Genomic DNA, 55,273 nt, shown 5'->3' on the forward strand with positions numbered 1-55,273 from the left:
TTCGGCGATCAAGCAGGTCGCCTCGGGCCGCTTCGGCGTCACCACGGAGTATCTCGTCAACTCCGACATGATGCAGATCAAGATGGCGCAGGGCGCCAAGCCCGGCGAAGGCGGTCAGCTGCCCGGCCACAAGGTCGATGCGACCATCGCCAAGGTCCGGCACTCGACGCCGGGCGTCGGCCTGATCTCGCCGCCGCCGCACCACGACATCTACTCGATCGAGGATCTGGCGCAGCTCATCTACGATCTCAAGAACGTCAACCCGACGGGCGACGTCTCGGTCAAGCTCGTCTCCGAGATCGGCGTCGGCACGGTGGCCGCGGGCGTCGCCAAGGCGCGCGCCGACCATGTCACTATCGCCGGCTTCGAAGGCGGCACCGGTGCTTCGCCCCTGACCTCGATCAAGCATGCCGGCTCGCCCTGGGAGATTGGGCTAGCCGAAACCCACCAGACCCTGGTGCGCGAGCGGCTGCGCAGCCGCATCGTGGTTCAGGTCGACGGCGGCTTCCGCACTGGGCGTGACGTCGTGATCGGCGCATTGCTGGGCGCCGACGAGTTCGGCTTCGCCACCGCGCCGCTGATCGCGGCCGGCTGCATCATGATGCGCAAGTGTCATCTCAACACCTGCCCGGTCGGCGTCGCGACCCAGGACCCCGTCCTGCGCAAGCGCTTCACCGGTCAGCCCGAGCACGTGATCAACTACTTCTTCTTCGTTGCGGAGGAAGTCCGCGAGATCATGGCTTCGCTCGGCTTCCGCACCTTCAACGAGATGGTCGGCCAGGTACAGCTGCTCGACCAGACCAAACTGGTCGCGCACTGGAAGGCCAAGGGCCTCGATTTCTCCAAGCTGTTCGTCAAGCAGAAGGAAGAGAAGGGCCAGAAGATCTACCACTCCGAGCGCCAGAACCATCATCTGGAGGCGGTGCTCGACCGCTCGCTGATCGAGAAGGCAACGCCTGCGCTCGACCGCGGCGCGCCGGTGAAGATCGAGGCCACGATCAACAGCACCAACCGCTCCGCGGGCGCGATGCTGTCCGGTGCGGTCGCCAAGATCTACGGCCATGCCGGCCTGCCGCACGACACCATCCATGTCAGCCTCAAGGGCACCGCAGGCCAGGCTTTCGGCGCCTGGCTCGCCCACGGCGTCACCTTCGAGCTCGAAGGTGAAGGCAACGACTATGTCGGCAAGGGCCTCTCGGGCGGCAAGATCATCGTCAAGCCGCCAAAGAACTCCGCCATCGTGCCGGAAGAGAGCATCATCGTCGGCAACACCGTGATGTACGGCGCGATCGAGGGCGAGTGCTATTTCCGCGGCATCGCCGGCGAACGCTTTGCCGTGCGCAATTCCGGCGCGGTCGCCGTGGTCGAGGGCGCCGGCGATCATTGCTGCGAATACATGACCGGCGGCATCGTGGTCGTGCTCGGCAAGACCGGGCGCAACTTCGCGGCCGGCATGTCCGGCGGCATCGCCTACGTGGTCGACGAGACCGGTGATTTCGACAGGCTGTGCAACATGGCGATGGTCGAGCTCGAGCCGGTGCTGTCGGAGGAGCTGATCAACGCCGGCACCTATCACCATTCCGGTGACCTCGAGGCGCACGGCCGGGTCGACGTGTTCAACAACCTGCTCGCCTCCGACGTCGAGCGGCTGCACGTCCTGATCTCGCGTCATGCGAAAGCCACCGGCTCCAAGCGCGCCGCCGACATCCTTGCCAATTGGAAGGAATGGCTGCCCAAATTCCGCAAGGTGATGCCGGTCGAGTACCGGCGCGCGCTGCGCGAGATGGCCGCCAACGCGGACGCCGAGCCGAAAATCGCGATCGGGGCGTAAGAGAAAGCCCTCATGGTGAGGAGGCGCGGAAAGCGCCGCCTCGAACCATGAGACCACCATCCGGGCCTCTATCCTTCGAGACGCGGCGCGAAGAGCGCGCCGCTCCTCAGGATGAGGAGTGAGAGAACAAAGAACTTAAGCGGCAGGGACTTCGGGTTTAATGGGCAAGATCACGGGTTTTCTGGAAATCGAACGGCATGACCGCAAGTACACGCCGGTTGCCGAACGCGTGAAGCATTACAACGAGTTCGTCGTTCCCTTGACCGAGAAGGAAACGCGCGACCAGGCCGCGCGCTGCATGAATTGCGGCATTCCCTATTGCCACGGCACCGGCTCGGTCGCGCCCGGCACGCCCGGCTGCCCGGTCAACAACCAGATCCCCGACTGGAACGACCTCGTCTACCAGGGCAATTGGGAAGAAGCCTCGCGCAATCTGCACTCGACCAACAATTTCCCGGAGTTCACCGGGCGCATCTGCCCTGCGCCATGTGAAGCCTCCTGCACGCTCAACATCGACGACAACCCCGTCACCATCAAGACCATCGAATGCGCGATCGTCGACCGCGCCTGGGACAATGGCTGGCTGAAGCCCGAGATCGCTGCGGTCAAGACCGGCAAGAAGGTCGCGGTGATCGGCTCGGGCCCGGCCGGCATGGCCTGCGCCCAGCAGCTCGCGCGCGCCGGCCACGACGTGCATTTGTTCGAGAAGTATGCCAAGGCCGGCGGCCTGCTGCGGTACGGCATCCCCGACTTCAAGATGGAGAAGGGTGTCATCGACCGCCGCGTCAAGCAGATGGAAGGCGAAGGCGTCACCTTCCACTACAACAGCCATGTCGGCGTCGACGGCAATGTCGATCCGCGCGAGATGCTCAACGAATATGACGCCGTCGCGCTGACCGGCGGCGCGGAAGCCCCGCGCGACCTGCCGATTCCCGGCCGCGAGCTGTCAGGCATCCACTACGCCATGGACTTCCTGCCGCAGCAGAACCGCCGCGTCGCCAGCGAGCCGCTGAACGGCGTCCAGGAGATCCTGGCCGGCGGCAAGCACGTCGTCGTCATCGGCGGCGGCGACACCGGATCCGACTGCATCGGCACCTCGCTGCGCCAGGGCGCGCTGTCCGTGACCCAGCTCGAGATCATGCCCGCCCCGCCCGAGCGCGAGAACAAGGGCCTGACCTGGCCGAATTGGCCGCTGAAGATGCGGACGTCCTCGAGCCAGGCCGAAGGCGCGGTGCGCGAATACGCCGTGCTGACCCAGAAGTTTTCCGGCGAGAACGGCCAGGTCAAGAAGCTGCACTGCGTGCATGTCGACGACAAGTTCAAGCCGATTGCCGGCACCGAGTTCGAGTTAGAGGCCGAGCTCGTCCTGCTTGCCATGGGCTTCGTCCACCCCGTGCACGAGGGCCTGCTCAAGATGCTCGCCGTCGAGCTCGACCCGCGCGGCAACGTCAAGGCCAACACGCTGGACTACCAGACCTCCCGCCCGAACGTCTTCACCGCCGGCGACATGCGCCGCGGCCAGTCGCTGGTGGTGTGGGCGATCCGCGAAGGGCGGCTGTGCGCAAGGTCGATCGACACGTTCCTGATGGGGAAAACGGATCTGCCGCGCTGAGATTTTCCGCGGCAGGACTCACTTCCTCAGGTTCGGAGCTATCCCGAGCACACCACATCGTTTGCCCGATCCGAATGAGATGTCCGGATCGATGCGCAATCAGATGCCGCCGAGCCATCCGCTGGCGGTTTTGGTCGAGACCTGACCCGAAAATGCGACGCGCACGCTGAGCGCGCTGCCGTCGCTCTCCAACGCGATCGATTCGATCGTGGCGCGCGTGCCGGCCAGCACATCGGCGCGTTTCACGAAGCGGCCGATGGCGGCATTCATCTGTGCGACCAGCGGATCGAGCTTCCTCTTCGTCATGTCGACGATGCGAGCGTGGGCGAGGTGATCTACGCTCGCCGATACAAATCCGACCGGAACGATCGCCGGCTCCCCGACAGTCACGTATTGTGACTGCGATCCGGGCTTACCCGGCCCCGCGACGGCGATGGGAACGGTGACACGCATATACAGATCGCGCAGCAGGGCGTTGCAGAGCTCGACATGCGCATCGACCGAGATCGGCAGCGATGAACTCGCCGCGCCCCAGTTCGTCTGACCAAACGAGACGTTGGATAACGTCACGGACTTGACCAAATTTCCCCCGCGGCAAGGGAGCTGTTTGCTGGTCGCAGGCAGCAGCGCCTCGAATGTGCGGCTCGCCTGCTTCATGGCCAGCTCGGCCTTGCCCGAGACTGCAAGCGCGTTTCCAATTCGGGTGACGTTCACCGCGGTGCCGACCGCAACGTCGATCGGAGCCTTGTCCAGCAGGCTCTGTGCGTGAGTCGGAACGGCGAACATCGATGCAAAACAAAAAAGGAAAACTCTATTCATAAACGCTCCCAATTCGGCAATGGCTTGTGCAATGACTCCTGAAACTCTAGGCTCGCCGCATCAGCCGAGGCTTCTGTCAGCGTTCAATTAGTCGCATACACGCAAAGATTGATCAATTCGTACGACGCGTTTCGGGGCAAGCACCCCTACGCCCTACCCTTCGCTTTAGCGAACCCTGCAAACCCGAGAAGGCCGGCGGCGGACCTTCAGGCCTTCTTCCGGGCAACAACGACCGACGACGACGAAAGCACAGAATGCGGCGTACTTTTCTGGTGGTCTGCGCGCTTTGCATCGCCGTCATCGGTGACGGCGGCGCGTTTGCGTCGTCGGCCGGGACCTTCGCGAGTACGCTACGCCGCTTCGGCGTGGATCTCGTTGTGCCGCTGGAGCGCTTCGACCCAACATCCTCTCGGGCGCTATTCCCCGGCGCGATGATCGCGAGGGTGGACGTCAATACGCTGTCGGACAAAGGCAAGATACTACGCCTGTCCGGCGCGACCATTTGTCCCGTCCCCGGAATCGACTATGGCAGCGGGCAAAGAACCTCCACCTACAGGCAATCGCAATCAACGCGTTCACCCGAGCCGGGATCGGACATCCGCGAGGCGATGCTGCTGTTCGGCTTCGACCAGGAGACTCTGGGCTCTCTCAAAGGATACAGTCTGGAGCTTTCTCAGCCCCGGATGTTCAGCATCCCGTTCGATCGCTTGAACGAGTTCTCGGCTCGGAGCGACGCCGATGCAGCCTGCGCCGCCACGTCCGGCAATCGATCGGTCATCAGCCGATCGCTGGTTGCCACCGTAGACGTCACGATCGTCTCGCACCGTCCACTGTCGCCTCGACAACTCGATAGCGCGGCAAGGACGCTGTCGCCGGACAGACCGGTCGCCTTTCGGAAGGCGGCGGGAGATGAATTCGCCTATTCCGCAAAGTTGCCGGATCGATGGGTGGGCATCGCTACCGAACTAGTACGATAGACGGGACAACGCACACATTCTAGGTTGTCGGCGGGAAACGTCTGGTCTAGCTTTCAACTTTGTACTTGATATTCTTTTGGGGGCATCATGTTGAGATATTTGCTTCCCGCCGTCGCCTTGTGCACGGCGGTGTCCACCGCACATGCGCGCGACTTCGGCCTCGAGCGCTTTGCCGATATCGTCAGCCAGACCTATCCGGGCTACAGCGTGTTTGCGCCCTTTATCGAAGCGCCCAGCAATGACCCGCTTCACTTCCAGAGCGGCTACCTTGGCAGCGTCTGGAGGGCGACGAGGGAAAAGGGCAGGACGCAGGGTGGGACCTATTCTCACGGCGATATGGGCTTCTACTGCAACCCGAACCAAGCCGTGATGCCCACTCCACGCAACACGTTGCGTGTACAAGACTGGCGCTACAAGACAGAGATTACCCTCACTGGCGAATTTACCGTATCCGGCGCAAGGCCCGAGGACACCATTTTCAAGCTCTCGGCCATCGACGCGAAGTACATCAAGGACGTTACGGTCGATATCAAGAACGCGGTAAAATACGCGGCGCCGTTTGACGTCCTGATGAATTGGTCCAACGAGGCGCTGGCACGGTGCCCCTCATTCAGCAGAGTGCTCACGTCAGCCATCGCCGGTGACGTCACGGTGAAAATCTACTTCGTCGCGGGAGTCAGTGCGACATTGCAGTTCGACATCGCTTCCAAGGTGAAGGCGAATCTCGGGTTCAACGTTACGCCCGTGCAGGTCGGCACGCCCGACAAGCCGGCGATGGTGCTTACCGAGGGCAATCAGATCTTCGCCGTCACGGCCATGCCCGCACCACTACGATAGATCCAGCGGCTGATTCATGCGCATGAGCGTATTTGCACTTCGGGCCGCTGCCGCCGTTCTGGCGGTGGCGGTCGGGGCTTGCGCGCGGCCACCGACCCTTGGCAGCGTGCTCAAGGACCGGTATCCGGGCTATCAGCAGGTCTTACCGGCCACCTCGGTGAGCCTCAGCGATCGCAACTACGAATTCGTTCCCGGCACCCTCATGTCGGCGGTCGAACTCAGGCCGGCGTCGCGCAACGAAGCCGCACTCTGGCAGGCGGACCCGATCTATTGTCCTCCGGGCTATCCGCTATCCGACGTGGGCCGGCGAGATAGGTCTCCAACCCACGTCACCTACAATTTCGATCTCTCACTGCGTCACGCACTGCATTTGCGCAAGGCCAAGGCCGACCTCAATCTCGAGGAGAACGAGATCGAGTTCATTCGACGCGTTACAATCCGGATCGACTCTCCGCGAACCTACGCGATCCAACCGCGCGCCCGTGCCCCGCCATGTGAAGGCTTGCGTCGACGCCATCATGAAGCGTCCAGGCATTCAGAAGGTTCGCGGCATCATTGTCGGAAACGTGCATGTGGACATCCTGTTCAAGGACAATGCCAGCGTGATGGCCAAATGGTCAGTGGCCAACAAGATCAACTCGTCGCTGGGCTTCGGCGCTCTGAAGGGAGAAAGCTACACCATCAGCGGGGACAATCTGGTGTTTGGCGCCGATCTGGTTCGCGTGAGAAACTAGGGGCCCGCCCCTAATTCTGCAACCTCACGCCCACCATCACCACCGTCCCCTGCGAGCTCGAGCCCGGCTGGTTTGAATCCAGGATGTCATGCCGCAGCGTGCCCTTGACCCAGATGTTGCGGTTGAGCTTGTAGATCAGATTGCTCTCGAACGAGTAGGTCTTGTCGTTGCGGTTCTGGCCCTGGTAGTCGAGCGTGCCGTAGGTGAACTTGCCGACGGCGGTGAGCCAGCGGCGGAAGTCGTGGTCGACTTCGGCCGAATAGGTGCGCACCAGCACGCCGGAGGAGCCGGGGATGGTGGTCTCGGCGATCTGCGTGTCGGTGAAGAATTTCACCGTGGTGAGGCCGCTCGCATTCCAGATCAGCGAGCCCGTGGTCAGAAACCCTGCGAGCTGGCTGAGGCGCGGGTCGGTGTAGTTGCGCGCGGAATAGCCGATCGAGATTTCGCCGGTGAGGATGCGCGAGAATTCGAAGGACGAGCCGACCTTGGCGTAGCCGCCGTTTGAATCGCGGAAATAGCCGTTGCGGTCGGCGGCCTGGTCGTGGACGCGGGTGTCGCCCTGGATCTCGACGAATGGCTTCAGGCCCGGCTTGAGGTCGTAGGAGAAGCGGCCGATGCCGCCATACTGGTTGAAATCGCGATCGCCGTTGCTGAAGGTCGAGCCGTCGGTGAGCTTGGAGTCCGTGTAGGCGGTGCGATCGACGGTGGCGCCGGCGGCGACCTGGAAACGATTGAAGGTCTGGTCGAAGCCGACGGTGGTGCCGTAGGCAGCGTACACCGGATATTTCTGCAGGCCGGCTTGCACGTTCGGGCTGCCGGGATTGTCGGTGGCGAGCCGCAGGCGCAGCTGCGAGGTCAGCTTGAGATCGCGGTCGACGTCGAGGCGGCCGTCGACATGGCCGGTGAAGTCGGGACGATCGGCCTCGACCGGCGAAGGCGAGGCAAAACCGTTGATCGTCGCCGGCATGTTGTTGGTGTAGCCGGAGAACGAGCCGCGCAGGTCAGCGACCAGCGCGTGGCGCTCCCAGTCGGACATCACCAGAAGATCCGGTGCAACGACATAGACTGGCGATCCCACCGGCTTGTTGAGACGCGTCGGATTGGTGTCGTAGCCGGTGGAGAGCTCGAGCCCGCCCTTGATCAGGAAGCTGCCGGCATAGTCGCCGACGGCTCCGAACGCATCGTCATCCGCCTTGAGGCGGCGGCGCAGCGGCTGTCCGGGCACGGTGCCCGCCATCGCCGCCGGCACCGGCGCCTTGTTGGCGGACGCGGATGGCGGCGGCGCGATTCTGGGCAGGCCGAGCGTCGAGGGCGGCGGCGCCGTGGTCGGCACCGGCGAGCCGGGCCCGGCGGCGCGCTTCGGCTTCGGCTGGCCCGGATAGAGTTTTGGTTGCTGTCGCTTGCGGTTGAGCGAATCATAGCCGGAGCCGCTCGCGCCGGTGGCGGCGGGCAGTCCGTAGGTCGGGACCTGACCGACGCGCGAGGTCGCCGGCGTCTGCTGGCGTTTGCGCGGATCGGCACTGGGATCGGGCAGTGCCGGCAACGCATCCGACGGCGCCTGCGGCACGCCTGCCGTGCGGCGCGTCGGCAGCGTCTCGGGCGCAGCGAAGCCGCCGCGGTTGGGATTGAACAGATCGGGCGTGAGGCTCTGGCCGGCCGCGGGCGCGCTTGTGAGGGCCGTCAGCGCAAGACCCGGCGCTAGGCACGGCAAAGCCGCGCGCAGGAACTGCGCGCGTTTGCTCCGGCCGGTGCCTGGAGACGACCCCACGATGGAATAACTCCAACGAAATCAAATACTTTCACGGTGACCTCCGCCGGCTGGCGGGAACCATCGTTAATGGAGTTAAAACAATTATGGTTAATGACCGGTTGAGGGCTTAGGCGCGCTCGTCGCCTCCACGGCCGCGGCGTGCTAATGAGGCGCCGACCGGGCCAATGCCCCCTCCTCCCTGGACCAGAACATGCCGAGTTCGAAACCGCTGATGACCCAATCATCCGGCCCCATCCCCGACAGCGTCGAATCCGCGCTCCGCACGCTGGAGACGGAGAGCGGCGGCATCAACGCGCTCGCAGCCGCCCTGCGCGGCCCGCTGGGCGAAACGTTTGTCAAGGCGGTCGATCTGATCCGCAACGCCAAGGGCCGCGTCATCGTCACCGGGCTCGGCAAGTCGGGCCATATGGGGCGCAAGATCGCCGCAACGCTGGCCTCGACTGGCACGCCGGCCTTCTTCGTGCATGCCGCGGAGGCCGGCCATGGAGACCTCGGCATGATCACCACCGACGACGTCATCATGGCGCTGTCCTGGTCCGGCGAGCAGCCGGAGATGAAGAACCTCGTGAACTACTCGGCGCGGTTCGCCATTCCCATGATCGCGGTGACGTCGAACGCGGCGTCCTCGCTGGGACAAGCCGCGGACCTCGTGATCGAGCTGCCGAAGGCGCGCGAGGCCTGCCCGCACAATCTGGCGCCGACCACCTCGACCCTGATGCAGGCCGCGATCGGCGATGCCCTCGCGATCGCGCTGCTCGAAGGCCGCGGCTTCACCGCCCTGGAGTTCGCGCATTTCCACCCCGGCGGCAAGCTGGGCGCGATGCTGAAATTCGTCCGCGACTACATGCGCACCGGCGCCGAGATCCCGGTCAAGCCCCTGGGCACCAAGATGTCGGAGGCCGTGGTCGAGATGTCGGCCAAGGGCCTCGGCTGCGTCTGCATCGTCAACGAAGCAAACGAGGTCGCAGGCATCATCACCGACGGCGACCTGCGCCGCCACATGCGGCCCGATTTGCTGACGGCGTCGGTCGACGAGATCATGACGAAGCAGCCGAAGACCGTGCCGCCGTCCATGCTCGCCACCGAGATGATCGAGGTGCTGAACACAAGCAAGATCACGACGCTGGTCGTGACCGAGGCGGGCAAGGTGGTGGGCATCGTGCATCTGCACGATCTGCTGCGGGCCGGCGTGGCGTAATTTCTTCGCCTCTCCCCGCTTGCGGGGAGAGGGAGTCCACCGCCGGAAATCGCGCCGCGTTCTCCTCCAGCGGCAGCCGCAGCCCGTTCGCCAGATACGACACCGTGCGATAGAAGCCGCACAGCAGCATGATCTCCAGGATCTGCGCCTCGTCGTAGTGCGCGGAGAGCGCGGCGAACTCTTCATCGCTGAACGTCGCGCGGTGATGCAGCGCGTCGACCGCTGCGATCAGCGCCTGTTCGGCCGGCGACCAGCACGGTGACTTCGCATCGCCCTGCACGGTGGCACGCACCTCGTCTTCGGCGAGCTTCGCCGGCCCGGCGAAAACCGCGACGTGCACGCCCCATTCATACTCGCATCTGTTCAGCGCGCAGGTGCGGTCGATGACGATTTCGCGCTGGCGCAGAGAGAGCGGGCCGGGATCGAGCAGGCCGCCGGCGCGAAACTTGTCCCAGGCGCGGGCATGGCCTGCCATCACCCGGAACAGCACCAGCGGCGCCGCGCCGCGCATGATGCGATCGAACTGCGCCTGGATCTCCGGGGGATAAGGCGGGGTGAGCGGGGCAATGCGCGGCGTGGACTGGGACATCGGCCGCCTCCTTTGCTACATTTATTGTAGCAATACGCTACACTATCTGTAGCACGACGCAAGGGGGCCGCGATGGCAAAACAGGCAGCATCAGGAAGCGTCCGCGGCTCGCGCACCGGGCGGCCGATCATGGCGCTGCTGGACCTGCTCGGCCGGCGCTGGAGCCTGCGAATATTGTGGGAGTTGCGCGGCGAGCCCCTCACCTCCCGCGCATTGCGCACCGCCTGCGACGAGGCTTCACCGACCGTGCTGCAAGCGCGACTGACGGAGTTGCGCGAGGCGGGGTTCGTGGAGCTGGGGGAAGGCGCAGGCTATGGGCTGACGCCGCTCGGGCGGGAATTGTGCGCGATGGTCATGCCGCTGCATCGGTTTGCGGAGAGGTGGAAGGGGTAGCGCTTTTTCTTACCCTCCCCTGGAGGGGTCCGGGACGAGCGAAGCTCGCCCGTGGGTCGGCTCACATGGAGCGTAGCGAAATGTGAGACGGGGTGGGGTGACGGTCTCTCCACCGCGGCAGCGCCCGTGTTGAGAGATCACCCCACCCCGCTCGCGCTACGCGCGATCGACCCTCCCCCTCCAGGGGAGGGTAAGAGACGGCTACGCCGCCGCCACGGTCAGATTCGCACCGTCGACCTGCACCACCTTCACCCGCGTCCCGGCCGGCGTATCCGGACCTGCGACGCGCCACACGGTGTCGCCGATGCGCACGGTGCCGCTGCCGTCGATGATCGGCTTCTCCAGCGTGAACTCGCGCCCCAGCAGTGCCTCGGTGCGCTTGTTGAGGAACGGGCTGGCGCTTGCATCCGGCTTCGGCCGCGCAAGGCGGCGCCATATCGGCACGGCGGCCGCGGCAAACACCGCGAACATCACGAGCTGGATCTGCCACGATATGACGACGGTGAACGAGATCAGGCCGACGAGCAGCGCAGCTAACCCGAGCCAGAACAGGAATATGCCCGGCGCCAGCACCTCCAGCGCCATCAGGACGAAGCCGAAGATCAGCCAATTCCAGCTGCCGAGCGATACGAACATGTCGGTCATGACACGACCTTCCATCATGGTGCATGCCCCCGTGCGGAGGGACATACTCCGGTGACTATCCCTGCCGCGGCGGCACCGCCGGCGGCGTGCTGCCGGTCGTCGGCACCGAGCCGGTGCGGCGCGCGGCGGCGGCTGCGGAGGCGGCGCTTTCGCCGAACGTTGCCTTTGCGATCTCGCCGATGCCGGCGAGCGAGCCCAGCATGGAGGTTGCTTCCATCGGCAGCATGATGATCTTCTGGTTCGGCGCGTCCGCGAACTGGCCGAACGCCTTGATATATTTGTCGGCGATGAAATAGTTCAACGCGGCGACGTCGCCCTTGCCGATCGCTTCCGACACCGCCAGCGTCGCCTTGGCTTCGGCCTCGGCCAGACGCTCGCGCGCCTCGGCGTCGCGGAAGGCGGCCTCGCGGCGGCCTTCGGCCTGGAGGATCTGGCCCTGCTTGGCGCCCTCGGCGCGCAAAATCTCGGACTGGCGCTGGCCTTCAGCGGCGAGAATGTCGGCGCGCTTGACGCGCTCGGCCTTCATCTGCCGGCCCATGGCTTCGACGAGGTCGGCTGGCGGCACGATGTCCTTGATCTCGATGCGGTTGACCTTGACGCCCCAGGGCGACACCGCGGCGTCGACGACGCGCAGCAGGCGCTCGTTGATCTCGTCGCGGTGCGACAGCACCTGGTCGAGATCCATCGACCCCATCACCGAGCGGATGTTGGTCATGGTCAGGACCGTGATCGCCTGGGTCAGATTGGCGACCTCGTAGCTCGCCTTCGCGGCGTCGAACACCTGGTAGAAGGCAACGCCGTCCACCGTTACCGTGGCGTTGTCCTTGGTGATGACCTCCTGCTCGGGGATGTCGATCACCTGCTCCATCATGTTGATCTTGCGGCCGACGCGATCGAAATAGGGCACGATCAGATTGAGCCCGGGACTCAGCGTCTGGGTGTATTTGCCGAACCGTTCGATGGTCCAGTCATAGCCCTGCGGCACCGTCTTCACGCCGGCAACCAGCGTGACGATGACGAGCAACACCAAAACAATCGCGAAAATGTCGAAACCGCTCATAGCTCCTCCAAGGCAGGAAAATGCCTATTCCCGCGCTGTCATTGGTCGGGAGTGCAACCCTACCGGTTCAGCGGTCGCAATTCACGTCGGTATCGGGCTAATTCTGCACAAGTCATCCAGGCGGGGAAGGATCACGATATGTATTTGCGGCGGGACCTTGAAAGCGTGCAGCGGAAACCTAGCGGCGAAAATTAACGAATCTGAAGGCGCACGTTAGACGATTTCATTCGATCACGTCATTCGCGAGGGCGATGAGGCCCGGGTGAAGTGTGACGCCGCACTCCCTAGCGGCCTTGAGGTTGACCGCTAGCTCGAACTTGGTGGGGTTCTGCACTGGCAGGTCGGCTGGCCGCGCGCCCTTCAGAATGCGGTCGATATAGTCCGCGGCGCGGCGGAGCTGCTCGGCGCTGTCGGTGCTGTAGGACATCAGCCCGCCCTCGTCGACGAAGGTCCGGCTCCAGAACACCGCCGGCACGCGCGCCTGCGCGATCGCCGCCAGAAGCTGGCCGCGATTGGCCATGGTGAAGAAGTCCGGCAGGATCAGAAGGCCGCCGTCCCTCCGCGAAGCCAGCGCTGCTATGGAGACGGCGTCATGCACCGGCGCGGGCTCGACCGTCACCTGAAGGGTCCGTGCGGCGTCCTCGATCGTGCGCAGCATCAACGGCGCGAACGGGGCGGTGGCGGGATTGTAGACGACGAAGACGCGAGACACCTTTGGCGTGACCTGCGTCAGCATCTCCAGCCATTTGCCGGCCAGCGGGCCGTCGTAATCGGTAAAGCCGGTGACGTTGCCGCCGGGATGCGCGAGGTTTTCGACAAAGCCCTGGCTGACGGGATCGGTGACGACGGCGAACACGATCGGGATCGTGGTGGTGCGCTGGCGCAGCTCCTCGACCGAAGGCGTGCCGACCGCCAGCAGGACGTCGGGCCTGAGCGCGATCAGCTCGTCGGCGAGCCGCGCGATGCGCGCGCGGTCGCCGCCACCACTGCGCCAGTCGATCTTGAGGTTGTCGCGCTCTTTCAGGCCATGTCCGGCGAGCGCCTCGAGCAGGACCATGCTGCGGATCTGGCCGATCGCATCATCGGCAGCCGTGACCGAGAGAACGCCGAGCCGACGTGCTGGTTGCTGCGCCAGCACCGAGGACGGCAACGCGACGACGGTCCCAAGAAGCGCCAGACACTCACGGCGGTTCATGAGGCGCCCATCAGATCCAGCCCTGGAGCTCGCGCAGCACCAGGGTGCGGATCACGTCCATGCCCGGGTCGCTGTCGTTGAGGCAGGGGATCGCAGAAAACTGCTCGCCACCATTGTGCTTGAAGATCTCGGCGTTCTCCTGCGCGATCTCCTCGAGCGTCTCCAGGCAGTCGGCGGAAAAGCCCGGCGTCACCACCGCGAGGCGGCGCACGCCTTCCTTCGCGAGCCGCTCCATGGTCTTGTCGGTGTAAGGCTGGAGCCACTCGGCATTGCCGAAGCGCGACTGGAAGGTCAGCAGCAGTTTGGTCTCGTCCATGCCGAGCCGGCGGCGCAGTGCCGCCGTGGTGGCGATGCAGTGCTGCTGATAGGGGTCGCCCTTGTCGACATAGGATTTCGGCATGCCGTGGAACGACGCCACGATCAGCTCCGGCTTGAAGGACAGCGTTGCCAGATGCGTCTCGATCGAGACGGCAAGCGCCTCGATATAGGCCGCGTCCTCGTAATAAGGCGGCGTCACCCGCAACGTCGGCTGGTTACGCAAACGGGCGAGCACGCGGAACACTTCGTCGCAGACCGTCGCCGAGGTCGAGGCGGAATATTGCGGATAGAGCGGGACCGCCAGGATCCGCTCGCAGCCTTTCGCGATCAGTACGTCGATGCCCGACTTGATCGAGGGATTGCCGTAGCGCATCGCCCAGTCCACCACGACGTGGGCGCGGTCCGACAGGGCGGCCGCCAGCTTGTCGCTCTGCGACCGCGTGATGGTCTTCAGCGGCGACTCGTTCTTCTCGGTGTTCCAGATCTTCTGGTAGTCGAGCGCCTTGGTGCGGGGGCGGCTGCGCAGGATGATCCCGTTCAGCACGAACTTCCAGACCAGGCCCTGGTCCTCGATGACGCGGGCGTCCGAGAGGAACTCCTTCAGGTACACCCGCACGCCCGGCGCATCGGCCGTGTCGGGCGTTCCGAGATTGATCAGGAGCACGCCAGCGCGCGGCAGGGCGGATTGGGCGGCCGGTCTCGCGGCCTCGATGGGGACGACACTGGTCATGGCTCTGTGGGTCGCGCGTTGGTCCGAACTTGTCAAGATGAGGCCGGTTTCGCTAGGGTCGCACCCAGGCGGGGGAGCGACGATGACACTCGCGGAATGGTGCGTCTTTGGAGCGCTGCTGCTCTATCTGTCGACGATCGGCTCGATCAAATGGATCAGGTTTCGCCGCTTCGACAATTCCCGGCCACGCGACCCCGCCTTCTACGAGGACGCACTCTCGCAGCGCGCGCTCGGCGCGCACCAGAACGGCATCGAGACCTTCCCGTTCTTCGCCTTCGCGGTGCTGCTCGCCGAATTCAAGGATTCGCCGCAGCGGCTGATCGACGAGCTCGCGGCCCTCTTCCTCATCGTGCGCCTTGCCTATGTGCTGACCTATCTCGGCAACCGCCCGACGCTGCGCTCGATCCTCTGGAGCATCGGCTTTGCGATCAATCTCGGGATCTTCTTCATGCCGGCGCTGAAGCGGTTTCTGCCGGTGTGAGGTTTGCGACCGTAGCCCGGATGGAGCAAAGCGTAATCCGGGGTCTTTCCACGGCGGCACTGTCCCGGATTGCGCTGCGCTCCATCCGGGCTACGAGACCTTCGCCTAGAAACACGTCGTCCGCTCGGCTGCGATGTAGCCGAACAACAGGCCTGCGCCAAACAGCAGCACGACGCCAGCAGCCGCGAATTCGATGCCGCGCATGAACAGCGCGCCGCCGCCGTCGCGCCCTGCGCTGAGGCGGGCGGCGATGTCCTTGGCGGAGACGGCGACGACCGCGATGGCCGCGACCGTGATCGCGGTGCCTAATCCCATCAGGAAGGTGGCGGCGATGCCGGCCCAGAACAGGCCCTGGGCGAGCGCGAACACCAGCACCAGGATCGCGCCCGAGCAGGGGCGGATGCCGACGGTCAGGATCGCAGCGAAGCCGCGTCGCCAGCCACCGGGGCCGGCGAGCTCGCTCGGCGTGGGGCCATGGGAATGACCGCAATGCTCGTCATGGACGTGGTCATGCCCGTGGTGGGCATGATCATGACCGTGGTGATGGTGATCATGACCGTGATCGTGATGATCGTGGGCATCGTGATGATGGTGATGACCGTGATCGTGATGATGCGGCACGCCGGCGATCGCCGGCACCGGCTGGGCCGCCTGCAGCGCCCGGATGAAAATGCGGCCCTTGACCCAGACGAGACGCAGCCCGAACAACGCGATCAGGGCGTAACTCGCGATCTCGATCGCCCCTTCCGCCTTGCACATGGTCTTGGCCGTCGCATTCAGCACCCAAGCGGAGATGCCGACGATGAGGATCGCGACCAGCGACTGCATCAGCGCCGAGGCGAACGACAGCGCGATGCCGCGCCGCGCGGTCTCGCGGTTGGCGACGAGATAGGACGCGATCACCGCCTTGCCGTGGCCGGGGCCGGCGGCGTGGAAGATGCCGTAGGCAAACGAGATGAAGAGCAGCGTCCACACCGCCGAGCCGTCGGACTTGGCGGCGCGAATGGTTGCCGACATCTGGCGATAGAATTCCGACTGTTTGGCCAGCAGCCAGCCGATGAGGCCGCTGGCCTCGGGCTGGGCCGCCTGCGCCGGGCGCGGCGCGCCAAAGGGGTTTTGCGCGAAGACATCGTGAAGCGCCGCATCAGCCACGCCCATGACGAGGAAGACGGCGGCGCAGACAAGAAGCCCGCGGGCGAGCGGAGAGCGAAGACGGCGGATCAAGGGCAATCCACCGTGATCTTGTTGGCGAACATCATGCCGAAATTCGAGTTCTCGCCGTTCATGAAGGTCTGCTCGTTGAGCTTCTGCGCGCTCGCGGTGCCGTCGCTCGGGCGCTCCAGCTTCATCTGGCAGCCGGTGGGCGCGCCCACCAGTTTCACCGGGCTTTCCTTGGCCATCTGGAAGTCGATGAAGAAAGAGCGGTCGAACACTTCGAGCACCAGCTGCTTGGACTTGACCGGGTTCTTCAGCGGCAGCGTGAAGTGCAGGGTCAGGACCGTATCCTTGTAGTCGAGGAAATAGTCGACCGGCTCCTGGAATCGCTCCTTCTTGCCGTCGGCTCGCGCGAAGGTGAAGTAGGCGTATTCCTTGAGCGACTCGACGTTGGTCTGCGCCAGCGGCCCGAGCTCCTCGCGCGTATAGGCCCCCTTGGTCTTGCTCTCGAGCCCCTGCACCGCATAGGACGAGAACATGTCATCAAACGTCCAGGCGTGGCGGACGCCGGTGATGGTGCCGTCGGCCGCGTAGAGCAGCTCGCTGGTCGCGCTGATCCAGACATGCGGATGGGCCTGCGCCGTGCCTGCCGCGAGCGACAGGCCGGCGGCAAGCAGCGATCCGAACAGGGCGCGCATGCCCATCAGGCCGCCTTCGCGTCGTCGAGCAGCCCGCGCCGCCGCAGCAGCGCGTCGGGCTCCGGCGGCCGCCCGCGGAACGCCTCATAGGCGGCCTCGGGATCGACCGATCCGCCCGAGGCGTAGATGTCGTCGTGCAGACGCTTGGCGACGGCGGGGTCGAAGATGTCACCGGCCTCCTCGAAGGCGCCGAAGGCGTCGGCGTCCATCACCTCCGACCACATGTAACTGTAATAGCCGGCGGCATAATGGTCGCCGGTGAAGATGTGACCGAACTGGGTGGGCCGGTGACGCAGCGCGATCTCCTCGGGCATGCCGATCTTCTCCAGCTCCTTCTTTTCGAAGGCGCGGACATCCTGCGCCGCTTCGGCCGGCTGGGTGTGGAATTCGAGATCGACCAGGGCCGAGGAGACGAATTCGACCGTGGCAAAGCCCTGGTTGAATTTTCGTGCGGCCAGGAACCGCTGCAACAGCTCGTCCGACAGCGGCTCGCCGGTCTGGTAGTGACGGGCGAACTTCTGCAGCACCTCGGGCCGCTCCTGCCAGTGCTCGTAGAGCTGCGACGGCAGCTCGACGAAATCGGTGAACACCGAGGTGCCCGACAGCGACGGATAGGTCACGTTGGAGAGCATGCCGTGCAGGCCGTGGCCGAACTCGTGGAACAGGGTGCGGGCATCGTCGGGCGACAGCAGCGAAGGCTCGCCGCCGGCGCCCTTGGCGAAATTGCAGATATTGAGAACCAGCGGCGCAACATCGCCGTCGAGTTTCTGCTGGTCGCGCAGCGAGGTCATCCAGGCGCCGGAGCGCTTCGACGGCCGGGCGAAGTAGTCGCCATAGAACAGCGCCTTGTGCTTGCCGTCGGGGCCCTTGACCTCCCAGACCCGGACGTCGGGATGCCAGACCGGAACGTCCTTGCGCTCCTTGAAGGTGATACCGAACAGGCGCGTGGCGCAGTCGAAGGCGGCGGCGATCATCTGGTCGAGCGACAGATACGGCTTGATCGCGGCATCGTCGAAATTGGCGCGCTGAAGGCGCAGCTTCTCGGCGTAGAAGCGCCAGTCCCAGGGAGCGAGCTTGAAATTGCCGCCCTCTTCCGTGATCAGCGCCTGCATGTCGTCGCGGTCGGCGAGCGCCCGCGCTCTGGCCGGCTTCCAGACCCGCTCCAAAAGGCTCCGGACCGCATCCGGCGTCTTGGCCATGGAGTCCTCCAGCCGGTAAGCGGCGAAGGTCGGATAGCCCAGCAGCTTGGCGCTCTCTTCGCGCAGCTTGAGGACCTCGACGATGGTTCCATTGTTGTCGTTGGCATTGCCGTTGTCGCCCCGCGCGGTGAAAGCCTTGTAGACCTTCTCGCGCAGATCACGCCGGGCAGAGCTCTTCAGGAACTGTTCGACCGAGGAGCGCGACAGCGTGACGATGGCCTTGCCTTCCATGCCGCGCTCTTCTGCCGCAGCCTTGGCGCTGGCGACGAAGCTCTCCGGCAGGCCCTGGCGGTCGGCCTCTCCCAGCTCCATGACCCAGTCTTGCTCATCGCCGAGCAGATGATGGCTGAAGCTGGTGCCGAGTTGGGCGAGCCGCTCGTTGATCTCCGCCATCCGCATCTTGGCCTCCTCGGAGAGGCCGGCGCCGGCGCGGTGGAAGCGGGTGTAGGTGCGCTCCAGCAGGCGAAGCTGCTCCGGAGCCAGGTCCAGATTGGCGCGGTTCTCGTGCAGCTGGGCGATGCGGCCGAACAGCACGGCGTTCATCATGATCGGATTCCAGTGCCGTGCCATCCGCAGAGAGACCTCCTTGTCGATCTCCAGGATGGCCGGGTTGGAATGCGCCGAGACGAGGTCGTAGAACACGGCCGCGACCTTGCTCAGCAGCTTGCCCGAGCGCTCCAGCGCCGTGATGGTGTTGGCGAAGTCGACCGCCGCCGGATCGTTGGTGATCGCCGCGATCTCGGCGGAGTGGTCGGCGAAGGCCTGCTCGAAGGCCGGCAGGAAGTGCTCGGGCTTGATCTCGTCGAACGGCGGGGTCGCAAACGGCGTCACCCAGGCCTTCAGCAGCGGGTTGGTCTCGGAGTCCGTAATTTGGCGGGGTTCTGACATCACAAGTCCCGATTTCGTGGCTCAATTGTTGCGGCCAGCTATAGCACGCGATAGGGCTTTTTTGGGCCATTTGGCCTTGCTCCCGGCCGCCTTTTCGGGGAGATTGCGGCCCTTGAAGACTAGGGATCCCTGAGCCCATGAACGCGCCTTCCTCCTCGTCCCGCCAGATCGCCTGGCCAAGCGTCATCACCGTCATCAGCGCCGCCATCCTGATCGGCGCGGAGGTGTTCGGCGCGGCCTTCGCCGGCGGCTGGGCGCTCGCGATCCTGTTCGGGCTTGGCGACCAGGGCACCCACATCCTGCAGGCCGTGCTGTTCGCGCTCGGTGTGCTCGTGATGACCGCGTTCATCCGCGCGGCCCAGCGTGTCGAGCCCTTCACGAAGCGCCGCTGACGCTTCGCGCGCGAGAGACGCGCGCGCTGCCACAGAAAACTTAACGCGTGTTCATCTTCCGCGTCGCTCGCGCAACACCGCGCAAGCAGATGTTAGGCAATTCTGTTCTCAGCCTAAAAAAATTCTTGCGAAGCTGATTCAAAACGCTTATGTGCGCTCTTGCCCAATTTCGCACGTGCCTGTGGTCGTGTGTCAGTCGGTAGGTATCCGGACAAGAGGCCGGACAGCCGCCAAGGGGTGAAGAAGCCGAGGGGCTCTTCGGAAGTGCGGAAGTCGGAAGACTGAAGGTCGCAAGGCCTGAAGGTCGGACGAGGAAGCAAACCCGGAGCGTCCAGCATCTCTCTCAAAGAGATGCCTTGTCGAAGGTGACTTCGCTCTTTGCAACCGTGACTGGCAGCCGGAGGCGAACCGGCGCACCCCGCTCTCAACGGGGGACGCGACTTAAAGCAACGACGGATCGGGCTTTTTTGGTCTCTACCGGCATTCCAACGCCGGCGCGGGCTACTGAAAAGGCTTGTCCTTCATTGCCAGGTGTGCGGGCGGGAAATTCCCAACCAATCCACGGCAGCACAATTCGGTCTAGGGGTCTTTGCCCTGTCGCGTCTCCATCGTGCGGCAGCGGCGTAGCACCCTCGTCCGAGAACCACTTTGAACGAGCTCCGTCGCTGGGGCCGCTTTGGAGAGTGCTATGACCGAACGTATCCAGGAATTCCTGCGCAACCGCCGCAAGGATGGCCTCGACACCGAGCCGTGCCTCGTCGTCGACCTCGAGGTCGTGCGCGACAATTACCAGACCTTCGCCAAGGCGCTGCCCGACAGCCGCGTGTTCTACGCCGTCAAGGCGAACCCGGCGCCGGAAGTGCTCGCGCTGCTGGCATCCATGGGCTCCTGCTTCGACACCGCGACGGTCGCCGAGATCGAGATGGCGCTGGCCGCGGGTGCGACGCCCGACCGCATCTCCTTCGGCAACACGATCAAGAAGGAGCGCGACATCGCGCGCGCCTTCGCGCTCGGCATCCGGCTTTTCGCCGTGGATTGCGCCGCCGAGGTCGAGAAGGTCGCCCGTGCCGCACCCGGCGCGAAGGTGTTCTGCCGCATCCTCTATGATTGCGCCGGCGCCGAGTGGCCGCTGTCGCGCAAGTTCGGCTGCGACCCGGAAATGGCCGTCGAGGTGCTCGACGTTGCCAAGCGCCTGGGCCTGGAGCCGTGCGGCATCTCGTTCCATGTCGGCTCGCAGCAGCGCAAGGTGAAGGCGTGGGACCGTGCGCTGGCGATGGCCTCGCAGGTGTTCCGCGACTGCGCCGAGCGCGGCATCAACCTGTCCATGGTCAACATGGGCGGCGGCTTTCCGACCAAGTACCTGAAGGACGTGCCGCCGGTCGTGACCTACGGCCGTTCGATCTTCCGCGCGCTGCGCAAGCACTTCGGCAACCAGATTCCGGAGACCATCATCGAGCCGGGCCGCGGCATGGTGGGCAACGCCGGCATCATCGAATCCGAGGTCGTGCTCATCTCGAAGAAGAGCGACGAGGACGAGGTGCGCTGGGTCTACCTGGACATCGGCAAGTTCGGCGGTCTCGCCGAGACGATGGACGAGTCGATCCGCTACGCCATCCGTACCCGTCACGACGGCGCGGACATGACGCCGTGCGTGCTCGCGGGTCCGACCTGCGACAGCGCCGACGTGCTGTACGAGAAGAGCCCGTATCCGCTCCCCGTCACGCTCGAGATCGGCGACAAGGTGCTGATCGAAGGCACCGGGGCCTATACGTCGACCTACTCGTCGGTGGCGTTCAACGGCATCCCGCCGCTGCGGACGTACCATATCTGATCCGCCTCTTTCTCTGAGGCCTGACGAACCCGGGAGCCGGATTGCCGGCTCCTCCCTGACAGTTCGATCTGACGACGTCTTGGACAGGCGTGCTGTGCGCACGCCGGTTCAAGCGGGGACTGACGCGCCATGACTGCTTTTCGGAAGCCACAGATCGCCCTCACCTCGAAAGCCGCTCCGTTCGTGATCCGCGCGGAGCGTGCTGCCGACGTCGCCGCCCGTGAAGCGCTGCTCGATGCCTGCTTTGGCGAGAACCGCCATGACCGCACCTGCCAGCGCCTGCGCGACGGACGCGCGCCCGCCACAGGCCTTGCCCTGTCGGCGGTGCGCGAGGGCAAGCTCGTGGGAACCGTGCGGCTGTGGCACGTCAGCGCCGGAGGCAGGCCTGCTCTGGTCCTCGGACCGCTGGCGGTTGACCCTGCCTGCCGCGAGCTCGGGATCGGCGCCGCGCTGATGCATCAAGCGCTGGCCGCCGCCCGGGCGCGCGGGCATGAAGCCGTCATCCTGCTCGGCGATGCCCCCTATTATGCCCGCTTCGGCTTCTCGGGCGAGAAGACCGGCGCGCTGGCGCTGCCCGGCCCGTTCGAGCGCGACCGGCTGCTCGCGATCGAATTCCAGGCGGGTGCGCTCGATGGCGCCGAGGGGATGATTGTCCCGACCGGCGCGCCCCTGTCCAAACGGAGGGTCCTTCGCGCCCTCCATGCGCACGCGGCCTGAGGGATTGCCATGATGGCGACGACCGAAGCCGCGTAAAGCGGCAACGCCCGGCTGCGCCCGTCCTGACGCCCGCTCTTTCGGGGTTGCGCAGGCCCGGGAAACGCCCTTTAACCCCGCGAAACACCCCTTTCAGTCGAGGTCCGAAGCATGTCCCGTCGCCTCATCTCCACCGGCTCTCCCCTCGAGAAGACTGTCGGCTACAGCCGCGCCGTGATCGACGGCGATTTCGCCTTCGTGGCGGGAACCACGGGCTATGACTACACCACGATGACGATGCCGGCCGATGTCACGAGCCAGTCACGCAACTGCTTCAAGACCATCGAAGCTGCCCTGAAAGAGGGCGGATTCGAGATGGCCGATATTGTCCGTGCGACCTACTACGTCACCGACGCCAGCTACATCGACGCCCACTTCGCCGTCTGCGGCGAGGTCCTCGGTGACATCAGGCCGGCGGCGACGTTGCTGGTCGTCAGCGCCCTCGCCAAGCCCGAGATGAAGGTCGAGATCGAAGTCACCGCCAAGCGCCGCAGCGTCTGACAAGCGCCGCAGCGCCTGATCCACCCCTCACCATTTGTTTGCCAGCACGTTCCGGAGAAAACCATCCCATGAGCCCCGCCTCGCAGATCTACGCGAAGATCACCGGTCCCATCGTCATGGTCGGCTTCGGCTCCATCGGCAAAGGCACGTTGCCGCTGATCGAGCGGCATCTCGACTACGACAAGTCCCGCGTCACCGTGATTGATCCCAAGGACGAGGGCCGCAAGGCGCATTGCGAAAAGCACAATGTGCGCTTCATCCAGAAGGCCGTGACCCGGGACAATTACCGCGAGTTGCTGACCCCGCTGCTGACCGAAGGCGGCGGCCAGGGCTTTTGCGTCAATCTATCGGTCGACACCGGCTCCACCGACATCATGGAGCTCTGCAACGAGCTCGGCGCGCTCTACATCGACACCGTCAACGAGCCCTGGCTGGGCTTCTATTTCGACTCCTCGAAGGGTCCGGAAGCGCGCTCCAACTACGCCCTGCGCGAAGCCACGCTGGCGGCCAAGCGCGCGCGTCCCGCGGGCTCGACCACGGCGGTCTCCTGCTGCGGCGCCAATCCCGGTATGGTCTCCTTTTTCGTCAAGCAGGCGCTGCTCAACGTCGCCGCTGATCTCAAGCTCAATGCCCCCAAGCCGAAGACCAAGGCCGAATGGGCGGATTTGATGCGGCAGGCCGGCATCAAGGGCATTCACATTGCCGAACGCGACACCCAGCGCTCGAAGAAGCCGAAAGAGCCCGACGTGTTCGTCAACACCTGGTCGGTCGAAGGCTTCCTGTCGGAAGGCGTGCAGCCGTCAGAGCTCGGCTGGGGCACCCATGAAAAATGGATGCCCGAGAACGCGCGGACCCACGAAGCTGGCTGCGGCGCGGCCATCTACCTGATGCAGCCCGGCGCCAACACGCGCGTGCGCACCTGGTGCCCGACCCGCGGCGCGCAATATGGCTTCCTCGTCACCCACAACGAGTCGATCTCGATCGCCGATTACTTCACGGTGCGCGACGCATCGGGCAAGGCGATCTACCGGCCGACCTGCCACTATGCCTATCATCCGGCCGACGATGCCGTGCTGTCGCTGCACGAGATGTTCGGCCGCGCCGCCAAGATGCAGGAGAAGCACCACATCCTCGACGAGAACGAGATCGTCGACGGCATCGACGAGCTCGGCGTGCTCTTGTTCGGCCACGACAACAATGCCTATTGGTACGGCTCGCAGCTCTCCATCGAAGAGACCCGCGCGCTCGCACCCTATCAGAATGCCACCGGCCTGCAGGTGACCTCTGCCGTGCTCGGCGGCATGGTGTGGGCGCTGGAGAACCCGAAGGAAGGCATCGTCGAAGCCGACGAGATGGATTTCGATCGCCTGCTGGAAATCCAGCTGCCCTATCTCGGCCCAGTGAAGGGGTTCTACACCGACTGGACGCCGCTGACGGATCGTCCGGGACTGTTCCCGGAAGACATCGACACCAGCGATCCCTGGCAGTTCAAGAACATTCTGGTGCGGTGAGGGGCGCGGGCTTCGGCCCCACCACAGCTGTCATGCCCCGCGAAGGCGGGGCATCCAGTACGGCGTCTCGGTTCAATCACTACGGTCTCTGAAATACTGGATCGTCCGCCTTCGCGGACGATGACACCGTTGGTCTATCAGACAGCTACTTCTTCTCGATCGGCGGCGCGATCTTCTCGGCCGGTGCCGGCGGCAGTGCCGGCTTGGTCGCCGCGCCTTGTGTCTGCGGCTCAGGCCGCGCCGGCTCGGGGGCCGGCGTGGTCGGCCGGTCGCCGCCCGGCTTGGCTTCCGCGGGCACCTTGCTCTGCTCGTCAGAGGGCGTGCCCTGAAGCGGCGGTGTCGCCTGCGCCAGTTGCATCCGGCTCTCGGCGCGTATCTGCGCGATCGATATGCCCGATATAACGACACCTGCTGCGAACAGCGAACAGGCGATCAGAAGGTCGAGTTTCAGTCTGCGCTTGTCATTGACTGTCATGTCGATCACCGCCTTTGTCCGCGGGATCAACGAAATTGCCGGACCAGGGTTCCGTTCCCGGCGAGGGGGAACTGCAGCCTGCGCGCCAAAACGCCGCGCTCACTCCGTCGTGCTGACTTCCCACGTCGCGTGGCGGACGCCGGGCAGATGCTGGAGGTCGGTCGCCGCCGCGTTCAGCTCGTTCGGGTCGACCGCGCTGGCGACGAGCTTGGCGACAATCTCCAGCATGTCCTCGCCGAGCTCGACGACCTCGATGCCCGCCACCGGATATTTCGCACCCTCGAGCTTGTCGACGAGGCGGTCGCGCATGTCGGGCAGTGCGTCGGCGGCGACCGCGAGCTTGAAATAATAGGTCGCCTCCAGCGCCTTCTCGTTCAGCGGGATGCGGTTGATGGCGTTGACCAGGGGGCGCAGCATGGTGTTGCCGGCGATCACGAACACGGTCAGCGCTGCAGCCTGCGCGATCATATCGGCACCTGCGCAGGAGCCGACCGCGGCCGAGGCCCACAGGGTCGCAGCGGTGTTGAGCCCGCGCACGTCCATGCCTTGCTTCATGATGACACCGGCGCCGAGGAAGCCGATGCCCGAGACGACATAGGCGATGACCCGCACCGCGCCGTCGGCGCCGTCCAGCTGCATGGCGAGATCGACGAAGGCGGCCGCGCCGACCGCGACCAGCACATTGGTGCGCAGGCCCGCGGTACGCTGGCGATATTGTCGCTCGGCACCGATCAGCGTGCCCAGCACGAACGCCGTGGTCAGGCTGATTAGCGTGTCGAGGAAATCAGCAAGCTGGAAGGTCGTCAGAAATCGCATGAATGTCAGCTGCCGTAGGGTGGGCAAAGCGAAGCGTGCCCACGGCTCCCGTCAACGCAAAAAGATCGTGGGCACGGCGCAAGAGCGCCTTTGCCCACCCTACGGCCTAAAGGATGACAGTTTAAAGCTCCAGCATTCCGCCGTCCCCATTTTCATCGGCGAAAGCGAGCAGCGTGCCTTTCGCATTCCAGGCGAGCGCGGCCACGGGCGGCGTGCCGTTGCGGCGGACCAGGATCTCGGCGCCATCCTCCAGCCGCACCATCAGCACGGTGCCGTCGCTGTAGCCGGCGGCGAGGATGTCGTTCTTCGGATGGCAGGCGACCACCGACACCCGCGCCTGCAGCGGCGCGAGCATCGCGGGCTCCTTGCCCATCGGACCGTCCTTGCTGGCGAACGGCCAAATGATGACGGTGTCGGCGCCCGAGGTCGCGAGCCCCTTGCCGCCCGCGCTCCAGGACATCGAGCGGACGCGGCCGGGATAGCCGGTCATCCGCATATGCCTGTTGTCGGCAAGCCGCCAGCCATGCAGCGCCGCCTCGTGCATGGTGGTGACCAGGAATTTGTTGTCCGGGCTGAAGGTAACGCCGAGATGCGAGCCGGCCCACGGCAGGAATTCGGCTGATCCCGCCATGTTCGGAAACCACAGCGTCGCGCCGTTGTAATGGGCGATTGCGAGCCGGAGTCCCTTAGGCGCGAACGCAAGCCCACCGACGGTCGAAGGCACCTCGAGCGACTTCTCTTCGGACTTGCCGCTCTTGACGAAAGCCGTCTTGCCGGCCGACCAGGCGTAGGAGCCGTCCGCGTGCAGCGCCACCGCATCGATCCAGCGTCGCTTGGGATCGGTGGCGAGCAGCGTCACCTCGCCCTTGGCGTCGAGCGAGACGACCTTGCCGTCGTCGCCGCCCATCACCAGGCGCTTGCCGTCGCAAGCGGTGGAGAGAATGCCGCCGCTGTGAACAGTGACCGTGCTGATCTCACCCTTGTCATCGACGAACGCGACATTCTCCTCGCCGCCGACGAAGGCGGCGCGATCCCTGAGGAAATGCACCGAGATCACGCCCATGCCGAGCGTAACAGGCTTGACGCGATCGGTGACGGAGACGATCGAGGCGGAATCGGGGGCCGGCGAAAACTCTTTCATCACGAGACGATGCAGCTCTCAAAACCCTTGCGGATGGCCTCCTCCGGCAATTCGCGGCCGATGAAGACGAGGCGGCTCTCGCGCGGCTCGCCCTCCTTCCACTTCCGCTGGTGGTCACCCTCCAGCATCATGTGGACGCCCTGGAAGACGTAGCGGTCGTCGTCGTCGTGGAAGGCGAGGATGCCCTTGGAGCGCAGGATCTTGCCGCCTTCGACCTGCACCAAATTCTGCAGCCAGGGCATGAACACATTCGGATCGAGCGGCTTGTCGGTCTTGAGCGACAGCGACTGCATGTCCTCGTCGTGATAGTGCTTCAGGCCGTGACCGTGATCATGGTGGTGATGATCGTGGCCGTGATGGTGGTGATCATGGTCGTGGTCATGATCGTCGGCCTCCAGGAAGTCCGGCTCGATGTCGAGGATGCGGTCGAGATCGAAGGCGCCGCGGTCGAGCACGTCGGCCAGGGCCACCGAGCAGCGCTCGGTGCGGTGGAGTTTCGCATAGGGATTGATGCCGCGGATGCGGGCCTCGACCTCGGCAAGCTCGCCCTTGCTGACGAGATCGGTCTTGTTCAGCACGATGACGTCGGCAAAGGCGATCTGGTTCTTGGCCTCGGGCGCGTCCTTGAGCCGATCGGACAGCCATTTGGCGTCGGCCACCGTGACCACGGCATCGAGCCGCGCATTCTTCTGCACGTCCTCGTCGACGAAGAAGGTCTGGGCGACCGGCGCCGGATCGGCAAGGCCGGTGGTCTCGACGATGATGGCGTCGAACTTGCCCTTGCGCTTCATCAGGCCGTCCATGATGCGCACGAGGTCACCGCGCACGGTGCAGCAGATGCAGCCATTGTTCATCTCGAACACTTCCTCATCGGCGCCGATGATGAGGTCGTTGTCGATGCCGATCTCGCCGAATTCGTTGACGATGACGGCGTATTTCTTGCCGTGATTCTCCGACAGGATGCGGTTCAGGAGCGTGGTCTTGCCGGCACCGAGATAGCCGGTCAGGACGGTCACGGGAATTTTCTGAGAGGTCGCTTCAGACATAACAACTCCGGACTTCGGGCTTTTCGCGCGACGCGAGGCGGGGTGGCCCCTGCCCTAGTGGTCAAGCGCGCTGGTCAGCGCCTTTATATTGTGCCTGACCATATCAATGTAAGTGGGTGCAGGCCCCTTTTCGCCGGTCAAACCGTCCGAAATCAGGGTCCCGCCGACTTTTGAGCCGGTCTCGGCCGCGATCCGCCGGATCAGCCGGTCGTCGCTGATATTTTCCAGGAACACGGCCGGTATTTTTTGTGCCTTGATCTGGCCGATGATGGCCGCGATGTCGCGTGCGCTCGGCTCGGTTTCGGTGGAGACCCCCAGGGGGGCGATGAACTGGATACCGTATTCGGCGGAAAAATAGCCGAAGGCGTCATGGGTCGAGATCACCTTGCGCCGCTCCGGCGGGATTTTCGCCACGGCCTCGCGGACCTCGCGGTCGAGCGTTTCGAGCTTTTCCAGATAGGCTTTTGCCTGGACCCGGAAGAACTCCGCATCATCCGGGGCGGCCGCCGCCAGCGCATTGGCAATATCGGTCACGTAGACCTTGGCGTTGGGGACCGACTGCCAGGCGTGGGGGTCGGCGGCCGAACCGAGCTTCAGCGGCACGATGCCGGCGCTCGCGGTGACCACCACGGCCTTGCTCCCTGCGGACTGCACTAGACGCGGCAGCCAGCCCTCCAGCCCGAGCCCATTGACGATGACGAGCTTCGCCTCCGCGACCCGTTTCGCGTCGGCAGGCGCCGGCGTGTAGACGTGGACGTCGCTGTCGGGGCCAACCAGCGTCGTAACGTTGGCCCGATCTCCCCCGACGTTACGGACGAAGTCGCCGAGGATCGAGAAGCTCGCAATGACGTTGAGCCGTTCCGCGGCCTGCAGCGGCGAGGCGATGGTCAGCAAGGCAAGGAATAGAAGGAAGCGCATCGCCCGTCACGCTTCCAGATGCCGGCCGGGAAATATCTGCCGGACGATGCCGCCGACGCGGCCGAACAGCACGGAGACGATGTAGAGCACCGTCGCCACGAGAATGACCGCAGGGCCCGACGGCACGCGGGTCTGGAATGACAGCACGAGGCCGGCATAGCCGGAAGCCGCGGCAGCGACCACCGCGATGCAGATCATGACGGTGAGATCGCGTGACCAGAACCGCGCGATACCTGCCGGCAGGATCATCAGGCCGACCGCAAGCAGCGTGCCAAGCGCCTGAAAGCCATTGACGAGGTTGATCACGACCAGCGCCAGGAAGGCGAGATGCGCGGGACCACCGGCGCGGCTGACTGTGCGCAAGAACAAGGGATCGACGCTCTCGATCACCAGCGGGCGGTAGATCACGGCGAGCACCAGCAGCGTCACGGTGGCGTTGAAGGCCACCACCAGCAGGGTCTGGTCGTCCATCGCGAGGATGTTGCCGAACAGCACGTGGAGCAGGTCGATATTGGTGCCCTTGATCGAGACGATGGTGACGCCGAGCGCCAGCGAGGCCAGATAGAAGGTCGCGAGCGAAGCGTCCTCCTTCAGCCCGGTCGAGCGCGCGACGACGCCGGCGAGGATCGCGACGGCAAAGCCTGCGATCAGCCCGCCGGCCGTCATCGCGAACAGATTGAGCCCGGAGAGCAGAAAGCCGACCGCCGCGCCGGGCAGAATTGCATGCGCCATGGCATCGCCGACGAGGCTCATCCGCCGCAGCATCAGGAAGACGCCGATCGGCGCACCGGCCAGCGACAATGCGATCACGGCGGCCAGCGCCCGCCGCATGAACTCGAATTCGGTGAAGGGACCGATCAGCGCGTCGTAGAGCATCGGTGATCACGCCGCCCGCGACCGGGTATCGTCGGCGGCGCAGGCCGCGGCGCTGTCGTCGAACGCCTCGCACATCCGCATCGCCACCAGCAGGTTTTCCGGCGTCAGCACCTCCACCGTCGGTCCCCACGCCACGGGGCCGCGCGCCAGCACCAGCGTCTCGGTGAAATGGTTGCGCACCATCTCCATGTCGTGCAGCGCGGCGAGCACGGTGCGGCCCTCGCCGTGCCAGTGCTTGACCAGCGCGAGCAGGTCGGCGGTGGTCTTGCTGTCAATGGCGTTGAAGGGCTCGTCCAGCACGATCAGGCTTGCGTCCTGGAGCAACACGCGCGCGAACAGCACGCGCTGCATCTGGCCACCCGAGAGCGTGCCGATCGGGCGGTTCTCGAAGCCATTGAGGCCGACGGAGGCGATCGCGCGCAAGATCTTCCCGCGCGCCGCCTTGCCAATGCCGCCGAACAAGCCGGTCCCGCGCCACAGCCCGGTGCCGACGAAGTCGAACACCGAGATCGGGAAGCTGCGGTCGATCTCCGCGCTCTGCGGCAGATAGGCGATATCGCGAGAGTCGAGCCCGCCGAGATGGATGCTGCCGTCGAGCGGCCGGAGGATGCCGACGATGCCGCGCAGCAGGGTCGACTTGCCGGCGCCATTCGGGCCGATCACGGCGACCAGCGCGCCCCGCGCAACCTCACCGTTGAGATGGTGCACGGCCGGATGCCGGTCATAACCGAGCGTCACATTGTGAAAGTGCAGCGCCGCCATCGTCACCTCATCGCCAGGAAGACCACGCCCCAGAGCACGGCACAGACGGCGAGCGCGGCCCCAAGGCGCGCCGCCATGGTCATGCGCAGGATCGACCAGGGCGCCGCCTGGGCCGGATGCGGCGAGGCCGCGTCGTGGACATGGGCGTGGGTGTGGTCGTGCCCATGCGAATGCGCGTGGTCATGAGAATGGCCAGGGGCATGGTCGTGATGGTGGGCGTGGGACGCGGCGGGAACCATTTCGGAACGTTATATTATAACATAACCCCTGTCCACGCCGGGCTCACGGCTTGCCGATCGCCATCGCGATGGCAGCTGCCACGAAAGGAAACGGCACCGACACGGCGCAGCGGAACCAGACGAAACGGGCCGGCATGAATGGGATTTCCCACAAGATCACCCGCTGAAAGGCGAACAGGGCCCAGGCAACGACATAAGCCACCACCTGCGGCACCCCGCCGCCCGACTTCAGCGCCACCGTGCCGATGGAGAAGCCGATCACGGGCCCGCCCGGCGTGGCGGCGCCGGCGACCACGGCGGTCGCAACCCCGAGCCAGCCGCTGTCCGGCCCGAGCCAGCCGGTGATCACCTCCTGCGGGATGATCGCGGCGATGTAGCCGGAGCCGATCACGCCCAGCGCGATGCGCGGCACGATGTTGATGAAATCCATCGCGCCTTCGCGCAGCGAGGCCTTGAACACAGGCGGGCCGCGGCGAAAGGCGATCAGGCCGACGCCGAACACAGAGCCCCACAACAGGATGTCGATGAAAAGCGCGGCGCTCATGCCGCGTCCTCGTCGCTTTCGTGCTTCGGATAGAGCCGGACATAGACGAAGCGGCCGAGCGCACCAGCGAGTACCGGCAGCGGCAGCGAGATCAGAATCCGCCACAGCGTGAAGTCGGTGCCCATGATCGGGATTTCCCAGGCCACCGCCCGGCCATAGCCGATCAGAGTCCAGCTCACGACCATGGCGATGGTGGCGCCGAAATCGGCGCCGACAGCGAGCAGCGCACTCGCCACGGGATAGGCGGTGAAGGGACCGCCCGGCAGGATCGCGCCGAAGGCGGTGCCGATCAGCAGCCCCATCAGGCCGGATTTCGGTCCGAGCGAGCGCGAGACCTTTTCGTGCGGCAGGATCTCCGAGATGAAGGCCCCGAGCAGGCAGCCGGCGAGCACGCGCGGCAGGATGCCTGAGAACAGCGAGAGATCGTGGGTCAGAATGTCGAGAACGCCGTCGGTGCCGTCACGCCGCCAGACCAAGGTCGCACTCACCGCGACCAGCGCTGCGATGATGATCGTCGACCAGCCGATCGGCTTGCGGACCCGCCCCGGCCGCGGTTCGGACTCCGCGTCCTCGGCAGGCGCCGGGTTCTTCGGGGAAGGTTCTGACAACGGGCTCGGTCGCTCGAGGGTGATGCCATTCCTGATTAAGGGCGGCGTCCATTCGATGCAAACAGTACGATGACAGACCGGTGCGCGCGCCACGCAGGGCAATTCCGCACAGCAAAAAGGCGGCCGCGCGAGCGACCGCCTTTTGTTTTCTGTCATTCCGGGGCGCACGAAGTGCGAGCTCTGGTGCGCAACTGCGCACCTGAGAATCTCGCGCCACAACTTCTGGATTCCGGGTTCGCCCTGCGGGCGCCCCGGAATGACAACGAGGCCTTACGCCTTCTCGAGCAGGGACTCGACGTATTCCCAGTTCACGAGGTTCTCGACGAACGCCTTGAGATAATCGGGGCGGCGGTTGCGGTAGTCGATGTAATAGGAGTGCTCCCAGACGTCGCAGCCGAGGATCGGGGTGGCGCCATGCACCAGCGGATTCTCGCCGTTCGGGGTCTTGGAGATCTCGAGCTTGCCGTTCTTGACCTGGAGCCAGCACCAGCCGGAGCCGAACTGGCCGACGCCGGCCGCCTGGAAGTCGGTCTTGAACTTCTCGAAGCCGCCGAGGTCCTCGTTGATCTTCTTCTCGATCTTGCCCGGCAGCTTGGTGCCGCCGCCATTGGGCTTCATCCAGCTCCAGAAGTGGATGTGGTTGTAGTGCTGGCCGGCATTGTTGAACACCGCGGGGTTCTTGCCAAACGAGCCCTTGACGATCTCTTCAAGGGACTTGCCTTCCCATTCGGTCCCCTTGAGCGCGTTGTTGCCGTTGGTGACGTAGGCCTGATGATGCTTGTCGTGGTGGAATTCCAGCGTCTCCTTCGACATGAACTGGCCGAGGGCGTCATAGGCGTAAGGGAGGGGGGGCAGCGTAAAGGTCATGGGATGTTGTCCGCGACTGATGGGGAACTGGCTTAACGGGGACTCTTATAGAAGGTTCCACCGCCGTTAAATACCTCAGAATTTGCGAAAAGACGTGATGCCACGGCTTGGCCGGATTGCATAACTTCGCAGCACCGAGGGACATTCAACCCGGGCCGATCGCCGGCCGCAGAATATCGTTGCCTTTGAACCGGTTATGACAGAACGAATGAACCGCGCAGCCGCGTTGCGAGAGACAAATCCATGAGCATCGAGATCGACATTTTGAACGGCGACGCCTCGTGGCCGATCGCCAAGCCGCTGCTCAGCGCGGTCTGGGGTCAAGACGCGGCGGAGAAGCCGGCCTGGGCTCACGTCAAATGGGCCAATGCCGACCTGCGCGTGCTGATCGAGACGCCCGAGGACGGTCTCGTCTGCCATGTCGGCATCTACTTCCGCACCGTCACCTGGAACGGACAGAAGGTCCATATCGGCGGCATCGGCGGGGTCTGCACCCGCGAGGACCGGCGCGGTCGCGGCTATGCGACCGTAGCGATCGACGCGGCGGTTCACACCATTCGCGCCAACGAGGCCGTTCGCTTCGCGCTGCTGTTCTGCGAACCACACAATTTTTCGTTCTACGAGACCCGGAGCTGGCTGCCCTTCAAGGGCGAAGTCTATTGCGAGCAGCCGGAGGGGCGGATCCGCTTCACCGAGATGGCGCCCTACGTCTTCAACATCGTCCGCGCGCCGACGCTGGGCACCATCGACCTATGCGGCCTGCCGTGGTGACCCCTGCGTGGAGTGAGGGCTGCCGCAGGGGCTCGGCCGTCCTATAATATGTCGATCATCATCTAAAATTCCGCCCGGTGAACATGACGATCGACGCCCCTGCAGACGCCGTCCCGCCGATTGCGCCGGTCGCCTCCCCGATCGCCAGCCTGCTGACTGCGCCGATCCTGCCGACGCTGCTGCGGCTCGCGATCCCCAACATGATCGCGATGGTCGGCAGCACTTTGGTTGCGATCGCCGAGACCTCCTATATCGGCCGGCTCGGCACCATTCCGCTCGCCGCGATCGCGCTGGTGTTTCCGTTCGCGATGCTGACGCAGATGACGAGCGCGGGCGCGATGGGCGGCGGCGTTTCGTCCGCGATCAGCCGCGCGCTCGGCGCCGGGGATCGTGACCGCGCCGCGACGCTGGCGCTGCATGCCGCCATCATCGGCCTCTGCGGCGGGCTGTTCTTCACGGTGATGATGCTCGTCTTCGGCCGCTCCTTCTTCACCCTGCTCGGCGGGCGCGATCGCGTGCTCGAGGAGGCCAGCGGCTATTCGCAGGTGCTGTTCTCCGGCGCGGTCGCGATCTGGCTCGTCAACACGCTCGCCTCGGTGATCCGCGGCACCGGCGACATGCGCCTGCCCTCGATGACGCTGATCGGCGCCAGCGTGCTCCAGATCGCGCTCGGCGGCACGTTGGGGCTCGGCCTGTTCGGCGTGAAGCCCTTCGGCATGCCGGGGGTCGCCAGCGGCCAGTTGATCGCGTTCACCTGCGCCGCGATCTTTTTCCTCTGGTATCTCGCGTCCGGCCGCAGCCGGCTGCCGCTGAATATTCGCGCGTTTCATTTCGAGCGCGCGATGTTCCTGGACATCCTCAAGGTTGGTGCGGTGGCCTGCCTGTCGCCGCTCCAGACCGTGCTCACCATTTTGATCTTCACGAAGATCCTGGCCACGTTCGGCACCGAGATGCTGGCCGGCTACGGCATCGGCTCGCGGCTGGAATTCTTGCTGATCCCGATCACCTTCGCCTTCGGCATCGCCTCGGTGCCGATGGTCGGCATGGCGATGGGCGCCGGACAGGTGAAGCGCGCGCGGCGTGTGGCCTGGACCGCCGCTGCAGCTTCCGGATTGACGGTCGGCCTGATCGGCCTCGCCATCGCGCTCGCTCCGTCGCTATGGGTCGCGCTCTTCACGCGCGATCCCGGCGTCACCGCCGCCGCGCACAGCTATTTCCACTGGGCCGGCCCGACCTTCGTGTTCTTCGGCATCGGCGTGTCGCTCTACTTCTCCTCGCAAGGCGCGGCGCGCGTCGGCGGCCCCGTGCTCGCTTCCACCGCGCGGCTTCTGATCGTCGCGATCGGCGGCGTCGTCCTCATGATGACGCAGGCGCCGGCCTGGACCTTGTTCGCGCTGGTCGGCGGCGCCATGGCGGTGTTCGGCCTGTCGACTGCGGCCTCGGTCGCCTTCGCGCGCTGGGACAAATGATCGCAGGACATCAACGCAGGCAAATGAACGCAGGAATGTGATTCCAGCCAGCGTTGCACTATCCCGCCGGGCTGCTATGGAGGCGCTCCATTTTCGGGGCCTCTTCCATGACTTCCAGATTCGCTGCTCTCATCGTCCTTCTCGCTGCGCTGCTCGGCGCGCCGGCCGCGCATGCGCAGAGCGCCGATGGGACATGGCTGACCCAGGCGGGTGATGCGCGCGTCAAGATCAGCAAGTGCGGCGGCGGCATCTGCGGCGTCGTCGCCTGGCTGCGCGAGCCCTATGACACCGCGACCGGCCAGCCCGCCACCGACAGCAAGAACCCCAATCGCGAGCTCGCCAGGCGCCCGATGATCGGCCTGCCATTGTTCAGCGGCATGCAGCCGTCAGGTCCGAACAAATGGTCCGGCCAGATCTACAATGCCGACGACGGCAGTACCTATGCCAGCAGCATCTCCGTGACGGGAGCGGATTCGCTGCGGGTCGAAGGCTGCGTCGGCGCGCTCTGCGGCGGCGAGACCTGGACGCGGGCGGGACGCTGACGCTTCACGCCACCATCGCCTTCAGCGCCGTCGCCGCCGAGGCGTAGCCGCCCCGCGCGCCATCGATGAAATGGACGTGATCACTGCGCAGCGCCGACGGCGTGAAGCAGGTCATCATGGCCGCGTCCTGCTGATAGAGACCGTAGCGCACGATACCCTCGCGCGCAGCCGCCGCCAGTCGGTCGCTCAGCGCGCGCTCGAGCTGCGGCGTGCAGTCGAGGATCATGCGCAGGCCGTCGTCAAATTTCCTGAAGTCCGAGTTCTCGACCACCTGACGCCTGTAGACGTTGGGCACGAAGCCGCCGACGTTGAGGTCGAAGCGCATGATCAGATAGATGAACAGCGTATAGGCCAGCACGGTGGCGCGGCGCGCGAGCAGCGGACCACCGCGTCTGGTGCGGACTTCGTATTCCAGCCCCTGCGGCGGCCATTTCAGCGGCGGTCCCTGCGGCGGCACCGGGCGGGCGCCGTCCGGGCTGCGCTCGACGAGATGGATGACGTCCTCGATCACCTTGCGGAAGGCATGCGGGTCGGCGCCGCGCGCCGGCATCACCAGAACCGACAGGATCAGCCCACGTGAGGCTGGTATCACCTCGAAGCGGCAGGACAGGCCCGAGAGATCGGGCTGCGTGCCCGCCGGCGCTGCCGGGACGGCAAACTCCCCGCGCTTCATCGCGGCATCGGCGAAGGCGAGCCCGCCGCCCGAGAACATCGCATAGGACAGGTTGGCCGACGGACCGAAGCGCGCGACGCGCACGTCGAGGCCCTGCGCGCGGATGGCGCTGACCGGCACCAGCGCGACCCGCATCGTCAGATCGAGATCTTCCCGCACCCAGGTCGCGGTTGCCGCCAGCGCCTCTCGGGCAGGTTCGAGGTCGCCTGGCGCAACCGCAAAGCTCGCGCCGTCGCCGCCGAACACGAAGGGGAATTCGCGCCCCTCCAATGCGTTCGTCACCGCCGCGATCACGGCGGCGCCGGCCATGTTCACCGCCTTGTAGCGCTGCGCCGCGATCGCCTTGGTGGAATCGACGATATCGGCGACGCCGATGCTCCAATCGTCCGGCAGCGGCGCATAGAGCGCAGGGTCCATCAGGCTGGTGAAGCCGCGGAAGACGGGAATGCCGCCATAGAAGGATTCGCCTGAGGTCATCGGGGATGCCGGATGGTTGGAATGCGAAACAAATACGTGGCAGGATCGATCCGGGTTCGCCGGCCGGCGGCCCCTTTCAATCATTGGCCGAAACGGGCCAGGACAACAAGATACGGCAACAACAAGGTGAGGCCGCGTTGCAATACCGCAGCGGGTCATTGATCGGAATCAAGCGGCCGGCCGGGGAGAACGGCTATCGTTGGCCAGCTCCAACGGTTGCATGGGATGATCCAGGTGTCAGACTTCGGCAGCAAGGATTCCACCTCTCCCGTCCGCCGGCGCACGGGCACTGACCCGATCAGCGCGGTGAAGATGCCCGAAAGACTGACGGCAGCCGTCGATGCCTGGGCTGAAGCCCATCAACTGACCCGCTCGGATGCGATCTGCAAGCTGATCGAGCTGGGCCTGAAGATCGCGCCCCCGGTCCACTCCTCGGCGCATCCGATCGCATCGGACGCCACCAGGATCGAAGAGATCGCGGTCCACGAGATCGAGACGCTGCTCGATCCGGCATTGCCCGTGGACGAACGCGACCGCCGCATCCGCCGCCTCACCGAAGGGCCGCCGGAATTTTCACATGAGCGGATTGACCTGCCGAAAGACCCGCCGAAGCACCGGACGTGAGCTGCTAATGCAGCTTCTCGTCCTGACGCTTGCGCAAGCTATCGAGAGACGCATCATGGCAGCCGACCAGGCGCACGAATTGCTGCGGGTACATTTCGTGACCATGACCGCCGGAATTCTGGTGCGTCATCGGCGGGCAACGGGCATCATCCTGCTTCGCGCGGGATTGCTCGGTCCGGCCCTGATTTGAAGCGGTCATGCTGGGCATGGTCATGGACTGCTCCTTGTCGATTAGGGCAGATCGATTGACGTAACCCAATCGATTGCGGGGCATCTTACGACCAAATCCGGCTGGATGTCATTGTGCCGGATCAACGCAATCATGACGGCGGAGTTCCGCCTAGGCCGTATTCCCCGCGTCGACAGTAAACACCGTCCCGGTGACGTTGCGGCCGCCTTCGCCCAAAAGATACTCCACCATGCGCGCGACGTCATCCGTCTCCGGCAGGCGGCGCAGCGCGCTGCGGCCGGCGATGCGCTTGCGCGCCTCGTCGGACAGATTGTGCGTGAGCTCGGTGTCGATGAAGCCCGGCGCAATCGCGTTCACGGTGATGCCGAGCTTGCCGACCTCGCGCGCCAGCGAGCGGGTGAAGCCGGTTGCAGCCGCCTTGGTCGCGCCGTAGACGGACAGGCCGTTATAGCCGGTGGTCGCGATGATCGAGGAGATGTTGACGATGCGGCCGGCGCCGTCGGCCATCATCTGCCGCGCGACATATTTGGTGAGGATGATCGGCGACAGCACGTTGAGCTGCACCAGCGCCTCGATCTCGGAATTATGCATGGTGGCGAGCAGGCCTTCGGTGCCGAGGCCGGCATTGTTGACGAGGCCGTAGGTCGGGCCGAACTCGTCGCGCACGAGTTTTGCAAAAGCCGGAATGGCGTCGATCACGGCAAGGTCGCAGGCGCGGAAATGCAGCCGCCCTTCGGACTCCGCAATCGCGGCCTTGAGCTCTTCGCTCTCGCGCCGGGCGGCCGCGACCACGTTGTAGCCGGCGCCGGAGAGGCGCTTGCCGATCGCAAGGCCGATGCCGCGGCTGCCGCCGGTGACGAGGACATTATGCATCGGTGCGCGCCAGTTTTCCGGCCGGGGTGACGTCGAGCGCCTCGACGAAGCGGATCACCGCCGGCACCTTGTGGGACGCGAGCTGCGCGCGGCACCGCTCCAGGATCTGGTCGCGGATCTCTTTCGCCCGGGCGGGATCGGTGCCCTCGGTGAGGATCACATCGGCGACCACGATGCCGCCGGTGATCGGGCTCTTGCGCGATTTGGCCCGCGACATCCGCACGTCGGGATGGCGGTTGATGACCGCCTCGATTTCTTCGGGGTGGACCTTCAGTCCGCCGATATTGATGATGCCGCCGCGGCGGCCGACGAAATAGTAGCGCTCGCCGCGCAGCTCGACGATGTCGCCGCTGTCGACAAATCCGTCGTCATCGGTGAGCGCGGCGGCATTGCGGCCGACATAGGCATGCGCGGTGCGCGTCGAACGGATACGCAGCGAGCCGTCGACTACTTTCATCTCGACGCCGTTGCGATTGCCGAGATAGTCGGCCGGAAAGCCTTCCAGTCCGTCGTTGACGGCAAAGCCGACGCCGGCTTCGGTCGAGGCATAGGCATGACCGACGGAAGAATTGGGGAATGCCGCCTTCAGCCCGTCGAGCACCGCCTGGTCGGCGATTTCACCGGAGAGGCGGACGTAGCGAGGGGCGAACTGCGCGGCCGAACCGCTCATCAGGAGCTTGCGCCAGTGCGAGGGCGTGCCGGAGATGTGCGAGACGCCGCGCGCCTTCAGCCGCGCGACGTGATCGCCGAGCGCCTCATGCGGATCGGACAGCACCATCGAGCCGCCGGAAAGGACGGCGCGGAGGAAGATTTGCAGGCCGCCATAGCGGCGGATGTCGTAGAAGGTCGCCCAGACCGGCGCCGGGCCGCGCGCGGGGCCTTCGGCAACGATCGCACCGGTCAGCGCCTCCAGCGTGTGGCCGGCGATCTTCGGCACGCCTGAAGTGCCCGAGGTGAGCATCAGCCATTCCGTCGCGCGTTCGGTCTTGGCTGGCGCGGTGGCTTCGAGCGGCAATTGCGCGGTGACGATGAGCGGGACGCCAGTCCCGGCCCAGCGATCGGATTCGTCGGTCACGACGGCGTCGATCTCGGCATCGGCGATCAATGCCTCGAGATGCGCCGGATTGAGATCGGGCGGGCACAGCAGCATGCGACGGGCGATGCCGTCGAGCTCGATCATGGCAAGACCCGACCGGAGCTGGTCGGACAATTTGAGCAGCACGGAGCGGCCGGACAATTCGCGCAGGCGGCCGCCCAGGACCGTCTGCGACAGGATATCGGTCAGCGACACGCAGGTTTGCGCGTCCGACAGCGTACGGCCGGTCAGCTCCGCGCCGAGATGGTCGCGAAGCGCAAAGATCTCACGCGGGGACATTTTCGTAGGCCCGCACGAAATCGCCCACCGTGGCGGGAAACGCTGCGTCCTCGGAGATGGTGAAGGGGTCGACGCCGGTCTCGTCCTCGAGGCGCGCGACCAGGATGGCGAAGGCGAGCGAGTCGAAACCCGTCTCGTGCAGCGACAGATCGTCCGAGAGCGCGGGAAGCGTGACGTGCTGCTCTTTGGCGATCTGCTGGATCGCGTCAATGACCTTAGACCTTACCGACATGGCTGGCTCGCTTTGTTATCGTTGGTGTTGCGGCGGCTCTTGCTGGCCGCCTCCCCATGGCCGCCTGTTTACCCGACAGAAGTAAATGGCTTCTTGGACAATTCAGATAAAATTGGACCTATCTGCGGATTTTGACGGGATTTACAGCCTGATCGAGCCGTCCACGATTCGCGCATGGGCCTCGGTATCGAGCGCCGCATAGGCCCCGGACTTCGGGTCTGCCATGAACAGCGGATCGGAGATCGCGGCGGGATCGAAGCCTTCCCGCGACAGATCGCCCTTCTTCTGCTTGAACGTCTCGGTCGCATCGATCTCGCTGGAGATGCGAATGAAGACCGGGCGCGCATAAGCCGGTAGGCGTTGCGCCAGATGTGCGGGCAATGCCGCGATGTCGAAGCCTTCGTTGACGACGATCGCGCTCATGCCGGCACGGCCGTCCGCGCCGGGGATGCTGACGCCGTAAGTTGTGGCATCGACCACGCCGGTGAAATCGCGCATCGCGTCATTCACCTCCGAGGTCGCGACATTCTCGCCCTTCCAGCGGAAAGTATCCCCGATCCGATCGACGAAATGGAAGAAGCCCTTGTCGTCGATCCGCATCAGGTCGCCGGTGCGGAACCAGGCGTCGCCCCTGGTAAAGACATCGCGAAGAATCTTCTTCTCGGTCTCGCCGGTGTCGGTGTAGCCCTCGAAGCGGCCGCCGCCTTCATCGGCGGTGCCGATGCGGCCGATGGCTTCGCCGGCCTCACCACGGGCGCAGGCGAGGCAAAACCCCTCTTCGTTGCGCAGCGGCACGCCGCTGTCGGGGTCGAGCTTGACGAGATTGGCAGGGAAGCGATGCGCCAGCAGCGGTGGGATGCGACCGATCGCGCCGGGCTGCCCCTCGACGTTGAACAGCGAGAAGTTGCCTTCCGTCGCCGCATAGAATTCGAGGATGCGCGGAATGGCGAAACGCGCCTGAAAGTCTTCCCAGATGTCACCGCGCAGGCCGTTGCCGCAGACGAGGCGGAGACGATGCCGGTTCTCATATTCCGACGGCGCGGCCTTGAGCAGATAACGGCAGAGCTCGCCGATATATTGGAACAGCGTGCAGTCATGGCGCACGATGTCGGACCAGAAATGCGAGGCCGAGAATTTCTCCGCAATTACCACCGAGCCGCCCGCAGCGAGCATGCTGCAGGGCGCGACGATGCCGCCGACTGAGTGGAACAGGGGCAGGCAATCGTAGAGCCGGTCTTGCGGGCTCGCGCCGGTGAGGCCGGCGAACCAAAAGCCCCAATTGAGAATGCGGCGGTGGCTGATGCTGGCAGCCTTCGGCAGGCCGGTGGTGCCCGAGGTGTAGATCAGCAGCGCGCGATCATCGATGGTGACCTCGCCGTGCTCCTCCGGCGACAAAGGAGCGTCGTCCAGCGCCGCGAGGGCGACGTCGATGGCGCGCTCGCTGCGGGCATCGCCATGCGTCCAGACCTTGGCCTGCGTCTTCAGGTGTGGCGTTGCGCTCTCCAGCATCTGCGTCAGCTCCTGCGCAACGATGATATGCGAGGGCTTTGCGACATCGAGGCAATGCGCGAGCGACTGTCCCACCAGCCTGGTGTTGAGCAGCGCCGCCACACCGCCGATCCGGCTGATGCCGAGCCAGGCCGCGACATAATCGATGCCGTTCGGCATGATCAAGGCGACCGTATCACCCTTGGCCACGCCGGCCGAGCGCGCCCAGCGCGCGTAGCGGTTGATGCGCTTCGACAGGCTTTCATAGTCGAGGCTTGCGTCGTCGGTGATCAGCGCGACGCGGTCGGGCTGGCGCTGCGCCCAATCGTCGATGACGTCGGCGAACAGACGCCCCGGCAGCGTCTCGATCCGCGCCGTGAGCTCGATGGCCTTCAGCCATATCTTTGAAGCCGAAGGCGCGCGCGTGACTTTTTGTCGTTCGATGACACCGGGGGTCATGCCGTTGATTCTTTCGGGCCGCCTGCTGACATCAGGCAATCTAGCCCCCGCGCCCTGCCCAGGTGTTAAGAGACAAGGTAAAACTCTGTTAGGGCGCGGTTAACTCTAGTGATCCTTACCGCCGCACGGCAACGCCGGTGAGTTCGGCGGCGTGGTGACGGCCGAGACCGATCGCGCTGGCGCAAGGTGGTCGAGCTGTGGGGGCAGGAAGGAGTAGCGCGCAGCACCTGCCGACGCTAGCCGCTACGCCTGTAGCGCAAGTACGGCGGCGGCGCGTGAACCGGATAATACGGATTGAGATCGCAGATCGCGGATCGGCCATAAGCCGTGGCGCGGCACTGCGGCAACGAGGTGAAGGAGCAGTCGTACCACTCTCCACCCCCACCGTTCGCACCTGAATAAACGTGCATGCAGACCGGATAGCGTGGATCAAAAGTCTGCGCATGCGACGGCGCGGCTGCGAGCATCGCGCCGGCGGTCACGATCATTCCGAACGAGAAACGCATGAACTGTGTTCCGGTACGAGGCATCGCGGATTCGCTATTGCACCTTCTTGTGACGCCGGCGCGGCTGCGGCGGCTGGTCGAAGGCGTAGTACGGGTTGACGTCGCAGCTGGCCGCGCGGCCCGACGCGCTCGCGCGGCACTGCGGCAGCGAGGTGAAGGAGCAGTCGAAATAATCGCCGCCACCACCGGTAAAGCCGCCGGGCGTATAAACGTGCATGCACACCGGGTAGCGCGGATCGTAGGTCTGGGCGCTGGCATCTGCCGCGACGAACAGCGCGGCAATCGCGGTGAGGGTCAAAATCGACAGGCGCATGGACTTAATCCTCGAACCGACGGCCTCGGCGGATCTGATGCCGGCAGCCTCGTATGGCATAACGCCAGGCCGGAGGCGACTGTTCCTAGGGACAGATGACGGCAAGGTGAGCGCTGCGGGCTGCGGCGCTAGGCGCCGAGCCCCTGCAGCACGAGCCGGTTCAGCCTTGCGGCAAACGCAGCCGGATCCTCCGGCAATTCGCCGTCCAGGATCTGCGCCTGCTCGAGCAGGAGCAGGCTGAGATCGTCGACCGCCTTCGAACCGGCCTGCGCCTTGGTGATCGCGCCCACCATCGGATGGCGCAGATTGATCTCCAGGATCGGCTTGGTCTTCATGCCGCGGTTTTGCTGCGACAGGATGCGCTCGAGCTCGCGGCTCGGGCCCTGGCTGTCGGCGACGAGGCAGGAGGCCGAGCTGGTGAGGCGCGTCGAGGCCTTGACGTCGCTGACACGCTCGCCGAGCGCAGCCTTGATCACGGCAATGGTGGCCGCTTCATCCGCAGCCGGCTCGTCCTTCTTTGCCTCGTCCTTGTCGTCGACGCGCGGAATCAGGTCGAGATTGAGATCGCCCTGGCTCAGCGACTTCAGCGGCTTGCCGTCGAACTCCGACGGCATCGAGGTCCAGAACGCATCGACGGGATCGGACAACAGCAGCACCTCGATGCCGCGCGCGGTCGCAGCCTCCAGCCGCGGATTGGATTTCAGCCGCTCGATACTGTCGCCGACGAGATAATAGATCTCGGTCTGGTTCGGCTTGAAATCGGCGATGACCTGCTTCAGCGACCGCTTCTCGCCCGATGTCGTGGTGAAGCGCGAAAGTGCCAGCAGCTTTTCGCGCCGCTCGAAATCCTCGTAAATGCCTTCCTTGAGCACCGCGCCGAACGCGTCCCAGATCTTGGCGAAGTTCTCCGGATCCTTCTCGGCCAGGCTTTCGAGCTCCGACACGACCCGGGTCGCCACGGCCTTGCGGATCTGCGCCAGCTGCGGATTGTTCTGCAGCATCTCGCGCGAGATGTTGAGCGGGAGATCCTCGCTGTCGACGACGCCGCGGATGAAGCGCAGATACCCCGGCAACAGATCGGCATCATCGGTGATGAAGACGCGGCGGACGTAGAGCTTCACCCGGCCCTTGCGGTTCGGCTCGAACAGATCGAACGGCTTGGTCGAGGGCGCGAACAGCAGCACCGCGTAGGAATAGCGGCCCTCGGCGCGGTAATGCAGCGTCATCGCGGGATCGTCGAAGGCGGAGGCGATCTGCTGATAGGCCTTCTTGTAGTCGTCCGGCGTCAGCTCGGATTTCGAGCGTTGCCACAGCGCGCTGGCCGAATTGATCTGACGGGGCTCACCCTCTTCCGGCACCAGCTCGATCGGGAACAGGATGTTGTCGGAATAGGCACCGACGATGCGCTCGATCTCGAAGGTCTCGAGATATTTCTTGGCGTCCTCCTTCAGGTGCAGGACGATCTCGGTGCCGCGCGTCAGGCGCGCCGCCTCCTCGTCGCCGGCACGGGCGATTTCGAAGCCGGAGCCGCCGGAGGACGTCCAGGTCCAGACGTCGCTCTCGCCGGCACGGCGGCTGACCACGACGATCCTGTCGGCGACCATGAAGGCGGAATAGAAGCCGACGCCGAACTGGCCGATCAGGCCGAGGCCGTCCTTGGCCTCCTTCAGCTTTGACACGAATGCCTTGGTGCCGGAGCGGGCGATGGTGCCGAGATGGTCGATCAGCTCCTGCCGCTCCATGCCGATGCCGTTGTCGGCGATCGTGAGCGTCCCGGCCGCCTTGTTCGGGATGATGCGGATCTTGAGCGCGTCGCCCTCGCCGAGCAGCGAAGGACTTGCGATTGCCTCATAGCGCAGCTTGTCGCAGGCGTCCGACGCGTTGGAGATGAGCTCGCGCAGAAAGATGTCGGTCTCGGAATAGACGGAGTGCACCATGAGGTGCAAAAGCTCGGAAACCTCGGCTTGGAAGGGCTGCGTATGCACAGCCGTGTCTGACGTCGTCATGCGTTTACCCGGTCAAAACGAAAGGGAAGAAACCCGGGATATAACGCGAGCGTAGAGGGGATCAAGTGGACGTGAAGAATCGTCCTCCCGGCGGGAGAGCGATCTATCCGGCGCCCGGGCGGATCAGGTCACGCAGCGGCCGGGCTGGAGCAGCTTTGCGACCTCGGTCAGCGAGCTGACCATCGGCTCGCAGGCGATCGTCGGCCTGTTGCGCACCTTCTTCTGGTTCTGGAGCAGCACCGGCGGCTTGGCATTACCGGTCTCGATCACCGCGGGGACCCGCAGCAGCACCGAGGTGTCGGCGAGGTCATTCAGCCGCATCGAGACGGTGCGGGTCGGAACAGCTGCCTGTTTGATCTCGGCGAGCCGGTCGGCCTTGCCGGTCCGATTGACATTGTGGCCGGGCTTGTCGGCCTTATCGGCGACCGCCTGCCAGCGGTCTGCCAGATCATGACCCGAGGCCAGTTGCACGGCACCGAGCGTCGCAGCAGCGGCAACGACGCTCAAAAATACCTTATGAATCTGTGACATGGCTGTCGATCCCTCGCCCCAGGCGATCGCGGGAACAACGCCGGTGAAGGATCAGGGGTTCTTAGCGGTTACGATCACTTAACCGTGTGCGACAAATACGACAGCGTGCGTAAAATATTTCGCGAGGGGTGGAACGACTTTCGCAGACTGGAGTCGTCTCAACAGCCGGCTATTCCCCCCTGCCCCATAAGCCGGTGACGTAGGGCGCGACTGTGGTGATGCCAGTCGCGCCTTACTTTTGTCTGGGGTTCACTTCCCCGCCAGCCAGTCGCGCCCTTCGCCATAGAGCTTCTCGACCTCGGGTCCGATCAGGCCCGGCATGTCGCGCTTGACCTTGTAGCCGATCAGCTCCTGCATGTAGGCGAGGTGGCGATAGCCTTCGGGCAATGCGGCGAGCGCCTTTTGGTCGAGGCGGAGCTCTGCTGCGGGATCGACCGGGTCGATCCGATCCTTCTCGTAGATCGGCTGGCGGCGGACGATGCCCCACTTCCCCTGCCGCTTCTCGAGGAAATCGTAGAAGCGGCCGGTGCAGACGACGTCGCAAACGACGTCGTGCACCGGGGCGCGCTGCGAGATCGTCATCTTGGTCTGCGCGATGGCGCGCGCGCCCGCGAGATCGATGCTGGTGCCGCCGAGGAAATGCAGGATGCGCACACCCCTGGCGAACCCCTCCTGGCTGACGCGCATGAAATCCCGCGCCGGCCCCTGAAACCAGGTGGCGGACATCCAGCCCTCGTCATGCCAGACCGTGGCAAAGCGCTCCCAGTCACCGGCATCGCGCCAGACCGCCCAGTTCTCGACGAGGTCGCGAATGGCGAGGCGATCGAGGAGTTGCTGGTCCATGGGCACATCTCCGGCTGGGATCAATGCAGGAGGTATGAGCGGCGAAGCCGACGCACGTCAAGCACGGCAGGCGAACGAAAAATCCGGCGTGCCTTGCAGCACGCCGGATCAAATCGTTTGGCCAAATGGCCAGCTCTATTAAGCCGCCGGCGCCTTCGGCGTGCGGTTGCGCGAGTTGCGTTGGAAGAACAGCGCCTGGCTCGCCACCGCCGACACCATCGCGGGCTGGAACGGTTTTGAGATCAGGAACGCAGGCTCGGGCCGCTCGCCGGTGAGGAAGCGCTCCGGGTACGCGGTGATGAACACCACCGGCACCTCGAACGTGCGGAGCAATTCGTTGACGGCGTCGAGGCCCGACGAGCCGTCGGCGAGCTGGATGTCGGCGAGGATCAGGCCGGGCCGCTTGTTCTTGGCCAGCGCCACCGCATCGGCATGGGTGCGCGCGACGCCGACGACGTTGTGGCCGAGATTCTTCACCAGGCTCTCGAGGTCCATGGCGATGAAGGTCTCGTCCTCGATGATCAGCACGTCGGTGGCGATCTCGGCGGCCATCTCGCGTCCGGCGGCATCCGCAAGCCGCCGCGTCTCGGCGACGTCGGTGCCGAGGATGTAGCCGACTTCCTCTTCCGAGAATCCCTCCAGCGAGAGCAGCAGGAAGGCCTGGCGCGGCAGCGGCGTGATGTTCGACAGCCGCCGCTCGGGCGGCATCGGCAAGGTCGTCACCTCGGAATCATCGTTGACGGAGACCGAATTCCAGATCTGGGTGAACAGCCTGAACAGGCCGGCCCGCGGTCCATGGCTCTCGTCGAGCACCGACGGATCCCCCAGCATGGCTTCCAACATGGCTGCGACATAGGCGTCACCGGAGGCCTGGCTGCCCGTCAGGGCGCGTGCGTACCGGCGCAACAACGGCAAGTGTTCAGCAACAAGCTGTGAACGGGACATCCCCACTCCATTCATCTTCGGGGCCAACCTTGACGTCCAGGCAATCCGAGGGGGGCCCGGGTTCCCCTGCTGGGCTGATTACGCCTCAGGCCAAGAAAAGTTCCGTCTGAGCGGGAACTTTTTATCGAACCTGGAATTGAGCCTATCCAGGGAACGGCTCCCGGTTGAGAAAACCTCTCGATTTTACAGTCACTTAACTCGGGGAAACGTGGAACAGGTCATGAAAGATCTCAAGTCTCAAGCCAGCAGAAGCACGACCCCCGGCAAGGGAGGCCTCACTCCGGAGATTCAATCCCGGATCGGGCACCAGTTGCGCGCCATGTATGATGATGTGGTGCGACAAGGGGTTCCAGATCGGTTCGCAGAACTGATCAAGAAGCTTGATGCGCCGGGAGCGACACCCCACGTGGGACATGAAGGCGGATCCAACGACAACAATGGGAGGGATTAATGCCTCTCACGGACTCCCTGCGTAACGACATCCTGGCGGCCGTGCCCAGTCTGCGCGCGTTCGCCATTTCGCTCAGCGGCAATGCGGACCGCGCCGATGATTTGGTCCAGGAGACGCTGCTCCGCGCGCTCGCCAACATCGACTCGTTCCAGCCTGGCTCCAATCTGCCGGCATGGCTGTTCACGATCCTGCGCAACCTTTTCCGCTCCGACTATCGCAAGCGGCGGCGCGAGGTCGAGGATGCCGAAGGCAACTACGCCAAGACGCTGAAGACACAGCCGTCGCAGAACGCGCATCTCGAGTTCGAGGAGTTTCGCACGGCGCTCGACAAGCTTCCGCAGGACCAGCGTGAAGCGCTGATTCTGGTCGGCGCCTCCGGCTTCTCCTACGAAGACGCGGCCTCGATCTGCGGCTGTGCAGTCGGCACGATCAAGAGCCGCGTCAACCGCGCGCGCTCGAAGCTCGCCGCGCTGCTCTATGTCGATGGCGCCGAGGATTTTGGCCCGGACGAGACCGTGCGGGCCGTGATCGGCGGCAGCGGCGGCTGACGGCCGGCGTCCTCAAGGACTTAGATGAAGATGAAGGCGGCCGTTCTCACGGCCGTCTTCGCGCGCGTCCGACAGCGATAGCGGAAGCTACGCCGCTTGATCACTCGTCCGCGAAGGCCACGGTCTCGGCCACGCTGGCGCGCGAGGTGCGGTAGCTGTTGACCTTGTGAGCGTCGTCGGCATAGCCGAACGAAATGCCGCAGACGACGCGGCGATCGTCGGGCAGATTGAAGTGGCGGCGGATCAGCCCGGAATGCCGCGCGAGCGCCGCCTGCGGAATCGTGCCGAGCCCGAGTGCCTGCGCGGCCAGCATGAAATTGGAGACATAGGCGCCACAATCGATCGCACCGTAGATGCCGAGAGGCTCGTTGGTGTGGATGATGGCGACATGCGGCGCGCCGAAGAAATTGTAGTTCTCCAGCGCCTGCCTGGCGTAGGCGCCTCTGTCGCCGCGGGCGATGCCGAGCGTGTTGTAGAGCTGAAAGCCGCTTTCGCGGCGGCGTTCGAGATAGACACCGACATATTCGCGCGGCGGGGTGAAATCGTAATCGTCGCCGAGCCCGCCTGACGCCTCCGTGTAGATCAGCTTCCGGAAGCGCTCCTTGGCCTCCCCACTGGCAATGATCACCTGCCAGGGCTGACTGTTGCACCAGGACGCGGTGCGCTGCGCGGTGGTCAGCACATGCTCGATGGTCGCGCGGTCGACCTCTTTGGGAAGGAAGGCGCGGACGGAGTAGCGCTCGTTGAGGAGCTCTTCGAGCACGCCGATGCGATCGTTCTGTTTGACTGTAGCGTCCATGGTTCAGCTCGCGCTCTTCTCGTAGGGTGGGCAAGGCGCATCGCGCCGTGCCCACCGACAGACTTGCTCCGGAGCATCTGCATATGGTGGGCACGCTTCGCTTTGCCCACCCTACGAGATACAGCGAGAGGTGAGATCATCGCCCCTTGGTCGGGATCTTGTTATACGGCACGTCCTTGTCGACGCGGATGTCGCCGGGCAGGCCCAGCACGCGCTCGGCGATGATGTTGCGCAGGATCTCGTCGGTGCCGCCGGCGATGCGCATCGAGGGCGAGGATAGCAGCATCTGCTGGAACTGGCCCTGCACGGTCTCCTCGTCGTTGCCGGTGAGCACGCCGGCCGCCCCCTGCAGGTCCATGGCGTAGGTCGCGATGTCCTGCAGCATCATGCCCGACACCAGCTTGCCGATCGAGTTCTCCGGACCCGGCCGCTCGCCCTTCGACAGCGCCGAGATCGTGCGATAGCTGGTGTATTTCAGCCCGCTCGACTTCGCCGCCCAGCTCGCCAGCTTCGAGCGCACCGCGGGATCGTCGATCGCGAGGCCATCTTCCAGCATCAGGTTGGAGCAGAGCTCGAACATCTCAGGCACGCCGGTCGCAAGGCGCGAGCCGATCGACATGCGCTCGTTCATCAGCGTGGTCAGCGAGACGCTCCAGCCCTCGCCGACGGCCCCTAACCGCTGGCTGTCGGGGATGACGACGTCGGTGAAATAGACCTCGTTGAACTCCTGCATGCCATTGGCCTGCCTGATCGGACGCACCTCGACGCCGGGGCTCTTCATGTCCAGGAAGAACATGGTGAGGCCCTTGTGCTTGGGCACGTTCGGATCGGTCCGCGCGATCAACAGACCATAGTCGGAGTAATGCGCGCCAGAGGTCCAGATCTTCTGGCCGTTGACGACCCAATTTTCGCCCTTCTTCTCCGCGCGGGTGCGCAAGCCGGCGACGTCCGAGCCGGCAGACGGCTCGGAGAACAGCTGGCACCAGATCTCCTCGCCCGAAGCCAGCTTCGGCAGATAGCGGCGCTTGGCGTCCTCGCTGCCGAAGGCCATCACGGTCGGGCCGCACATGCCTTCGCCGATCTGGAACGGCTGCGTCAGCTTGCCGTAGACACCCTCCTCCTGCTGCCAGATCACCTTCTCGATCGGCGTCGCGCCACGGCCGCCATATTCCTTCGGCCAGTGCAGGCAGGCCCAATTGCCCTCGAACTTCTTCTTCTGCCAGGCTTTGCCGACCTCGACGATATCTTGCTTGGCAAGCCGAATGCGGCCGAGCGAGGATTTTGAAAGCTCGGCGTGCAGCTCCTTCGGCGCATTGGCCTCGACCCATTGGCGCGCGGTCTGGCGGAATGCGGCTTCCTGCGGGGTGTCGTCGAAATTCATAACGGCCCTCTCGATCCTTGATCAGTGCGTAGGGTGGGCAAAGCGAAGCGTGCCCACCACCTTCTCTCGATAGACTTCGTGGGCACGGCGCGTGCCGCGCCTTTGCCCACCCTACGATTCTAGCCTCTTCCCTTCGTCGGGATCTTGTTGAACGGCACGTCCTTGTCGACACGGATATCACCGGGCAGGCCCAGCACCCGCTCGGCGATGATGTTGCGCATGATCTCGTCGGTGCCGCCTTCGACACGGGTGCCGGGCGCGCGCAGCAGCATCGCCTGGAAACGGCCGGCGAGCTCGCCATCCTCGCCGCTGACGACGCCGCTCGCACCCTGCAAATCCAGCGCGTAGGTCGCAACGTCCTGGATCATCGAGCCCGCCACCAGCTTGCCGATCGAATTCTCCGGCCCCGGCCGCTCGCCTTTCGACAGCGCCGAGATCGCGCGCATGCTGGTGTATTTCAGCCCGCTCGCCTTCACCGCCCAGTTCGCCAATTTCGAGCGCACCGCGCGATCCTCGATCGCGGGGCCGTCGTCGAGCATCAGGCTGGAACAGTACTCGAACAACTCAGGAAAGCCGGTCGAGACGGCCGCGCCGATCGCGCTGCGCTCATTCATCAGCGTGGTCAGCGAGACGTTCCAGCCGTCACCGACCTCGCCGAGGCGCTGATGATCGGGAATGCGGACATTGGTGAAATAGACCTCGTTGAAGTCGGAGGCGCCGCTGGCCTGCTTGATCGGCCGCACCTCGACGCCGGGGCTCTTCATGTCCAGGAAGAACATGGTGAGGCCCTTGTGCTTGGGCACGGTGGGATCGGTGCGCGTCAGCAGGATGCCGTAGTCGGAATAATGCGCGCCCGAGGTCCAGATCTTCTGCCCGTTGATGACCCAGTCGTCGCCGTCCTTCTCGGCGCGCGTGCGCAAGCCCGCGACGTCGGAGCCGCCGGCCGGCTCGGAGAACAGCTGGCACCAGACCTTCTCGCCGGAAGCGAGCGGCGGCAGATAAGTGCGCTTATGCTCCTCGCGCGCGAACGCCATCATGGTCGGCCCGCACATGCCGTGGCCGATGATGAACATGCGGGAGAGTTGGCCGAACGGCCCTTCCTCCTGCTGCCAGATCACCCGCTCGATCGGCGAGGCGCCGCGCCCGCCATACTCCTTCGGCCAGTGCAGGCAGGCCCAGCCGGCATCGGCCTTCTTCTTCTGCCAGGCTTTTGCGACCTCAAGAATGTTGGCGTTCTTGAGCACGGTGCGGCCGAGCGAGGATTTGCGCAGCTCTTCCTCGTATTGCGTGGGCGCATTCGCGCCGATCCAGGCGCGGGCGGTGGCGCGGAATTCGGCTTCCTGAGGGGTGTCGTCGAAGTTCATGGTCGTCTTCTTACCTTCGTAGGGTGGGTTAGCCGAAGGCGTAACCCACCTCTTTGGTTTCCTCGTCGACGGAAGTGGTGGGTTACGCCCAGCGGATCGCGCTTCGCGCATCCGCAGGACTAACCCACCCTACGAACCTAATTACGCCGCGTTCTTCTTGCGCATGCGGTCGATCAACTGATCTTCCCAATAGGTGAGGCTGCCGAGGCCGAGCGCCATGGCGTTGGCGCGGCGGTAGTACATGTGGCAGTCGAACTCCCAAGTGAAGCCCATGCCGCCGTGAACCTGGATGTTGTTCTTGGCGCAGTGCTGGAACGCCTGCGTCGCGCTGATGCGCGCGGCAGCAGCGGCTTCCGGCAATTCAGCCGCGTTGGTCGAGAGCGCCCAGGCGCCGTAATAGCTGTTCGAGCGCGCCAGCGTGGCCGAGACATACATGTCGGCGAGCATGTGCTTCACCGCCTGGAACGAGCCGATCTGGCGACCGAAGGCGATGCGGTCGAGCGCGTAGTCGCGGCCCATCTCCAGCGCGCGGTCGGAGCCGCCGACCTGCTCGAACGCACACAATACCGCGGCGCGGTCGAGCACCTGGGTGAGGATGCTCCAGCCTTCGCCGGCAGCTCCCAGTGGCTCGGCCTTGCAGTCTTTGAAGGTGATCTCGGCCTGCCCGCGGGTCGGATCGAGATTGGTGAGGCTTTTCACCTCGACGCCGCCGGCTTTGAGATCAACCAGGAACAGCGAGATATCACCGTCGCGTCCGCTCGAACCTGTGCGCGCAGCAACCACGGCGAAGTCGGCAATCGCACCATCGGCGACCGGTTTCTTGACGCCGTTGAGCACGCCGTTCGCAGCCGTCAGCTTGACGTTCTTCGGCGCGGGATTGCCCTTGCCCTCGAACAGCGCCAGCGTGCCGATCGCCTCGCCCGAGGCAATGGCCGGCAGCCATTTCTTCTTTTGCGCGTCGCTGCCGGCGAACAACAGCGCTTCGGCGGCGAGATACACGGTCGACGAGAACGGCACCGGCGCGTTCGCGCGGCCCATCTCCTCGGCGATCACGCAGAGCTCGAGATGACCGGCGCCGGCGCCGCCGAACTCCTCGGGGATCGCGACGCCGAGGAAACCCATTTCGGCGAGGCCCTTCCAGAGCTCCTTGTCGTAAGGCGCCTTGCCGTCGAGCACCACACGCACCGCCTTGGGCGAGCATTTTTCCGCGAGGAATTTGCGCGCCTGATCGCGGAGCTGCTTCTGGTCGTCGGAGAAGTCGAAGTTCATGGCGCGTACCCGTGTTGATGATGTCGATTACTTGAGAACGATGACGTCTTGATCCGGCTTGTCGGCATACAGCCGCTCCACCAGTGCGGCGCGGCGTTCGAGGCCGGCACGCTGATTGATGTAGCCCTTGTCGGTGAGCTCGTTGCCGTCGATCGAGGGCGGCTCGACCATCAGCATGGCCCGCGCGATGATGCGGCTGCTGGCGCCCTCGCACTCCTTGTTGTGAGTTTCCAGCCCGCGCCTGAAGCAGGCGACGACCTCCGGGTGCTTCACTGCATCCTCGAAGTTCAGCTCGGGATTGCCGACAAGTTGCCGGCAGGCGTGCAAATTGGGCCAGGCCAACAGGCCGATGAACGGGCGGTCCTGCCCCGCGACCAGCGCATCGTGCACGACAGGCGTCGCAGCTGCGATCGTATCGGTGCGGAGCGAACCGACATGCACGAAGGTGCCGGTGGTGAGCTTGAAGTCTTCGACCACGCGACCTGCAAAGATGATGCCCTTCACCGGATCGGAATCGTCGACGAAAACGCCGGCATCACCGATGCAGTAAAAGCCTTCCTCGTCGAACATCTGCTTCGTCAGCTCCGGCTGGCCGAAATAACCGGGCGCGACGTTGACGCCGCGCAGCCGCAATTCGTATTTCGAGCCGCACGGCACCATCTTCAACTCGACACCGGGGAACGGCAGGCCGATCAGGCCGACGCGCTCGGTGTCCCAATAAGTTCCGGTCGAGGTCGGCGCGGTCTCGGTCGAGCCCCAGCCGGTGTAGAACACGATGCGCTCGCCGGTGGTCTTCACCGCGAGGGCCTGCATGCGGTCGTAGAGATCGTCAGGCAGGCGCGCGCCGCCATAGGCCATGATCGAGAGGTTCTTGAAGAACGAGCGGCAGAGCGCGTCGTCCTTCTCCATGGCGGCCGCGAGCGCGGCATAGCCGGCCGGCACGTTGGCGTAATAGGTCGGCGATATCTCGCGCAGGTTTCGCAGCGTCTCCTCGAACTGGCCCGGCATCGGCCGGCCGTCATCGATATAGAGCGTGCCGCCATCGACCAGGATCGGGTGGAACGCCGCGTTGCCGCCCATGGTGTGATTCCAGGGCATCCAGTCCAGCATGGTCGCAACAGGGCCATCAGGCGAACGTGGCCGCACCTGCATCATCATCGCCGCATTGGCGCACATCATCTTCTGCGTGTTGATGACCGCCTTGGGCATGCCGGTCGAGCCTGACGTGAACAGCAGCTTGCCGACGGTGTCGGGCGTGATCTTCGCGATCGACTCCTCGACGTCCTCGGTCACCGGAGTTGCCGCGAGCTCAGCAAAGCTGACGCTCTTGATACCCTCACATGGCCGCGCGACGTGAACCACGGTGACGCCGGCGAGGTCGATCGCCTTCAGTGCCTTCTCGAAGGTCGGGCCGTCCTGCACCATCACCACGGCCGGCTTGATCAGGTCGAACAGGTATTTCAGCTTGACGTGATCGTGGCTCATCAATGAGTAAGCCGGCGAGACCGGCGCTGCCGGGACGCGCGCCTGCATCGCGGCCTGCGTCATCAGCGCATGCTCGATCGAATTGCCGGAGAGGATCGCAACGGGGCGGCCGTCGAGTCCGAGGTTGAGCAGACCTTGCGTCAGCGCATCCACAGTGCGCTTGGCTTCGCCATAGGACACCTTGCGCCATTCGCGATTGGGACCACCGCGCTGAGCGAGCCAGATGCGCTCGGGCGCTTCCTTCGCCCATTTCGCCAGCGAGGCCGGGATGTGCTTCTCGTAAGGCTGCAGCGGAATGCGCGACTTCAGCACCACCGTGCCTTCGCTGCGACGCTCGACGTCGATGTCGCGCGCGAGCCACTCGATCTTGCGAAAGGCGGGCTTCGTCATCACGGCCGCCGCGCTTCCACTCATTTTGCGTCTCCCGGAATTATCGTCCTTTGCGGATCGTTCTCATTCAGCGCTTGATATAGACAGGCTTTCGCTTCTCAAGGAAGGCCCTGATGCCTTCCGAAAATTCCTCCGAGCGGCTGCACAGGACCTGGTTGCGATCCTTCATCGCGATCGCCGCCTCCAGCGATCCCGCATCGACGCTCATGTTGAGACATTCCTTGGATAGCCGCAGGCCCACGGGCGAGGCCGTCATCATCGCCTCGACATAAGGCTCGGCCGCGTCATCGAGCCTGTCCTCGTCCACGACTTCCGAGACGAGGCCGACCGCCAGCGCGCGCTCGGCGCCGATGAACCGGCCCGTGAGGATCAGTTCCGACGCCACGGACACGCCGACCAGCCGCGGCAGGAAATAGCTGGTGCCGATGTCACAGCCACCGAGGCCGAGCTTGATGAAGGCGCAATTCATTCGCGCCGATCTCGTCGCGATGCGGATGTCGGAAGCCAGCGCCAGCGCAAATCCGCCGCCGGCGGCCGCACCCTGCACCAGCGTCAGGATCGGCTGCGGACAACGTCGCATCAGCATCACGATGTCAGCGATGCGGCGCTGCGAGTCCAGCGACTCCGTGACGCCAGGCGGCTCCTGTTGCCCGGCACGGCGGGCCATCGCCGCCTTGAGATCGAGGCCTGCGCAGAAATTCCGGCCGGCGCCCTTCAGCACCACGACACGCGTGTCACGGTTGCGTTGAAGGCCCTGGAAGTAGTCGTTGAGCGCGTCGATCAGCGCCGGATCGAGCGCGTTGAGCTGTTCCGGCCGATTGAGCGTCACCCGGTCGACGCCGTCGTCATGCTCGATCAG

General features: G+C 64.8%; 57 protein-coding genes and 1 pseudogene (2 of these 58 only partly in view). 19 read left to right on the forward strand and 39 right to left on the reverse strand.

Annotated features, from left to right (window positions below):
* On the forward strand, positions 1-1,831 hold the 3' portion of the coding sequence (gltB, locus tag GGD65_RS22280; protein WP_018316170.1) for a glutamate synthase large subunit. Its footprint begins 2,903 nt before the window's first position; only the last 1,831 of its 4,734 coding nucleotides appear in the window; its start codon lies beyond the left edge, outside the window; its stop codon occupies positions 1,829-1,831.
* A gap of 160 nt (positions 1,832-1,991) precedes the next feature.
* The gene (locus GGD65_RS22285; protein ID WP_183236626.1) at positions 1,992-3,443 is read left to right on the forward strand and encodes a glutamate synthase subunit beta; all 1,452 of its coding nucleotides are present in this window, start codon (positions 1,992-1,994) and stop codon (positions 3,441-3,443) included.
* A gap of 99 nt (positions 3,444-3,542) precedes the next feature.
* Here the strand turns inward: GGD65_RS22285 and GGD65_RS22290 are convergent, their stop codons facing one another.
* Entirely contained in the window at positions 3,543-4,100 is a 558-nt protein-coding gene (locus GGD65_RS22290) for a hypothetical protein (RefSeq protein ID WP_183236627.1), read from the reverse strand.
* 416 nt (positions 4,101-4,516) lie between these two features.
* On the opposite strand from GGD65_RS22290, the gene GGD65_RS22295 reads away from it, so the two are divergent.
* The 3 genes from GGD65_RS22295 (at position 4,517) to GGD65_RS22305 (ending at position 6,810) form a co-directional block, all read left to right on the forward strand.
* Positions 4,517-5,239: a hypothetical protein gene (locus GGD65_RS22295; protein ID WP_183236628.1), complete on the forward strand. Its 723-nt coding sequence runs from the start codon at positions 4,517-4,519 to the stop codon at positions 5,237-5,239.
* Positions 5,240-5,326: 87 nt separating this feature from the next.
* Entirely contained in the window at positions 5,327-6,076 is a 750-nt protein-coding gene (locus tag GGD65_RS22300; protein ID WP_183236629.1) for a hypothetical protein, read from the forward strand.
* A 518-nt stretch (positions 6,077-6,594) separates the two neighbouring features.
* Positions 6,595-6,810, forward strand: coding sequence for a hypothetical protein (locus tag GGD65_RS22305; RefSeq protein ID WP_183236630.1), 216 nt, complete (start codon positions 6,595-6,597; stop codon positions 6,808-6,810).
* A 10-nt stretch (positions 6,811-6,820) separates the two neighbouring features.
* Here the strand turns inward: GGD65_RS22305 and GGD65_RS22310 are convergent, their stop codons facing one another.
* A complete protein-coding gene (locus tag GGD65_RS22310) occupies positions 6,821-8,578 on the reverse strand; it encodes an outer membrane beta-barrel protein (RefSeq protein ID WP_183236631.1) in 1,758 nt (585 codons plus the stop codon).
* 193 nt (positions 8,579-8,771) lie between these two features.
* Here GGD65_RS22310 and GGD65_RS22315 point away from each other — a divergent pair, with 193 nt between their 5' ends.
* Positions 8,772-9,779 (forward strand): SIS domain-containing protein, encoded by a 1,008-nt coding sequence (locus GGD65_RS22315; RefSeq protein ID WP_092255510.1) that lies wholly within the window; start codon positions 8,772-8,774, stop codon positions 9,777-9,779.
* Between the two features lie 40 nt (positions 9,780-9,819).
* Here GGD65_RS22315 and GGD65_RS22320 read toward each other — a convergent pair.
* Positions 9,820-10,368, reverse strand: a pseudogene (locus GGD65_RS22320) (carboxymuconolactone decarboxylase family protein); the annotation flags it as partial.
* 72 nt (positions 10,369-10,440) lie between these two features.
* On the opposite strand from GGD65_RS22320, the gene GGD65_RS22325 reads away from it, so the two are divergent.
* Positions 10,441-10,761, forward strand: a complete 321-nt coding sequence (locus GGD65_RS22325) for a helix-turn-helix domain-containing protein (RefSeq protein WP_183236633.1) — start codon at positions 10,441-10,443, stop codon at positions 10,759-10,761.
* 201 nt (positions 10,762-10,962) lie between these two features.
* Here GGD65_RS22325 and GGD65_RS22330 read toward each other — a convergent pair whose 3' ends face one another.
* The 4 genes from GGD65_RS22330 to hemH form a co-directional block, all read right to left on the reverse strand.
* Positions 10,963-11,406 carry an NfeD family protein gene (locus tag GGD65_RS22330; RefSeq protein WP_026201621.1) on the reverse strand — a complete coding sequence of 148 codons (444 nt, stop codon included), beginning with the start codon at positions 11,404-11,406 and terminating at the stop codon, positions 10,963-10,965.
* Between the two features lie 55 nt (positions 11,407-11,461).
* The gene (locus GGD65_RS22335; protein ID WP_018316177.1) at positions 11,462-12,466 is read right to left on the reverse strand and encodes an SPFH domain-containing protein; all 1,005 of its coding nucleotides are present in this window, start codon (positions 12,464-12,466) and stop codon (positions 11,462-11,464) included.
* A 223-nt stretch (positions 12,467-12,689) separates the two neighbouring features.
* Entirely contained in the window at positions 12,690-13,661 is a 972-nt protein-coding gene (locus tag GGD65_RS22340; protein ID WP_183236634.1) for an ABC transporter substrate-binding protein, read from the reverse strand.
* A gap of 10 nt (positions 13,662-13,671) precedes the next feature.
* Positions 13,672-14,709: a ferrochelatase gene (gene hemH / locus GGD65_RS22345; RefSeq protein ID WP_183236635.1), complete on the reverse strand. Its 1,038-nt coding sequence runs from the start codon at positions 14,707-14,709 to the stop codon at positions 13,672-13,674.
* An 82-nt stretch (positions 14,710-14,791) separates the two neighbouring features.
* Here hemH and GGD65_RS22350 point away from each other — a divergent pair, with 82 nt between their 5' ends.
* Positions 14,792-15,190 carry an MAPEG family protein gene (locus tag GGD65_RS22350; RefSeq protein ID WP_183236636.1) on the forward strand — a complete coding sequence of 133 codons (399 nt, stop codon included), beginning with the start codon at positions 14,792-14,794 and terminating at the stop codon, positions 15,188-15,190.
* 105 nt (positions 15,191-15,295) lie between these two features.
* Here GGD65_RS22350 and GGD65_RS22355 read toward each other — a convergent pair whose 3' ends face one another.
* Genes GGD65_RS22355 through GGD65_RS22365 form a run of 3 tightly spaced genes read right to left on the reverse strand, consistent with a single transcriptional unit; the run spans position 15,296 to position 19,130 of the window.
* On the reverse strand, positions 15,296-16,420 hold the full coding sequence (locus tag GGD65_RS22355; RefSeq protein WP_210317202.1) for a nickel/cobalt transporter: 1,125 nt from the start codon (positions 16,418-16,420) through the stop codon (positions 15,296-15,298).
* The gene (locus GGD65_RS22360; protein WP_183236637.1) at positions 16,411-17,049 is read right to left on the reverse strand and encodes a DUF1007 family protein; all 639 of its coding nucleotides are present in this window, start codon (positions 17,047-17,049) and stop codon (positions 16,411-16,413) included. Before GGD65_RS22360 ends, GGD65_RS22355 begins: the two co-directional genes overlap by 10 nt.
* Entirely contained in the window at positions 17,049-19,130 is a 2,082-nt protein-coding gene (locus GGD65_RS22365; protein ID WP_183236638.1) for a M3 family metallopeptidase, read from the reverse strand. The genes GGD65_RS22360 and GGD65_RS22365 overlap by 1 nt, the downstream gene beginning before the upstream one ends.
* Positions 19,131-19,267: 137 nt before the next feature.
* Between GGD65_RS22365 and GGD65_RS22370 the strand changes: the two genes are divergently transcribed.
* The 5 genes from GGD65_RS22370 (at position 19,268) to GGD65_RS22390 (ending at position 24,118) form a co-directional block, all read left to right on the forward strand.
* Positions 19,268-19,522 carry a hypothetical protein gene (locus tag GGD65_RS22370; protein WP_018316184.1) on the forward strand — a complete coding sequence of 85 codons (255 nt, stop codon included), beginning with the start codon at positions 19,268-19,270 and terminating at the stop codon, positions 19,520-19,522.
* Positions 19,523-20,210: 688 nt separating this feature from the next.
* On the forward strand, positions 20,211-21,353 hold the full coding sequence (locus GGD65_RS22375) for a type III PLP-dependent enzyme (protein ID WP_018316185.1): 1,143 nt from the start codon (positions 20,211-20,213) through the stop codon (positions 21,351-21,353).
* Between the two features lie 129 nt (positions 21,354-21,482).
* Positions 21,483-22,070 (forward strand): GNAT family N-acetyltransferase, encoded by a 588-nt coding sequence (locus tag GGD65_RS22380; RefSeq protein ID WP_179731798.1) that lies wholly within the window; start codon positions 21,483-21,485, stop codon positions 22,068-22,070.
* Positions 22,071-22,217: 147 nt separating this feature from the next.
* Positions 22,218-22,607 carry a RidA family protein gene (locus GGD65_RS22385; RefSeq protein WP_027562893.1) on the forward strand — a complete coding sequence of 130 codons (390 nt, stop codon included), beginning with the start codon at positions 22,218-22,220 and terminating at the stop codon, positions 22,605-22,607.
* Positions 22,608-22,675: 68 nt separating this feature from the next.
* Positions 22,676-24,118, forward strand: coding sequence for a homospermidine synthase (locus GGD65_RS22390; RefSeq protein WP_092255541.1), 1,443 nt, complete (start codon positions 22,676-22,678; stop codon positions 24,116-24,118).
* A 145-nt stretch (positions 24,119-24,263) separates the two neighbouring features.
* Here the strand turns inward: GGD65_RS22390 and GGD65_RS22395 are convergent, their stop codons facing one another.
* From GGD65_RS22395 to GGD65_RS22445, 11 genes are all read right to left on the reverse strand, one after another.
* Positions 24,264-24,593, reverse strand: coding sequence for a hypothetical protein (locus GGD65_RS22395; protein ID WP_026201622.1), 330 nt, complete (start codon positions 24,591-24,593; stop codon positions 24,264-24,266).
* A gap of 99 nt (positions 24,594-24,692) precedes the next feature.
* Positions 24,693-25,409 carry an MgtC/SapB family protein gene (locus tag GGD65_RS22400; protein ID WP_018316190.1) on the reverse strand — a complete coding sequence of 239 codons (717 nt, stop codon included), beginning with the start codon at positions 25,407-25,409 and terminating at the stop codon, positions 24,693-24,695.
* Between the two features lie 121 nt (positions 25,410-25,530).
* Positions 25,531-26,550: a WD40 repeat domain-containing protein gene (locus GGD65_RS22405; RefSeq protein ID WP_183236639.1), complete on the reverse strand. Its 1,020-nt coding sequence runs from the start codon at positions 26,548-26,550 to the stop codon at positions 25,531-25,533.
* A complete protein-coding gene (locus tag GGD65_RS22410) occupies positions 26,550-27,596 on the reverse strand; it encodes a GTP-binding protein (RefSeq protein ID WP_018316192.1) in 1,047 nt (348 codons plus the stop codon). The genes GGD65_RS22405 and GGD65_RS22410 overlap by 1 nt, the downstream gene beginning before the upstream one ends.
* Before the next feature lie 54 nt (positions 27,597-27,650).
* Complete coding sequence (locus GGD65_RS22415; protein WP_018316193.1) at positions 27,651-28,514, reverse strand: metal ABC transporter solute-binding protein, Zn/Mn family; 864 nt, start codon at positions 28,512-28,514, stop codon at positions 27,651-27,653.
* Positions 28,515-28,520: 6 nt separating this feature from the next.
* Positions 28,521-29,390 carry a metal ABC transporter permease gene (locus GGD65_RS22420; protein WP_183236640.1) on the reverse strand — a complete coding sequence of 290 codons (870 nt, stop codon included), beginning with the start codon at positions 29,388-29,390 and terminating at the stop codon, positions 28,521-28,523.
* Between the two features lie 6 nt (positions 29,391-29,396).
* On the reverse strand, positions 29,397-30,152 hold the full coding sequence (locus GGD65_RS22425; protein WP_183236641.1) for a metal ABC transporter ATP-binding protein: 756 nt from the start codon (positions 30,150-30,152) through the stop codon (positions 29,397-29,399).
* A 2-nt stretch (positions 30,153-30,154) separates the two neighbouring features.
* Positions 30,155-30,391 carry a hypothetical protein gene (locus GGD65_RS22430; RefSeq protein ID WP_183236642.1) on the reverse strand — a complete coding sequence of 79 codons (237 nt, stop codon included), beginning with the start codon at positions 30,389-30,391 and terminating at the stop codon, positions 30,155-30,157.
* A 43-nt stretch (positions 30,392-30,434) separates the two neighbouring features.
* On the reverse strand, positions 30,435-30,935 hold the full coding sequence (locus tag GGD65_RS22435; protein ID WP_183236643.1) for a hypothetical protein: 501 nt from the start codon (positions 30,933-30,935) through the stop codon (positions 30,435-30,437).
* Positions 30,932-31,543, reverse strand: a complete 612-nt coding sequence (locus GGD65_RS22440) for a permease (protein WP_183236644.1) — start codon at positions 31,541-31,543, stop codon at positions 30,932-30,934. The genes GGD65_RS22435 and GGD65_RS22440 overlap by 4 nt, the downstream gene beginning before the upstream one ends.
* Positions 31,544-31,813: 270 nt before the next feature.
* Positions 31,814-32,410 (reverse strand): superoxide dismutase, encoded by a 597-nt coding sequence (locus GGD65_RS22445; RefSeq protein ID WP_018316199.1) that lies wholly within the window; start codon positions 32,408-32,410, stop codon positions 31,814-31,816.
* Between the two features lie 243 nt (positions 32,411-32,653).
* On the opposite strand from GGD65_RS22445, the gene GGD65_RS22450 reads away from it, so the two are divergent.
* The 3 genes from GGD65_RS22450 to GGD65_RS22460 all read left to right on the forward strand — a co-directional run bounded on the left by GGD65_RS22450 (position 32,654) and on the right by GGD65_RS22460 (position 35,192).
* Complete coding sequence (locus tag GGD65_RS22450) at positions 32,654-33,181, forward strand: GNAT family N-acetyltransferase (RefSeq protein WP_018316200.1); 528 nt, start codon at positions 32,654-32,656, stop codon at positions 33,179-33,181.
* Between the two features lie 83 nt (positions 33,182-33,264).
* The gene (locus GGD65_RS22455) at positions 33,265-34,650 is read left to right on the forward strand and encodes an MATE family efflux transporter (protein WP_183236770.1); all 1,386 of its coding nucleotides are present in this window, start codon (positions 33,265-33,267) and stop codon (positions 34,648-34,650) included.
* A gap of 107 nt (positions 34,651-34,757) precedes the next feature.
* Positions 34,758-35,192, forward strand: a complete 435-nt coding sequence (locus GGD65_RS22460) for a DUF2147 domain-containing protein (RefSeq protein ID WP_092255570.1) — start codon at positions 34,758-34,760, stop codon at positions 35,190-35,192.
* 4 nt (positions 35,193-35,196) lie between these two features.
* Here the strand turns inward: GGD65_RS22460 and GGD65_RS22465 are convergent, their stop codons facing one another.
* Positions 35,197-36,342 (reverse strand): DUF3095 domain-containing protein, encoded by a 1,146-nt coding sequence (locus GGD65_RS22465; protein WP_183236645.1) that lies wholly within the window; start codon positions 36,340-36,342, stop codon positions 35,197-35,199.
* Positions 36,343-36,567: 225 nt separating this feature from the next.
* Between GGD65_RS22465 and GGD65_RS22470 the strand changes: the two genes are divergently transcribed.
* Positions 36,568-36,966 carry a hypothetical protein gene (locus GGD65_RS22470; protein WP_183236646.1) on the forward strand — a complete coding sequence of 133 codons (399 nt, stop codon included), beginning with the start codon at positions 36,568-36,570 and terminating at the stop codon, positions 36,964-36,966.
* Positions 36,967-36,970: 4 nt separating this feature from the next.
* Here the strand turns inward: GGD65_RS22470 and GGD65_RS22475 are convergent, their stop codons facing one another.
* The 11 genes from GGD65_RS22475 to GGD65_RS22525 form a co-directional block, all read right to left on the reverse strand.
* Entirely contained in the window at positions 36,971-37,180 is a 210-nt protein-coding gene (locus GGD65_RS22475) for a hypothetical protein (RefSeq protein ID WP_092255578.1), read from the reverse strand.
* Positions 37,181-37,306: 126 nt separating this feature from the next.
* On the reverse strand, positions 37,307-38,029 hold the full coding sequence (locus GGD65_RS22480; protein WP_092255581.1) for an SDR family NAD(P)-dependent oxidoreductase: 723 nt from the start codon (positions 38,027-38,029) through the stop codon (positions 37,307-37,309).
* Complete coding sequence (locus GGD65_RS22485; RefSeq protein WP_183236647.1) at positions 38,022-39,404, reverse strand: class I adenylate-forming enzyme family protein; 1,383 nt, start codon at positions 39,402-39,404, stop codon at positions 38,022-38,024. Before GGD65_RS22485 ends, GGD65_RS22480 begins: the two co-directional genes overlap by 8 nt.
* The gene (locus GGD65_RS22490; RefSeq protein ID WP_008543699.1) at positions 39,391-39,636 is read right to left on the reverse strand and encodes an acyl carrier protein; all 246 of its coding nucleotides are present in this window, start codon (positions 39,634-39,636) and stop codon (positions 39,391-39,393) included. The genes GGD65_RS22485 and GGD65_RS22490 overlap by 14 nt, the downstream gene beginning before the upstream one ends.
* 141 nt (positions 39,637-39,777) lie before the next feature.
* Positions 39,778-41,592, reverse strand: coding sequence for a long-chain-acyl-CoA synthetase (locus GGD65_RS22495; protein ID WP_183236771.1), 1,815 nt, complete (start codon positions 41,590-41,592; stop codon positions 39,778-39,780).
* A 227-nt stretch (positions 41,593-41,819) separates the two neighbouring features.
* Entirely contained in the window at positions 41,820-42,089 is a 270-nt protein-coding gene (locus tag GGD65_RS22500) for a DUF3551 domain-containing protein (protein ID WP_018316209.1), read from the reverse strand.
* 34 nt (positions 42,090-42,123) lie between these two features.
* Complete coding sequence (locus GGD65_RS22505) at positions 42,124-42,402, reverse strand: DUF3551 domain-containing protein (RefSeq protein ID WP_026201626.1); 279 nt, start codon at positions 42,400-42,402, stop codon at positions 42,124-42,126.
* A 128-nt stretch (positions 42,403-42,530) separates the two neighbouring features.
* Positions 42,531-44,408 (reverse strand): molecular chaperone HtpG, encoded by a 1,878-nt coding sequence (htpG, locus tag GGD65_RS22510; protein ID WP_183236648.1) that lies wholly within the window; start codon positions 44,406-44,408, stop codon positions 42,531-42,533.
* 123 nt (positions 44,409-44,531) lie between these two features.
* Positions 44,532-44,939 (reverse strand): hypothetical protein, encoded by a 408-nt coding sequence (locus GGD65_RS22515; RefSeq protein WP_018316212.1) that lies wholly within the window; start codon positions 44,937-44,939, stop codon positions 44,532-44,534.
* 249 nt (positions 44,940-45,188) lie between these two features.
* Entirely contained in the window at positions 45,189-45,782 is a 594-nt protein-coding gene (locus GGD65_RS22520; RefSeq protein ID WP_183236649.1) for a nuclear transport factor 2 family protein, read from the reverse strand.
* A gap of 138 nt (positions 45,783-45,920) precedes the next feature.
* The gene (locus GGD65_RS22525) at positions 45,921-46,727 is read right to left on the reverse strand and encodes a response regulator (RefSeq protein ID WP_026201627.1); all 807 of its coding nucleotides are present in this window, start codon (positions 46,725-46,727) and stop codon (positions 45,921-45,923) included.
* Positions 46,728-46,947: 220 nt separating this feature from the next.
* Here GGD65_RS22525 and GGD65_RS22530 point away from each other — a divergent pair, with 220 nt between their 5' ends.
* Together GGD65_RS22530 and GGD65_RS22535 are read left to right on the forward strand one after the other, a co-directional pair.
* Positions 46,948-47,178 (forward strand): NepR family anti-sigma factor, encoded by a 231-nt coding sequence (locus GGD65_RS22530; RefSeq protein WP_026201628.1) that lies wholly within the window; start codon positions 46,948-46,950, stop codon positions 47,176-47,178.
* Positions 47,178-47,726: a sigma-70 family RNA polymerase sigma factor gene (locus tag GGD65_RS22535; protein WP_018316216.1), complete on the forward strand. Its 549-nt coding sequence runs from the start codon at positions 47,178-47,180 to the stop codon at positions 47,724-47,726. Before GGD65_RS22530 ends, GGD65_RS22535 begins: the two co-directional genes overlap by 1 nt.
* 100 nt (positions 47,727-47,826) lie before the next feature.
* On the opposite strand, the gene GGD65_RS22540 is transcribed toward GGD65_RS22535, so the two are convergent.
* The 6 genes from GGD65_RS22540 to GGD65_RS22565 all read right to left on the reverse strand — a co-directional run.
* Positions 47,827-48,525, reverse strand: coding sequence for a nitroreductase (locus GGD65_RS22540; RefSeq protein WP_183236650.1), 699 nt, complete (start codon positions 48,523-48,525; stop codon positions 47,827-47,829).
* Between the two features lie 136 nt (positions 48,526-48,661).
* Complete coding sequence (locus GGD65_RS22545; RefSeq protein WP_183236651.1) at positions 48,662-49,906, reverse strand: acyl-CoA dehydrogenase; 1,245 nt, start codon at positions 49,904-49,906, stop codon at positions 48,662-48,664.
* Positions 49,907-50,025: 119 nt separating this feature from the next.
* A complete protein-coding gene (locus GGD65_RS22550) occupies positions 50,026-51,270 on the reverse strand; it encodes an acyl-CoA dehydrogenase (RefSeq protein WP_183236652.1) in 1,245 nt (414 codons plus the stop codon).
* Between the two features lie 141 nt (positions 51,271-51,411).
* Positions 51,412-52,539: an acyl-CoA dehydrogenase family protein gene (locus tag GGD65_RS22555; RefSeq protein WP_183236653.1), complete on the reverse strand. Its 1,128-nt coding sequence runs from the start codon at positions 52,537-52,539 to the stop codon at positions 51,412-51,414.
* 27 nt (positions 52,540-52,566) lie between these two features.
* A complete protein-coding gene (locus tag GGD65_RS22560) occupies positions 52,567-54,438 on the reverse strand; it encodes an AMP-binding protein (RefSeq protein ID WP_183236654.1) in 1,872 nt (623 codons plus the stop codon).
* Between the two features lie 43 nt (positions 54,439-54,481).
* Positions 54,482-55,273: the 3' portion of an enoyl-CoA hydratase/isomerase family protein gene (locus GGD65_RS22565; protein WP_183236655.1), read on the reverse strand. The gene runs 15 nt beyond the window's last position; 792 of the gene's 807 nt are visible here — the last part of the coding sequence; its start codon lies beyond the right edge, outside the window — the gene reads right to left on this strand; its stop codon occupies positions 54,482-54,484.

This window comes from Bradyrhizobium sp. CIR18 (genome assembly GCF_014198295.1).
In the GTDB taxonomy this organism is placed as follows: domain Bacteria; phylum Pseudomonadota; class Alphaproteobacteria; order Rhizobiales; family Xanthobacteraceae; genus Bradyrhizobium.

Excerpts from the sequence above, each read along its gene's own strand:
- GGD65_RS22405 (WP_183236639.1), bottom strand. The coding sequence starts at position 26,550 with ATGAAAGAGTTTTCGCCGGCCCCCGATTCCGCCTCGATCGTCTCCGTC.
- GGD65_RS22360 (WP_183236637.1), bottom strand. The coding sequence starts at position 17,049 with ATGGGCATGCGCGCCCTGTTCGGATCGCTGCTTGCCGCCGGCCTGTCG.
- GGD65_RS22480 (WP_092255581.1), bottom strand. The coding sequence starts at position 38,029 with ATGCATAATGTCCTCGTCACCGGCGGCAGCCGCGGCATCGGCCTTGCG.
- GGD65_RS22515 (WP_018316212.1), bottom strand. The coding sequence starts at position 44,939 with ATGTCACAGATTCATAAGGTATTTTTGAGCGTCGTTGCCGCTGCTGCG.
- GGD65_RS22435 (WP_183236643.1), bottom strand. The coding sequence starts at position 30,935 with ATGAGCGCCGCGCTTTTCATCGACATCCTGTTGTGGGGCTCTGTGTTC.
- hemH (WP_183236635.1), bottom strand. The coding sequence starts at position 14,709 with ATGACCAGTGTCGTCCCCATCGAGGCCGCGAGACCGGCCGCCCAATCC.
- GGD65_RS22350 (WP_183236636.1), top strand. The coding sequence starts at position 14,792 with ATGACACTCGCGGAATGGTGCGTCTTTGGAGCGCTGCTGCTCTATCTG.
- GGD65_RS22285 (WP_183236626.1), top strand. The coding sequence starts at position 1,992 with ATGGGCAAGATCACGGGTTTTCTGGAAATCGAACGGCATGACCGCAAG.
- GGD65_RS22555 (WP_183236653.1), bottom strand. The coding sequence starts at position 52,539 with ATGAACTTCGACTTCTCCGACGACCAGAAGCAGCTCCGCGATCAGGCG.
- GGD65_RS22550 (WP_183236652.1), bottom strand. The coding sequence starts at position 51,270 with ATGAACTTCGACGACACCCCTCAGGAAGCCGAATTCCGCGCCACCGCC.
- GGD65_RS22560 (WP_183236654.1), bottom strand. The coding sequence starts at position 54,438 with ATGAGTGGAAGCGCGGCGGCCGTGATGACGAAGCCCGCCTTTCGCAAG.
- GGD65_RS22535 (WP_018316216.1), top strand. The coding sequence starts at position 47,178 with ATGCCTCTCACGGACTCCCTGCGTAACGACATCCTGGCGGCCGTGCCC.
- GGD65_RS22445 (WP_018316199.1), bottom strand. The coding sequence starts at position 32,410 with ATGACCTTTACGCTGCCCCCCCTCCCTTACGCCTATGACGCCCTCGGC.
- GGD65_RS22530 (WP_026201628.1), top strand. The coding sequence starts at position 46,948 with ATGAAAGATCTCAAGTCTCAAGCCAGCAGAAGCACGACCCCCGGCAAG.
- GGD65_RS22375 (WP_018316185.1), top strand. The coding sequence starts at position 20,211 with ATGACCGAACGTATCCAGGAATTCCTGCGCAACCGCCGCAAGGATGGC.
- GGD65_RS22525 (WP_026201627.1), bottom strand. The coding sequence starts at position 46,727 with ATGTCCCGTTCACAGCTTGTTGCTGAACACTTGCCGTTGTTGCGCCGG.
- GGD65_RS22340 (WP_183236634.1), bottom strand. The coding sequence starts at position 13,661 with ATGAACCGCCGTGAGTGTCTGGCGCTTCTTGGGACCGTCGTCGCGTTG.
- GGD65_RS22305 (WP_183236630.1), top strand. The coding sequence starts at position 6,595 with ATGAAGCGTCCAGGCATTCAGAAGGTTCGCGGCATCATTGTCGGAAAC.
- GGD65_RS22490 (WP_008543699.1), bottom strand. The coding sequence starts at position 39,636 with ATGTCGGTAAGGTCTAAGGTCATTGACGCGATCCAGCAGATCGCCAAA.
- GGD65_RS22465 (WP_183236645.1), bottom strand. The coding sequence starts at position 36,342 with ATGACCTCAGGCGAATCCTTCTATGGCGGCATTCCCGTCTTCCGCGGC.
- GGD65_RS22380 (WP_179731798.1), top strand. The coding sequence starts at position 21,483 with ATGACTGCTTTTCGGAAGCCACAGATCGCCCTCACCTCGAAAGCCGCT.
- GGD65_RS22460 (WP_092255570.1), top strand. The coding sequence starts at position 34,758 with ATGACTTCCAGATTCGCTGCTCTCATCGTCCTTCTCGCTGCGCTGCTC.
- GGD65_RS22430 (WP_183236642.1), bottom strand. The coding sequence starts at position 30,391 with ATGGTTCCCGCCGCGTCCCACGCCCACCATCACGACCATGCCCCTGGC.
- GGD65_RS22365 (WP_183236638.1), bottom strand. The coding sequence starts at position 19,130 with ATGTCAGAACCCCGCCAAATTACGGACTCCGAGACCAACCCGCTGCTG.
- GGD65_RS22520 (WP_183236649.1), bottom strand. The coding sequence starts at position 45,782 with ATGGACCAGCAACTCCTCGATCGCCTCGCCATTCGCGACCTCGTCGAG.
- GGD65_RS22470 (WP_183236646.1), top strand. The coding sequence starts at position 36,568 with ATGATCCAGGTGTCAGACTTCGGCAGCAAGGATTCCACCTCTCCCGTC.
- GGD65_RS22330 (WP_026201621.1), bottom strand. The coding sequence starts at position 11,406 with ATGACCGACATGTTCGTATCGCTCGGCAGCTGGAATTGGCTGATCTTC.
- GGD65_RS22295 (WP_183236628.1), top strand. The coding sequence starts at position 4,517 with ATGCGGCGTACTTTTCTGGTGGTCTGCGCGCTTTGCATCGCCGTCATC.
- GGD65_RS22500 (WP_018316209.1), bottom strand. The coding sequence starts at position 42,089 with ATGCGTTTCTCGTTCGGAATGATCGTGACCGCCGGCGCGATGCTCGCA.
- GGD65_RS22420 (WP_183236640.1), bottom strand. The coding sequence starts at position 29,390 with ATGCTCTACGACGCGCTGATCGGTCCCTTCACCGAATTCGAGTTCATG.
- GGD65_RS22545 (WP_183236651.1), bottom strand. The coding sequence starts at position 49,906 with ATGAATTTCGACGACACCCCGCAGGAAGCCGCATTCCGCCAGACCGCG.
- GGD65_RS22335 (WP_018316177.1), bottom strand. The coding sequence starts at position 12,466 with ATGAGCGGTTTCGACATTTTCGCGATTGTTTTGGTGTTGCTCGTCATC.
- GGD65_RS22425 (WP_183236641.1), bottom strand. The coding sequence starts at position 30,152 with ATGGCGGCGCTGCACTTTCACAATGTGACGCTCGGTTATGACCGGCAT.
- GGD65_RS22485 (WP_183236647.1), bottom strand. The coding sequence starts at position 39,404 with ATGTCCCCGCGTGAGATCTTTGCGCTTCGCGACCATCTCGGCGCGGAG.
- GGD65_RS22395 (WP_026201622.1), bottom strand. The coding sequence starts at position 24,593 with ATGACAGTCAATGACAAGCGCAGACTGAAACTCGACCTTCTGATCGCC.
- GGD65_RS22410 (WP_018316192.1), bottom strand. The coding sequence starts at position 27,596 with ATGTCTGAAGCGACCTCTCAGAAAATTCCCGTGACCGTCCTGACCGGC.
- GGD65_RS22315 (WP_092255510.1), top strand. The coding sequence starts at position 8,772 with ATGCCGAGTTCGAAACCGCTGATGACCCAATCATCCGGCCCCATCCCC.
- GGD65_RS22475 (WP_092255578.1), bottom strand. The coding sequence starts at position 37,180 with ATGACCATGCCCAGCATGACCGCTTCAAATCAGGGCCGGACCGAGCAA.
- GGD65_RS22450 (WP_018316200.1), top strand. The coding sequence starts at position 32,654 with ATGAGCATCGAGATCGACATTTTGAACGGCGACGCCTCGTGGCCGATC.
- GGD65_RS22455 (WP_183236770.1), top strand. The coding sequence starts at position 33,265 with ATGACGATCGACGCCCCTGCAGACGCCGTCCCGCCGATTGCGCCGGTC.
- GGD65_RS22325 (WP_183236633.1), top strand. The coding sequence starts at position 10,441 with ATGGCAAAACAGGCAGCATCAGGAAGCGTCCGCGGCTCGCGCACCGGG.
- GGD65_RS22370 (WP_018316184.1), top strand. The coding sequence starts at position 19,268 with ATGAACGCGCCTTCCTCCTCGTCCCGCCAGATCGCCTGGCCAAGCGTC.
- GGD65_RS22290 (WP_183236627.1), bottom strand. The coding sequence starts at position 4,100 with ATGAAGCAGGCGAGCCGCACATTCGAGGCGCTGCTGCCTGCGACCAGC.
- GGD65_RS22505 (WP_026201626.1), bottom strand. The coding sequence starts at position 42,402 with ATGCGCCTGTCGATTTTGACCCTCACCGCGATTGCCGCGCTGTTCGTC.
- GGD65_RS22400 (WP_018316190.1), bottom strand. The coding sequence starts at position 25,409 with ATGCGATTTCTGACGACCTTCCAGCTTGCTGATTTCCTCGACACGCTA.
- GGD65_RS22385 (WP_027562893.1), top strand. The coding sequence starts at position 22,218 with ATGTCCCGTCGCCTCATCTCCACCGGCTCTCCCCTCGAGAAGACTGTC.
- GGD65_RS22390 (WP_092255541.1), top strand. The coding sequence starts at position 22,676 with ATGAGCCCCGCCTCGCAGATCTACGCGAAGATCACCGGTCCCATCGTC.
- GGD65_RS22540 (WP_183236650.1), bottom strand. The coding sequence starts at position 48,525 with ATGGACGCTACAGTCAAACAGAACGATCGCATCGGCGTGCTCGAAGAG.
- htpG (WP_183236648.1), bottom strand. The coding sequence starts at position 44,408 with ATGACGACGTCAGACACGGCTGTGCATACGCAGCCCTTCCAAGCCGAG.
- GGD65_RS22415 (WP_018316193.1), bottom strand. The coding sequence starts at position 28,514 with ATGCGCTTCCTTCTATTCCTTGCCTTGCTGACCATCGCCTCGCCGCTG.
- GGD65_RS22300 (WP_183236629.1), top strand. The coding sequence starts at position 5,327 with ATGTTGAGATATTTGCTTCCCGCCGTCGCCTTGTGCACGGCGGTGTCC.